Origin of the sequence: Rothia sp. HSID18067, assembly GCF_003989445.1 — a bacterium.
In the GTDB taxonomy this organism is placed as follows: domain Bacteria; phylum Actinomycetota; class Actinomycetes; order Actinomycetales; family Micrococcaceae; genus Rothia; species Rothia aeria.
This window is the reverse complement of the sequence record NZ_RBMF01000004.1, coordinates 112774-170444: the sequence shown is the minus strand read 5'-3', so window position 1 is coordinate 170444 and position 57671 is coordinate 112774. Positions and strand designations below refer to the sequence as shown.

General features: G+C 59.2%; 51 protein-coding genes, 5 tRNA genes and 1 pseudogene (2 of these 57 only partly in view). 28 read left to right on the top strand and 29 right to left on the bottom strand.

All coding sequences use genetic code 11. From position 1 onward, the window contains the following. Positions 1 to 77: the 5' portion of a molybdate ABC transporter permease subunit gene (locus tag D8M23_RS11045; RefSeq protein WP_094757541.1), read on the bottom strand. It extends 760 nt beyond the left edge of the window; 77 of the gene's 837 nt are visible here — the first part of the coding sequence; it begins with the start codon at positions 75 to 77; its stop codon lies beyond the left edge, outside the window. A 103-nt stretch (positions 78 to 180) separates the two neighbouring features. Continuing rightward, positions 181 to 993: a molybdate ABC transporter substrate-binding protein gene (modA, locus tag D8M23_RS11040; RefSeq protein ID WP_037234129.1), complete on the bottom strand. Its 813-nt coding sequence runs from the start codon at positions 991 to 993 to the stop codon at positions 181 to 183. A 194-nt stretch (positions 994 to 1187) separates the two neighbouring features. On the opposite strand from modA, the gene moaA reads away from it, so the two are divergent. From moaA to D8M23_RS11015, 5 genes are all read left to right on the top strand, one after another. Continuing rightward, positions 1188 to 2396 (top strand): GTP 3',8-cyclase MoaA, encoded by a 1209-nt coding sequence (gene moaA / locus D8M23_RS11035; RefSeq protein ID WP_126854797.1) that lies wholly within the window; start codon positions 1188 to 1190, stop codon positions 2394 to 2396. Positions 2397 to 2399: 3 nt separating this feature from the next. Continuing rightward, on the top strand, positions 2400 to 2666 hold the full coding sequence (locus tag D8M23_RS11030; RefSeq protein WP_006887797.1) for a MoaD/ThiS family protein: 267 nt from the start codon (positions 2400 to 2402) through the stop codon (positions 2664 to 2666). A 181-nt stretch (positions 2667 to 2847) separates the two neighbouring features. Next, positions 2848 to 3465 (top strand): molybdenum cofactor guanylyltransferase, encoded by a 618-nt coding sequence (mobA, locus tag D8M23_RS11025; protein ID WP_126854796.1) that lies wholly within the window; start codon positions 2848 to 2850, stop codon positions 3463 to 3465. 59 nt (positions 3466 to 3524) lie between these two features. Then, positions 3525 to 4751, top strand: a complete 1227-nt coding sequence (locus tag D8M23_RS11020) for a molybdopterin molybdotransferase MoeA (RefSeq protein ID WP_126854795.1) — start codon at positions 3525 to 3527, stop codon at positions 4749 to 4751. 154 nt (positions 4752 to 4905) lie between these two features. After that, positions 4906 to 5961, top strand: a complete 1056-nt coding sequence (locus D8M23_RS11015) for a LacI family DNA-binding transcriptional regulator (protein WP_126854794.1) — start codon at positions 4906 to 4908, stop codon at positions 5959 to 5961. 28 nt (positions 5962 to 5989) lie between these two features. Here the strand turns inward: D8M23_RS11015 and D8M23_RS11010 are convergent, their stop codons facing one another. From D8M23_RS11010 to D8M23_RS10955, 12 genes are all read right to left on the bottom strand, one after another. After that, on the bottom strand, positions 5990 to 6652 hold the full coding sequence (locus tag D8M23_RS11010; protein ID WP_126854793.1) for a GNAT family N-acetyltransferase: 663 nt from the start codon (positions 6650 to 6652) through the stop codon (positions 5990 to 5992). A 384-nt stretch (positions 6653 to 7036) separates the two neighbouring features. Further along, on the bottom strand, positions 7037 to 8728 hold the full coding sequence (locus D8M23_RS11005) for a glycoside hydrolase family 32 protein (protein ID WP_238693858.1): 1692 nt from the start codon (positions 8726 to 8728) through the stop codon (positions 7037 to 7039). A 305-nt stretch (positions 8729 to 9033) separates the two neighbouring features. After that, complete coding sequence (rplL, locus tag D8M23_RS11000; protein WP_004005325.1) at positions 9034 to 9411, bottom strand: 50S ribosomal protein L7/L12; 378 nt, start codon at positions 9409 to 9411, stop codon at positions 9034 to 9036. A 115-nt stretch (positions 9412 to 9526) separates the two neighbouring features. Beyond that, positions 9527 to 10054, bottom strand: coding sequence for a 50S ribosomal protein L10 (gene rplJ / locus D8M23_RS10995; protein WP_006887692.1), 528 nt, complete (start codon positions 10052 to 10054; stop codon positions 9527 to 9529). Positions 10055 to 10398: 344 nt separating this feature from the next. Next, positions 10399 to 11526 carry an ABC transporter ATP-binding protein gene (locus tag D8M23_RS10990; RefSeq protein ID WP_126854792.1) on the bottom strand — a complete coding sequence of 376 codons (1128 nt, stop codon included), beginning with the start codon at positions 11524 to 11526 and terminating at the stop codon, positions 10399 to 10401. An 81-nt stretch (positions 11527 to 11607) separates the two neighbouring features. Next, positions 11608 to 12591: a dicarboxylate transporter/tellurite-resistance protein TehA gene (gene tehA, locus D8M23_RS10985; RefSeq protein WP_126854791.1), complete on the bottom strand. Its 984-nt coding sequence runs from the start codon at positions 12589 to 12591 to the stop codon at positions 11608 to 11610. A 252-nt stretch (positions 12592 to 12843) separates the two neighbouring features. Continuing rightward, a complete protein-coding gene (gene rplA, locus D8M23_RS10980) occupies positions 12844 to 13539 on the bottom strand; it encodes a 50S ribosomal protein L1 (RefSeq protein WP_126500425.1) in 696 nt (231 codons plus the stop codon). 124 nt (positions 13540 to 13663) lie between these two features. Then, positions 13664 to 14092 (bottom strand): 50S ribosomal protein L11, encoded by a 429-nt coding sequence (gene rplK / locus D8M23_RS10975; RefSeq protein ID WP_006887755.1) that lies wholly within the window; start codon positions 14090 to 14092, stop codon positions 13664 to 13666. Positions 14093 to 14359: 267 nt separating this feature from the next. Next, positions 14360 to 14914: a peptidoglycan recognition protein family protein gene (locus D8M23_RS10970; protein WP_126854790.1), complete on the bottom strand. Its 555-nt coding sequence runs from the start codon at positions 14912 to 14914 to the stop codon at positions 14360 to 14362. Between the two features lie 227 nt (positions 14915 to 15141). After that, positions 15142 to 15924 carry a transcription termination/antitermination protein NusG gene (gene nusG / locus D8M23_RS10965; protein WP_126854789.1) on the bottom strand — a complete coding sequence of 261 codons (783 nt, stop codon included), beginning with the start codon at positions 15922 to 15924 and terminating at the stop codon, positions 15142 to 15144. 73 nt (positions 15925 to 15997) lie between these two features. Then, positions 15998 to 16261 (bottom strand): preprotein translocase subunit SecE, encoded by a 264-nt coding sequence (gene secE / locus D8M23_RS10960; RefSeq protein ID WP_006887732.1) that lies wholly within the window; start codon positions 16259 to 16261, stop codon positions 15998 to 16000. A gap of 74 nt (positions 16262 to 16335) precedes the next feature. After that, a tRNA-Trp gene (locus D8M23_RS10955) sits at positions 16336 to 16408 on the bottom strand. Between the two features lie 435 nt (positions 16409 to 16843). Here D8M23_RS10955 and D8M23_RS10950 point away from each other — a divergent pair. The 3 genes and pseudogenes from D8M23_RS10950 to D8M23_RS12225 form a co-directional block, all read left to right on the top strand. After that, complete coding sequence (locus tag D8M23_RS10950) at positions 16844 to 18043, top strand: pyridoxal phosphate-dependent aminotransferase (protein ID WP_037234155.1); 1200 nt, start codon at positions 16844 to 16846, stop codon at positions 18041 to 18043. A 266-nt stretch (positions 18044 to 18309) separates the two neighbouring features. Then, on the top strand, positions 18310 to 19341 hold the full coding sequence (locus tag D8M23_RS10945; RefSeq protein WP_037234158.1) for a 6-phosphofructokinase: 1032 nt from the start codon (positions 18310 to 18312) through the stop codon (positions 19339 to 19341). A 1042-nt stretch (positions 19342 to 20383) separates the two neighbouring features. After that, positions 20384 to 20893: pseudogene (locus D8M23_RS12225) on the top strand (S-layer homology domain-containing protein); the annotation flags it as partial. Between the two features lie 308 nt (positions 20894 to 21201). On the opposite strand, the gene ygfZ reads toward D8M23_RS12225, so the two are convergent. Next, entirely contained in the window at positions 21202 to 22410 is a 1209-nt protein-coding gene (gene ygfZ, locus D8M23_RS10935) for a CAF17-like 4Fe-4S cluster assembly/insertion protein YgfZ (RefSeq protein ID WP_126854787.1), read from the bottom strand. A 108-nt stretch (positions 22411 to 22518) separates the two neighbouring features. Then, positions 22519 to 23196, bottom strand: a complete 678-nt coding sequence (locus D8M23_RS10930) for an FABP family protein (protein WP_126854786.1) — start codon at positions 23194 to 23196, stop codon at positions 22519 to 22521. A gap of 605 nt (positions 23197 to 23801) precedes the next feature. On the opposite strand from D8M23_RS10930, the gene D8M23_RS10925 reads away from it, so the two are divergent. The 7 genes from D8M23_RS10925 to asd all read left to right on the top strand — a co-directional run bounded on the left by D8M23_RS10925 (position 23802) and on the right by asd (position 32769). Continuing rightward, a complete protein-coding gene (locus D8M23_RS10925) occupies positions 23802 to 24482 on the top strand; it encodes a winged helix-turn-helix transcriptional regulator (protein ID WP_126854785.1) in 681 nt (226 codons plus the stop codon). Between the two features lie 123 nt (positions 24483 to 24605). Next, positions 24606 to 25652, top strand: a complete 1047-nt coding sequence (gene mshD, locus D8M23_RS10920; protein WP_126854784.1) for a mycothiol synthase — start codon at positions 24606 to 24608, stop codon at positions 25650 to 25652. Between the two features lie 173 nt (positions 25653 to 25825). Next, positions 25826 to 28024 (top strand): RNA degradosome polyphosphate kinase, encoded by a 2199-nt coding sequence (locus D8M23_RS10915; RefSeq protein ID WP_397545711.1) that lies wholly within the window; start codon positions 25826 to 25828, stop codon positions 28022 to 28024. A 260-nt stretch (positions 28025 to 28284) separates the two neighbouring features. Continuing rightward, the gene (locus tag D8M23_RS10910) at positions 28285 to 29283 is read left to right on the top strand and encodes an NUDIX hydrolase (protein WP_126854782.1); all 999 of its coding nucleotides are present in this window, start codon (positions 28285 to 28287) and stop codon (positions 29281 to 29283) included. A gap of 524 nt (positions 29284 to 29807) precedes the next feature. Beyond that, a complete protein-coding gene (locus D8M23_RS10905) occupies positions 29808 to 30716 on the top strand; it encodes a thymidylate synthase (protein ID WP_126854781.1) in 909 nt (302 codons plus the stop codon). Between the two features lie 8 nt (positions 30717 to 30724). After that, positions 30725 to 31411 carry a dihydrofolate reductase gene (locus D8M23_RS10900; RefSeq protein ID WP_126854780.1) on the top strand — a complete coding sequence of 229 codons (687 nt, stop codon included), beginning with the start codon at positions 30725 to 30727 and terminating at the stop codon, positions 31409 to 31411. 218 nt (positions 31412 to 31629) lie between these two features. After that, a complete protein-coding gene (asd, locus tag D8M23_RS10895) occupies positions 31630 to 32769 on the top strand; it encodes an aspartate-semialdehyde dehydrogenase (RefSeq protein ID WP_070522334.1) in 1140 nt (379 codons plus the stop codon). Between the two features lie 226 nt (positions 32770 to 32995). Here asd and D8M23_RS10890 read toward each other — a convergent pair whose 3' ends face one another. After that, complete coding sequence (locus D8M23_RS10890) at positions 32996 to 33346, bottom strand: TIGR02611 family protein (RefSeq protein ID WP_006887688.1); 351 nt, start codon at positions 33344 to 33346, stop codon at positions 32996 to 32998. Between the two features lie 571 nt (positions 33347 to 33917). On the opposite strand from D8M23_RS10890, the gene D8M23_RS10885 reads away from it, so the two are divergent. The 9 genes from D8M23_RS10885 to D8M23_RS10845 all read left to right on the top strand — a co-directional run bounded on the left by D8M23_RS10885 (position 33918) and on the right by D8M23_RS10845 (position 44474). After that, on the top strand, positions 33918 to 34436 hold the full coding sequence (locus D8M23_RS10885; RefSeq protein ID WP_126854779.1) for a hypothetical protein: 519 nt from the start codon (positions 33918 to 33920) through the stop codon (positions 34434 to 34436). 273 nt (positions 34437 to 34709) lie between these two features. Continuing rightward, on the top strand, positions 34710 to 35555 hold the full coding sequence (locus D8M23_RS10880; protein WP_126854778.1) for a hypothetical protein: 846 nt from the start codon (positions 34710 to 34712) through the stop codon (positions 35553 to 35555). A 2-nt stretch (positions 35556 to 35557) separates the two neighbouring features. Then, a complete protein-coding gene (locus D8M23_RS10875) occupies positions 35558 to 37153 on the top strand; it encodes a hypothetical protein (protein ID WP_126854777.1) in 1596 nt (531 codons plus the stop codon). Positions 37154 to 37259: 106 nt separating this feature from the next. After that, positions 37260 to 38177: a hypothetical protein gene (locus D8M23_RS10870; RefSeq protein ID WP_126854776.1), complete on the top strand. Its 918-nt coding sequence runs from the start codon at positions 37260 to 37262 to the stop codon at positions 38175 to 38177. A gap of 286 nt (positions 38178 to 38463) precedes the next feature. After that, the gene (locus D8M23_RS10865; protein ID WP_094757522.1) at positions 38464 to 39282 is read left to right on the top strand and encodes a hypothetical protein; all 819 of its coding nucleotides are present in this window, start codon (positions 38464 to 38466) and stop codon (positions 39280 to 39282) included. 203 nt (positions 39283 to 39485) lie between these two features. Next, positions 39486 to 40304, top strand: a complete 819-nt coding sequence (locus D8M23_RS10860) for a hypothetical protein (RefSeq protein ID WP_126854775.1) — start codon at positions 39486 to 39488, stop codon at positions 40302 to 40304. A 168-nt stretch (positions 40305 to 40472) separates the two neighbouring features. Further along, positions 40473 to 41828, top strand: a complete 1356-nt coding sequence (locus tag D8M23_RS10855) for an MFS transporter (RefSeq protein WP_126854774.1) — start codon at positions 40473 to 40475, stop codon at positions 41826 to 41828. Positions 41829 to 42135: 307 nt separating this feature from the next. Further along, a complete protein-coding gene (locus D8M23_RS10850; protein ID WP_126854773.1) occupies positions 42136 to 43863 on the top strand; it encodes a hypothetical protein in 1728 nt (575 codons plus the stop codon). A gap of 74 nt (positions 43864 to 43937) precedes the next feature. After that, complete coding sequence (locus D8M23_RS10845; protein ID WP_126854772.1) at positions 43938 to 44474, top strand: DUF1697 domain-containing protein; 537 nt, start codon at positions 43938 to 43940, stop codon at positions 44472 to 44474. Positions 44475 to 44594: 120 nt separating this feature from the next. Here the strand turns inward: D8M23_RS10845 and D8M23_RS10840 are convergent, their stop codons facing one another. The 3 genes from D8M23_RS10840 to D8M23_RS10830 all read right to left on the bottom strand — a co-directional run bounded on the left by D8M23_RS10840 (position 44595) and on the right by D8M23_RS10830 (position 46760). Further along, positions 44595 to 45704, bottom strand: a complete 1110-nt coding sequence (locus D8M23_RS10840; protein ID WP_126854771.1) for a UDP-N-acetylmuramate dehydrogenase — start codon at positions 45702 to 45704, stop codon at positions 44595 to 44597. Positions 45705 to 45843: 139 nt separating this feature from the next. Further along, on the bottom strand, positions 45844 to 46305 hold the full coding sequence (locus D8M23_RS10835) for a MaoC family dehydratase (protein ID WP_126854770.1): 462 nt from the start codon (positions 46303 to 46305) through the stop codon (positions 45844 to 45846). After that, positions 46305 to 46760 carry a MaoC family dehydratase N-terminal domain-containing protein gene (locus D8M23_RS10830; protein ID WP_037231169.1) on the bottom strand — a complete coding sequence of 152 codons (456 nt, stop codon included), beginning with the start codon at positions 46758 to 46760 and terminating at the stop codon, positions 46305 to 46307. Before D8M23_RS10830 ends, D8M23_RS10835 begins: the two co-directional genes overlap by 1 nt. A 167-nt stretch (positions 46761 to 46927) precedes the next feature. Here D8M23_RS10830 and D8M23_RS10825 point away from each other — a divergent pair, with 167 nt between their 5' ends. Next, the gene (locus D8M23_RS10825; RefSeq protein WP_126854769.1) at positions 46928 to 47932 is read left to right on the top strand and encodes an LLM class flavin-dependent oxidoreductase; all 1005 of its coding nucleotides are present in this window, start codon (positions 46928 to 46930) and stop codon (positions 47930 to 47932) included. Positions 47933 to 48172: 240 nt separating this feature from the next. Here D8M23_RS10825 and D8M23_RS10820 read toward each other — a convergent pair. The 5 genes from D8M23_RS10820 to D8M23_RS10800 all read right to left on the bottom strand — a co-directional run bounded on the left by D8M23_RS10820 (position 48173) and on the right by D8M23_RS10800 (position 52991). Then, positions 48173 to 48244: transfer RNA gene (locus tag D8M23_RS10820), tRNA-Thr, on the bottom strand. 1 nt (position 48245) lies between these two features. Next, positions 48246 to 48319, bottom strand: a tRNA-Met gene (locus D8M23_RS10815). A 29-nt stretch (positions 48320 to 48348) separates the two neighbouring features. Further along, positions 48349 to 48420: transfer RNA gene (locus D8M23_RS10810), tRNA-Thr, on the bottom strand. Between the two features lie 183 nt (positions 48421 to 48603). Further along, positions 48604 to 50730: a DEAD/DEAH box helicase gene (locus D8M23_RS10805; RefSeq protein WP_238693857.1), complete on the bottom strand. Its 2127-nt coding sequence runs from the start codon at positions 50728 to 50730 to the stop codon at positions 48604 to 48606. 437 nt (positions 50731 to 51167) lie between these two features. After that, positions 51168 to 52991: a DUF2079 domain-containing protein gene (locus D8M23_RS10800; protein WP_126854768.1), complete on the bottom strand. Its 1824-nt coding sequence runs from the start codon at positions 52989 to 52991 to the stop codon at positions 51168 to 51170. A gap of 228 nt (positions 52992 to 53219) precedes the next feature. Between D8M23_RS10800 and D8M23_RS10795 the strand changes: the two genes are divergently transcribed. After that, positions 53220 to 54362: a DNA-3-methyladenine glycosylase family protein gene (locus tag D8M23_RS10795; RefSeq protein ID WP_238693856.1), complete on the top strand. Its 1143-nt coding sequence runs from the start codon at positions 53220 to 53222 to the stop codon at positions 54360 to 54362. A 109-nt stretch (positions 54363 to 54471) separates the two neighbouring features. On the opposite strand, the gene D8M23_RS10790 is transcribed toward D8M23_RS10795, so the two are convergent. The 3 genes from D8M23_RS10790 to D8M23_RS10780 form a co-directional block, all read right to left on the bottom strand. Continuing rightward, positions 54472 to 54843, bottom strand: a complete 372-nt coding sequence (locus tag D8M23_RS10790) for a thioredoxin family protein (RefSeq protein WP_126854767.1) — start codon at positions 54841 to 54843, stop codon at positions 54472 to 54474. 234 nt (positions 54844 to 55077) lie between these two features. Continuing rightward, positions 55078 to 55159: transfer RNA gene (locus D8M23_RS10785), tRNA-Tyr, on the bottom strand. Between the two features lie 118 nt (positions 55160 to 55277). Continuing rightward, positions 55278 to 55637 (bottom strand): hypothetical protein, encoded by a 360-nt coding sequence (locus D8M23_RS10780; protein ID WP_094757514.1) that lies wholly within the window; start codon positions 55635 to 55637, stop codon positions 55278 to 55280. Between the two features lie 160 nt (positions 55638 to 55797). On the opposite strand from D8M23_RS10780, the gene D8M23_RS10775 reads away from it, so the two are divergent. After that, entirely contained in the window at positions 55798 to 56289 is a 492-nt protein-coding gene (locus tag D8M23_RS10775) for a YajQ family cyclic di-GMP-binding protein (protein WP_023133155.1), read from the top strand. Positions 56290 to 56414: 125 nt separating this feature from the next. Here the strand turns inward: D8M23_RS10775 and htpX are convergent, their stop codons facing one another. Then, complete coding sequence (gene htpX / locus D8M23_RS10770; protein WP_023133154.1) at positions 56415 to 57305, bottom strand: zinc metalloprotease HtpX; 891 nt, start codon at positions 57303 to 57305, stop codon at positions 56415 to 56417. A 305-nt stretch (positions 57306 to 57610) separates the two neighbouring features. Between htpX and D8M23_RS10765 the strand changes: the two genes are divergently transcribed. After that, a protein-coding gene (locus D8M23_RS10765; RefSeq protein ID WP_126854766.1) for a Fur family transcriptional regulator crosses the window boundary here: on the top strand, positions 57611 to 57671 show its beginning. It continues 518 nt past the right edge of the window; 61 of the gene's 579 nt are visible here — the first part of the coding sequence; the start codon lies at positions 57611 to 57613; its stop codon lies beyond the right edge, outside the window.

Genomic DNA, 57671 nt, shown 5'->3' with positions numbered 1-57671 from the left:
AGAATAAGAGCTAACCCGATGAGGGAGGGGATGGTGAAATACCACGGTACGACGCTGAAGGTGGTGCGTTTTTTCACGTGGTCACTCCTGTGTGGGTGTTACTTACTGGGGTTCTACGATACAGCTGTTGCGGGCGCCTACTGTGGGTTAGCGCCCGCAACGGGTGCGGCTGCAGGTTAATTATCGAGCGGATTCGAAGCCGTGTTCCTTAAGGATTTTCTGGGCCTCGTCGGTGGTGAGCCACTCGTTGAACTTCTTGGCGGCTTCGGAGGAGTTACCCTTTGAGGTCAGCGCCGAGGGGTACTCGTTCTTCTCCACATCGGGCAGGTCTACTGAGCCGAGGTTCTTGCCGTCTTTCTTAGCGGCGGCAAGGTCGGTGGTGTAGATGAAGCCCGCATCGGCACTACCGGAGGTGACCTTGGTGGTCACTGCGGCCACATTCGACTCGTTGGTGGCGTTCTTCAGCTCAATATTGTGGTCCTTGAGTTCTTTATGGGCCAGGGTGCCGCAGGGTACATCTTCCTTGCAGATGGCCACGGTGCCGTCGGTGTTCTTCAGATCGTCGATGGAGTTGATCTTACCGGGGTTGCCGTCGGCGGTGACCAGTACCAGCTTATTGGTTGCAATAACCTCGCTCTTGGAGCCTTTGAACTCGTCGAGCTTGGCGGCCTTGTCCATGTTCTTCTTATCGGCGGTGATGAGGAGATCGGCATCCTCACCCTGCTCAATCTTCTGCACCAGCTTGGAAGAGCCCTCATAAGTGAAGCTGAAGTTCACGTTCGGGTGCGCCTTCTTGAAAGCAGCTTCCAGGTCTTTCCCGGCGTTGCGCAAAGATGCTGCGGCGAACACCTTCACCTCGCCCGAAACGGAGCCAGCGGCTGAAGAGTCGGCTGAGGCGCTTGATGAGGAGCTCGCGCTAGAGCCGCATCCGGCCAGTGTTAGGGAAGCAGCCAGTGCTGCGCCGACGCCTACGGCTTTGAGGGAGTTCTTCATACGTGTTCTTCCTTCGCGGTTGGATGAATTGAAGTGAGTGGATACAATGCGAGGTGTCTCCATGTTCTTAGGGTGTGTGCGTGTGCGCTGCTTTGGGGATGTAACTTACCCTTGGCGCACTATCGGTGATTACCCAAAACATGGAATAATTTATATTGTCGCTTTTAGTATGCATATTTTCTATGAAGGTTCCAATGGCTTACACACCCGGTTCGGGCCGGTCTCAGCTAATCGCTGGCCCCGTGTTACACACCTTAGCTTCTGCTGAGGGTGAGACAGCCGGTTTTGTGACGCCTCAAAAAATCCAGGCCCCGGATATTAAGCGGCGTAAACCGGCGAATATTAAGAACAGCGGTCCGCTCTTAGACCGCTGGGGTCGTATCGCCACCGACCTGCGTATTTCTTTGACAGATAAATGTAATCTTCGTTGCATTTATTGCATGCCAGCCGAGGGGCTGCAGTGGCTCCCTAAGAACGATCTGCTCACCGCCGACGAGATTGCGCGGTTAGCCGATATAGCGATCCGTGAGCTCGGTGTTGAGGAGATCCGGTTCACCGGCGGTGAGCCGCTGGTTCGCGCCGACCTGGTGGATATTATTGGGCTGATTCACGCCATGCACCCGCAGGTGCCCCTAGCGATCACGACGAACGGCATCGGGCTGGAAAAACGCGCCGAGGCGCTGGCAAAAGCCGGGCTGGCCCGCATCAATGTCTCCCTTGACACGATCTGCCCCGAAACGTTCGCTGAGCTGACCCGCCGTGATAAGCTCGACGCCGTACTGCGCGGCATTGATGGTGCAGCGGCGGCCGGGCTGCACCCGATTAAGATTAACGCGGTGCTCATGCCCGGGCTGAACGATACGCAGGCCCCGCAGCTGCTGAAGTGGGCCCTAGCGGGCGGCTACCAGCTGCGGTTTATTGAGCAGATGCCCCTGGACGCCGATAACCGGTGGACGCGTGAAGGCACTATTACCGCCGCACAGATACGCACCATGCTCGCCGAAGAGTTCACGCTCGGGCCGGTGTCTGAAGAACGCGGCGACTCCCCCGCCGCCCTGTGGGAGGTGTACCCGCACGGCACCGCCCTCACCGACGGGGTACCCGCCGACGGCACAGCATCCCTGGGGCGGGTAGGTATTATCGCCTCGGTCACCGAATCATTCTGCGGGGCGTGCACCCGCACCAGGCTCACCGCCGACGGTAAAATCCGTTCCTGCCTGTTTTCGGATTCCGAGACCGATCTGCTGCAGCTGCTGCGTTCGGGGGCATCCGATAAAGAGCTGGCGCTGCGCTGGCGTGAGGGTATGTGGTTCAAGCCTCGCGCCCACGGCAAGGAAGACGCCGATTTCGATATTGAAGAGTTCGCTCAGGCAAGCCGCTCCATGAGCGCGATCGGGGGGTAAGCAGTGATTGTCAGGTTTTATGCGGCCGCATGCGCGGCAGCTGGCGTGGATCAGGTGAACATTACGCTCAGCGACCTCGCCTCCCCCACCCTTGGGGCGCTCGTTCAGGAGCTGGGAGACCGCTACACGGGCACTACCGCCTCCGGGCTGACGCTGGCGCAGGTGATGCAGCAGTGCTCTTTCCTGCTCGACGGGGTGCGTTCAGAGCACGAGGCGCCTCTTACCGAAGAAACCCGCGTGGATGTGCTTCCCCCCTTCGCGGGCGGCTAAACCAGCTCCTCCACCCCGCCTCAGGCGCCACCCGCAGGTTCCTCTTAAGGGCACTCAACTATTAACTAAAGCGTTCTGTACGGCAACAGCAGGGATGCCACAATATTCACAAGCGCACACCGCGCCGGTACACTTACTGTAGCCATTGCGGCTTACCGAACCACACAATGAGGGGTTACGTATGCACACACCGGGTTTCTGCGCCATTATTGTTGCCGGAGGAAAATCTTCCCGCCTGGGAAACACCCCTAAGGCTGGCCTCTCAAACGGCACGCACACCCTCCTCGACCGGGCCCTCCTGGCGGTTTCTCAAGCCGATGCCTGCGTGGTTGTAGGCCCCGAAACCCTGCCGGTGCCCAACGATGTGCTCCTCACCCGTGAAGACCCGCCGTATTCCGGGCCAGCTGCCGCTATCCACGCCGGAGCCGAAAAGCTAGCCCAGCACTATTCAGGGATCGGCCGCCCGGCCCCCACCTGGTGCATCATCCTGGGGGTAGACACCCCCAATATCGCCCCGGCGGTAAGTTTGCTTGCCGAGCATGCGGGGGCCGCCGCCGGGCACGAAACCGGTTTCTGGGGCATCTGTGACGGCGTCTACCAGCCTCTGGTTGGGATATACCGCTATGCGCCGCTACGGCAGGTGTTTTCGGCGGGGAGCACTAATGCCTCCGTGCGCTCGTTCCTCAAACAGCTGCACCCCCAAGAGGTAGAGCTCAGCCCCGCCCACACCGCCGACGTGGACACCTGGGAGCAGGCGCGGGCGTTAGGCTTCGACTCCCCGCAGTGGAGCAGCTACTAGAACTTCCATAACCGCGCACCGCATCCGAACAACCCCGCAAGAAACTGAGGTACCCGCCCATGCCGCACCACCATCCTCCCGCCGTTGCCTGGGAGCAGGCACGTAAGAACCTGCACGCCGCCGGGCTCACGTGCACGGCGGGTACCGATGTTGAGACCCTGCCTCCCAAAGCCGCCATCGGGCGTTACACAGCCGATGATGTGTACTCACTTATGGACGTACCCCACTATGATTCCTCAGCAATGGACGGGTACGCCGTATCCGGCACCCCGCCCTGGCTGCTTGTCACCCCCGAATATCCCGACGACGAGCGCGTTAATATTCACCGCCTGACAGTGGCGATTGAGCCGGGGCAGGCCACCCCCATCCTCACCGGCGGGCTGCTGCCCCGCGGGGCGCAGGCCATTGTACGGGAAGAACACACCACACTGAACACGGTAGGAGGTATCACCACCGTGACAATGGCTTCCGGGCATATCCCCCCGGCCAATGGCGCCGATATCCGCCGCACCGGGTCCGAGCTGCCCGCAGGCAGGCTGCTGGTTGAGCGCGGCACGCTCATTACCGCCCGCCTTGCCGCATTTTTGGGGATGAACGGCTTCGACGAAATCCCCGTCTTAGCGCCCGTTACCACCCGCTGCGCGTTTACCGGGAACGAGGTTATTACTATCGGTGTGCCAGAGGCCGGGCAGGTGCGGGATGCTTTCGGCGGCTTCCTAGAGGCAACTCTCGCAACTCAGGGGTGCGCCGCGCTGCCTTCGGCCCGTCTGGCCGATACGGGGCATGATTTCACCACTTTTTTGAACACATCCCACGCGCAGGTGCTGATTTTTACGGGCGGTTCCAGCACCTCCGGGGTGGATATGGTGCGTAAAACCCTCGCCGAGGCTCAGGCAACTTACCTGTTCGAGTCAGTGCAGGTGCGCCCCGGGCACCCGGCGCTCGCCGCCCGCTTAGCTGACGGGCGTATTGTGCTGGGGTTGCCGGGTAACCCGCTGGCAGCGTACACGGCCTTGTACTCGTACCTGCCGCCACTGCTGGCGGGTATGCGGGGGCTGCCGCTGCCGCCTCTTGATACCGCTGAAATTGCCCAGGACATTCCCGCGCTCACCGCCAGCTCCCAGCAGCGGCTCATTCCGGCCCTAGTGCGTGAATGCCGGGCGCATCCGCTTCCCAGGCGTGCATCCTATATGCTTTCTGGGCTGTCGAAGGCCACCCACCTGCTGGTAGCGGATGCCAGCGGGCATACGGCGGGTGATCGTGTGCCGCTGCTGCCGGTGTTTTAGGGAGGGCCGCTACATCCCCTTCTTTTCCGCCGCAGCACACTGTGCTTTTATGGGCGCAGAATAAGCCGAACACCCGGTGTTCTCTCGGAGGATCAAGTGTACAATAACCTTTACGGTTAAGATTGCATACGTATACTGCAAAGGAGACTTACCCGTGTCAAAGCCTAAACTCGGCGATGTGGCCGCACGCGCAGGGGTTTCTCCCACCACAGTGTCGCGAGTCCTGAACAATAGAGGCTACCTGAGCCAGAGAACTCGTGAAAAAGTATACGATGCAATGCGGGAGCTGGGGTACCGCCCTAACGCTATTGCCCGCAGCCTTAAAGGTCAGCGTTCCCGTATAGTCGGGCTGGTTTTCCCAACTGTTGCTAATCCGTTTTATGCGGAGATGGTGTACCGGATTGAGTCATTTTTAGCGGACGCCGGGTACCGGGTGATTCTATGTAATAGTAACGACCACCCAGACCTGGAGGAACAGTATTTTGAGATGCTGCTATCGAACCAGGTGGATGGAATTATTACCGGTGCGCATTCGCAGGTGGTGGCGAACCTGCCGCATGTGCAGGCGCCGCTGGTGACAGTAGACCGCCCAGGTACGCAGAAGTACCCCAATATTCGTGCGGATAACTATGCGGGTGCACGCATGGCGGTTGAGTATCTGGTCGCCACCGGGGCAAGAAACATTCTGCATATCACCTCAACCGTGAGCGAGCAGAACCTTCGCCTGGCGGGCTACCGGGACGCGGTAACTGCCGAAGGAATGACCCCTCAGGTGCTTGAATTGGGATTCCGCACTCCCCTGCCCCGCAAACGTGAACTTATCGAACGTTATCTTAAGGAGAGCACCGCAGGCGAGCGTGTTGACGCTGTCTTCGCCTCAAACGATACGTATGCGGCGATGACGCTGAACTGGGCGCGAACCCGTAACCTGTGTGTCCCCCAGGATTTTCAGGTGGTGGGGTTTGACGGCACCGAGACGGTACGCGCACTTATCCCGGAGCTTGCAACTGTGGTGCAGCCGATTGAGCAGATCGCCGCGCGTGCAGTGCAGCGGCTGCTTCAGACGATCGAATCGGGCAGACAGGGCCGCCCCGACGATACACCATCGCCTCATAAAAGCGATAAGAAGCAACAGGGTTCCACGGCTGATGTTTTCCCGGTGCACCTGCACGAAGGCGGTACCCTCAGGGCCATTACCGCCTCCTCTTAGCGGAACACCAGACCTCGCTACTTCCTCGCTATGCCGCCGATAAGAGGCCGTTTGCGGCGGCTAAATGCGGGTCGTACTGCACCCCGTCAATGGTGGCGGGGTAGAGCATCCCAGCTGCCGGGCTGGTTCCCTTATAGGTGCCGATGGGCACGAAACCGTGGCGGGTGTAGAGTGTGGCGCTGCGCGGGGTGGATGCCTCAAGATATGCGGCGGTTCCATTAAACCGGGTGATGCCGTGTTCTAGCAGTGCCGAGCCAACCCCACGCCCTTGGGCGGTGGCGCGCACACCGATAGTGTGCAGGTACCAGTGGTCGAAGGCAGGACGGTGTTTGCGAATGTAGATGTCGGTGGCGATCACGTGCCGCAGGGCACGGGCCCCGAGTATTTTGAGGTACTTCGGCCCGTCACGCAGCTCCAGTTTCAGGGTTCCTTGCTGGCCTTCGGGAGGCATCCACTGGGCGGTTCCGAGGATTGCGCCGTCGCTATCGACCGCAACATCAATGAATCCGCGTGGGATGTAGAGGCTTTTGAGCTGAAGCTCGAAGAGCCCGCGGATCTTCTCGGGCTGGGGTTCCTCTCCTAAAAGTACGCGCATAAACGGGTCTGGGATGAACGCTTCAACGAGCACATCGAGGAGTTCCGGGAGTTCTTCGGGGCGGGCTTCACGAATCGTGTACGGTTCGGGTGGCATGGTATATCCCCCTGTGTGTTGGTGATTACATCTCTTTTCGATGCTAACGAAGCCCTTCACACGGTCAAAGTGCAAATATGATATACGCCACTTATCCTTGACTTTACGGTTTGCAGCAAAGCGGCGGCCTATCCCGTGTTATACGGGGCAGGCCGCCGTTTCATCCGCCTCGTACAGGCAGGATATTCCGGAAAATATTAAGCCTGGGTGGTCGTCGCCTTCGTTTTGAGAGTGACATCCGCGAGGGTGTCTTTCCCGGCGGTCACGGTTGTACCAGCACCGGCAGCATCCGCCATGAGAGCCACAGTTTTTTGGCATTGGTAGCTCTTGCCTTACCGCCACACCTGGCAGGAGCGCTGGTAAGGGAGCGGGCCGCAAGTGAAACTACAGCACTGCGTAGCTCAGTTTCAGCACCTCGCCGTTACCGCCCATACGCACACGACGTTTGCTGCCCGAGAAGTAGGTGCGGGCCGAGAATACCTGCTCGTATGAGCCAGCCCCGTCCTGCCCGTTCACAGCACCGCCCACGAACAGTTCGGTGGATGATGCATCCACCAGCAGCTCAAACTCGCGCTCAGTGTTCGGGGTAAGGGCACGGCGGCGTAAAGTGCCGCCCTCAGTGTATCGGGTGCCTGAACGGTCCAGCTGCGCAAAATCCTCCGCGATCGTGATGCGCAACGCCGTACCGTGGGCATCTTTCACCCGGATTTTTACCGGACCATCCGAAACATCAACGGTGCCGTGAAGCCGCCAGGTACCCGCGTCTTTGAGCACCGGAACTTTACCTTTCACCACGTCAACAACCGTCGGCTCAAGCGGCAGCACCCGGTCAAGATGCGGCACTGGGGTTTGGTAGATTTTTCCTTCCCGCAGGTGCAGCTCACGCGGGTAGGTGAACATGTGCACCCAACGGTGCGCCCACGAAGGGTGGTCGTCCTGCTCGGCGTTACCCAACCAGCCGATCATCACAGTCTGCGGGTGCGGGGCATCATCATGTGCACTGGTGCCGGTACCGTGCACGGTCTGCGGGGCGTAGAACTCGAACCCGGCATCCAGCTCCGTGAACGGGGTGTGCACCTCAAACCGCAGGGTCTGCGGGTCAAGCTCGCCCACAATGTACCCTGACTGGTAGATATTCTGGTACTTCTCCCCCTCGGGGCTCAGCCCCTGGGGGCTGAAAATCAGCACGTCCCGCAGGGCGCCCGTCGCCTCATCCCGCAGCTGCAGCAGAGACGGGCATTCGTACATGTAGCACCCCTCAACGGTGGGGTCGGTGAAGTCAAGTTCGCCTTTAAAATCCCAGCTGCGGCGGTCTGCCGAAGTGTACACGACTACGGCACCGGTGCGGTGCTTCTTCTTTTTGCCGTCTTTCTGGGCACCAATGACCATCCACCATTGGCCGTCCCGCTCAAATACGTGCGGGTCGCGGTAGTGCGCCGTATAGCCCTCATGCGGGCCCTCAAGCAGCGGAGGCAGCTGCCGGGTGGGGTGTGCGTCTTCCCCCGCGGTGGCCAGTATCTGGTAGGTTTCGCGGTTATTGCGGGAGTCTTTCACGTTGCCGGTGTAAAAGAACTCAAAACCGCCGGGCACTCGGATGCCGGAGCCCGAGTAGCAGCCGTGCGAATCGTAGCGCGTGTTTGGTACTAGGGCGGTGCCTGCGTCCTCCCAGTGAGTAAGGTTGTCGCTTATGGCGTGCCGCCAGTAGACAATGCGCTCTGGGTGCAGCGGCGAGTACTGGTAGAAAGCGTGGTAGTGCCGCCCGTCGTATACCAGCCCGTTCGGGTCGTTCAGGCGCCCTACTGGAGGGGCAAGATGCAGTTTCGGGTAGTCCCGGTCGCTGCGCACGGATTCCCCGAAGGCGGCCACGGTCTGATGGTCTTCGGCCGCTAAATCCCGCTGCAGGTACGGGGCGAGGGGTGCCAGCGTAACCGGCTTGGCGGCGGTTTGAGAGGGTGCGGTGTTCTCCGGCAGAGGTTCGAGCGTGATCTTCCCGAAAGAGGACCACGGGGTGGTGGGGCTCTCATCGACCGGCTGCACGTCGTCTGTGTCTAGTATGGGTCTATTCTGTTTAGTCATGCTCATTCTGTGGGTTCATGCTTACAGTGGCGTGAGATATTCATGCGCCCTCGCGGGGGCTTTCTCGGGTGCCTGGCGGCTGCTTTGGATACTGCTGCCGGGTTTTACCGGGCGTTTCTCATCATACAGGATGCACCTTCTTCGTATCTTCGGATCTTAACACCAGCCCCTGCTGTTGAGGTGCCAAAAAGCTGGTTCCCCGCGGGGTGCCTTCCAGCAGGGGTTAGAGACGAAAAACCACCCGCCGGGCGGGCTCCGTCAGGGAGCTCATCCGGCGGGTGGGGTAAGAATCGAGAAGAAGTCGATTACTTGAGGGTAACGGTTGCGCCTGCGCCCTCAAGCTGCTCCTTAGCCTTCTCAGCGTCTTCCTTGGAAGCGCCTTCGAGGATCGGCTTGGGTGCGCCGTCAACGAGGTCCTTTGCTTCCTTCAGGCCGAGGGAGGTCAGGGCACGAACTTCCTTAATCACGGCGATCTTCTTGTCGCCAGCGGATTCGAGGATCACGTCGAATTCGGACTTCTCTTCAGCAGCGTCGCCGCCGCCAGCGCCGCCTGCTACAACTGCAACGGGAGCTGCAGCGGTAACGTCGAACTCTTCCTCGAATGCCTTAACGAACTCGGAAACCTCTACGAGGGAGAGCTCTTTGAAAGCTGCAATGAGTTCTTCGATGGACAGCTTAGCCATGTGTGGCTCCTTCACTATCAGGTGCGGGATGTACCCGCGTTTTAGATTTGAGTGCCGCACCCGGCGGGTGGGCTAAAGTTTTGGGTGCGTTTTCACGCGGTGGGTGCGGTGCGGCTTATGCCTCGTCCGCTGCCTCCTCGGCGGCGGGTGCGCCGCCTTCCTGCTCTTCCAGCTTCACGCGCAGGGCGTCCACAGCCTGAGCAACGCGGGCAATAGCTGCCTTCGCGCCACCAGCAACCTTGGACAGCAGAACCTCGCGGGATTCGAGGTCAGCGTAGCGCTTCACATCAGCTTCGGTCAGTGCGGCACCTTCGTAGAAGCCGCTCTTGACGATGAGCTGGGGGTTTGCCTTGGCAAAGTCACGCAGGCCCTTGGCAGCATCGATCAGGTCGCCCTTGATGAATGCCAGCGCGCTGGGGCCGTGAAGCTGGCCGTCGAACGCGTCGATGCCAACTTCTTTCGCCGCAATAGCAGCGAGCGTGTTCTTCACCACGGCGTATTCGGTCTCTGCACCGAGTGCACGACGCAGCTCCTTGAGCTGAGTCACAGTAAGACCGCGGTATTCGGTCAGGATCACTGCGTTCGAAGCTTCGAAGAGTTCTTTCAGCTCGGATACTGCAGCGATCTTTTCCTGAGTCGCCATGGTAGTTCCTTCTTCCGATTCTTGTAAGGTCGCCGGTAGAGCACAATCGTGAGCACTAAAAAATGCCCCGATGCGCAGGGGCTTCGAGGCATATAGAAAAGTCCCTTTTAGAGTTGAGGGAGGTTTTCTATTCACTTCTTCATCACCTGCGCGGGCGGCGAATCCCTAGAGTGGGAATCTGCTCTTATCAGTGCTGATAACACTGGCAGCTTACGGCTATTCACCGAAAAATGCACAGCAAAACACTAGACCGGCGGTCTTTGGTCTAATCATCATGACAGGTTAAACCGGCAAAAGCAAGTTTCCCCTCGCCGGACACCAACTCTGCGGTGTAGAACCTCATCTTACAGATAGTGCCGCGTGCCGTCGGCAAAGATAAAACAGTGGTGTGGGGGAACCTGCACCTGTGCCCGTTCCCCCGATGTCAGGACGGGTAGGGCAAGCGCATCCGGCTCAAAAAATTCGAGGGGCTGCCCACCGGGAACCTGCAGAGGAACTCGCGCCGAACCGTCATGCGACGCGGCATATACAGTCACCTCTGCCTGTGTTACAGCACGGTAGAGTGTGCCACCCACCTGCGGGAGTACACTCCGAACCTGCACCGGTATCGTATTCTCCGAGGGGGTCTCAGCAATGTTCTCTATGCGCCGCAGCGAGGTTGCACGCACATAGAGCGAAGCCCCAGCAGGAAGATGCTGCCCCTCCGTGAGAGTCAGTTCGTTCAGGGCTGGCGATGCTGTCAGCCGCGCCGCCTGCAGCGTATGCGGATTTGCCAGCAGATGCTCGGGGGTATCGACCTGCACCAGGTACCCGGCGTCCATGACCGCCACGCGCTGCCCAAGCTGCAGTGCCTCATTCTGATCATGTGTCACGTACAGCCCCGTGAACTTGTATTCGGCGTGCAGACGCGCAATATCCGCCCGAATACTTGCGCTCAGTTCCTCATCAACACTCGCCAGCGGCTCATCGAAAAGAACCACAGGTGCTTTGCGGATGAGGGCGCGCGCAATACCCACACGCTGCGCCTGCCCGCCTGAGAGTTCCTGGGGTTTGCGGTGCTGAAGCTCGCCAATCTGGAGCGCATCCATAAGATCCGTATAGTAATTTTTATCGACCTTTTGGCGGTAGCCGCGCAGCGTAGTTGGAAAAAGAATATTCTTGCGAACCGACAGGTGCGGGTACAGAATCGGGTGCTGAAAAACGAACCCTACCTGCCCGGCGCTCAGCGGCTGACCCGCATAGGTAATGCGTCCGGCATTGGCTTCCTCAAGCCCGGCAATAATGCGCAAAAGCGTAGATTTACCGGTTCCGGATGCGCCCACCAGTGACACCATTTCGCCCGGTTCCACCTCAAGGTCGATCTCACGCAGAACGTGAGTATCCGTCCCAAAACTCTTCGCGACACCACGAATCTGAAGCCCGCCGTGAGTCGTCGTTGAGGAAGGCTGAGGTGTTGAACCTTGAGTTGTCATGTTTCTATTATGACCTCCGGCGTTCTACCCGAAAAGCAGCGCCACAGCCCGCACGTTCCTGAGGCTCTGTGTTCGATGAAGCTACCGTACTAAAAGCTTGCCGCGTATCGCCAGCACCAGCATCCCGAGCCAAAGCACCGCGATCAGTGCGGTGCCAAGAATCCACAGCGCCCAGCCAAGCTGCACGAGCTGAGAAACCGCGACCAGGTGCATTCCGGTGCCCGCCATAGCGCCCAGCCCGAAGGAGAATCCCCACAGGCTCATAGTGTACCCCGCTTTGAGAATCCACGGCACTAAGCGAAGCAGGAACAGCAGCTGAAGCACCCCGTAACCCGTGAGCGCCAGGAAAACCCAGTCCACGTGCCCGCCATTAGCTGCCAGATAGGCATTACCGCCCACAAACGGAGGGGCAAGCTGAACCCCTATAATGCCGCGTACCGCAGGATCCAATGCAGGTTCGGTGCGCAGGCGGCCCAGGATTGCAGCCTCCACGCTAAACCACGAGAGAAGACCCATGCCGAAGAACAGCATCGCCCAGTCGCGGTGCCCCAGCGCCCCTAACCCGGATGCGGAGGCAAAGTTCGCGGCCACCGTGGGCAGGTAGATGACCGGAGTTGTCGCCGCCACCGTATGCGTTCCACGCCAGAGTCCGGCGGTGCGGTACATCGAAAATGCCAGCTGTCCCAGCACACCGATAAGAATCAATGCATACCCGAGCGGTGCCGCATAGGGGTGTGCGGATATCCCGATTTCGATGGTGGTGACCGGAACCAGCGCCAGAAAGCAGCACATCACGAGGTCGCGAAGTTCGCTCTGGAGCGCATCGCGACGGGTTATGAGTTTGACGGCAAATGCCGTGATCAGCGCCAGCCAGGTTGCTGAGGCGAGCGCCAGTATACTCTCCCCCACCCAGGACGGTACCAGGTGTGCGGTGGCACCGTACCGCCACGACAGCCCCAGCGCGCTCGTTCCCAGCGCCACCGAAAAGTAGCTCGTTGGAATAGGGAACGGTTTTGTGGTGGTGGGCGTGCCCAAAGGTACGGGTTGTGCGGCGGCGGTACTCATGTAATCCTCCCGAAGTATATGCACAGTATACGGCGGCGCTCTCACCTGAGGTATCGCCTCGTATGGGTCTGGCTTGTGTAGCTGCCGGGGTATATAAGCAGAAGTTTTCCCGCTTTATTCCCGCGCAGGTGCTCAGGCGGCTCTGGGGTGCGGCTTTGCGACGCATCATAACCCCACCACAAGCAGCAAAGAGCCCGCCACCCCACCGGGATAACGGACTCTTTGTATGAAAGCTGGTAACGCTACAGCGTCTTATGCAGCGACCTCTGCCGGATCCACCGGAATGCCGGGGCCGAAGGTGGTCGCAATGGTAGCCTTCGAAATGTAGCGGCCCTTAGCCGAAGAGGGCTTCAAACGGTTAACCTCTTCCAGGGCTGCCGCGAAGTTCTCCGCCAGCTGCTCAGCAGAGAAGGATGCCTTGCCGATAATGAAGTGCAGGTTCGAGTTGCGGTCAACACGGAAGTCGATCTTGCCGCCCTTAATGTCGGCAACAGCCTTTGCAACGTCCATGGTCACGGTGCCAGTCTTGGGGTTCGGCATGAGGTTACGGGGACCCAGAACCTTACCCAGGCGACCAACTTTACCCATCATATCGGGGGTTGCAACTGCTGCGTCGAAGTCGGTCCAGCCGCCCGCGATCTTAGCGATCAGCTCGTCCGAACCGACATAGTCGGCGCCCGCTGCCTCAGCTGCGGCAGCCTTATCGCCTGCGGCGATAACAACCACGCGGGCGGTCTTACCGGTGCCGTGCGGCAGGTTCACGGTGCCGCGAACCATCTGGTCGGCCTTACGGGGGTCAACCGAGAGGCGCAGAGCCACCTCAACGGTTGCATCAGTTTTAGCGGAGGAAGTCTCCTTCGCCAGGGCTACTGCCTCGGCGGGGGTGTAGAGTTTACCCTCTTCAATCTTGGCTACAGCCGCCTTGTACGCCTTGCTGCGCTTTGCCATCTGCTTATCTCCTTATGCAGTTGTGGTCTCGTGAGCCGCGCTCGACTCTGCCACATCCCACGCTCAAACGTGGGCATTTACAAGTTAAAACGCGAAAACCGCGGTTGCCGAAAAACGGCTTAGACTACTCGACGGTGATACCCATGGAGCGAGCGGTGCCGGCAACGATCTTGGTTGCGGCATCCAGGTCGTTCGCGTTCAGGTCGGGCATCTTGGTCTCAGCGATCTCACGTGCCTGAGCCTCGGTGATCGAACCAACCTTCACGGTGTGCGGGGTTGCTGAGCCCTTCGCAACACCGGCGGCTTTCTTGATCATTTCAGCGGCCGGAGGGGTCTTCGTGATGAAGGTGAAGGAACGGTCCTCGTATACGGTAATTTCAACGGGGATCACGTTACCGCGCTGCGATTCGGTAGCAGCGTTGTATGCCTTGCAGAACTCCATGATGTTCACGCCGTGCGAGCCCAGTGCCGGGCCGACGGGCGGAGCCGGGTTAGCGGCGCCTGCCTGGATCTGCAGCTTAATAAGGCCGGTGACCTTCTTCTTGGGAGCCAATGTTAGGTCCTTTTCTTAGCTGGGAAACTGACGCACAGGAGCGTACGCCAGCAGACGGTGACCGTGGCGCGGCCACCTGTGCGGGCGCATGAAAGCGTGAACATGCGCATACACAAGCGAACATTCTACCGTTAATCGCATTTTTAATCCACTGGATTCCTGCGTGAACACGGCTGACAAAACGGGGAGGGATGGGTAGTGAGTTATCTCCCCATCACACTGTGCGGCCCCCGCACCACGGTTACCGCCTGGCGGGTGTTGGTAGTTCTAGACAGCCTGCTTTTTCTTTTGCTTCAGCTCTTGCAGTTTAGCCAGGCGGTCTGCCCGCTCCTGTGCGGTGAGAGCAGCCGGGGCGTTATTCATCCCGGCCTTGATGGTGTTCACCCGATGAATCAGTTCGGGAAGGTGAGGATAATACTCACCGGGGCATGAGGTGCTAATAATATCCCGGTGCCCAATCAGGTACAGCGAATGCCCCAGCCGCACCTCAATATCTGCAATGAGCTGCGCCAGCGTGTCCAGATCCTCGGAGCGGCAATCGGGTCGGTTCTCCAGCCCGATTGACACCTCATTCACCTCCCACTGTCCCGCGTGAAGAGCTACATCCTGATCATCGGCGATCTGAGCGACACGACCGGCTTCTACCACATAGTTCGCGGATACCTTACGGTCGTTATTGCACAGGAAGTTAACGGTTTCATCAAAAGACTTTCCCTTATCGTCACCCCACCAGTGAACGACGCCATACAGAACATCGCTCAGCTTACGGTAGTTGATGTGACGGTTTTTAGTCTTAGATGTCGTGATCAGCTCGTAGCTCATGAGGTGCCTTCTCTCTCGTGCATCGGTGAAGCGGCAGGTTCCCGCTGGTACAGTATCTACCCTGCCATCCTAATTCTGCGGGCGCAAGAGGTTAAGCACCCTCAGCATAAGCACCGCCGTCTCAGATCCAACCGTACCGCCCGCATAAAAAACCTCTTGGGGCGGTGCAAGAAAACGGGTTCTTGCACCGCCCCAAGAGGCTGATACGTTCAGAATCAGAAAAGAGTTTACATCTTCTCGATCTGGCTGAATTTCAAGGTCACCGGGGTGTCACGTTCGAACACCGAGATGAGGGTGACGACTTCCTGCGCCTCGGGCTTAATCTCGGAGATCGTGGCGTCCATACCCTCAAACGGGCCGGACTTCACGCGAACATTATCGCCCACCGAGTAGTCGGATTCGACCACAGGCTGAGGAGTGGGCAGGCCCTTGCTCTGCTGCTCTTCTTCAAAGACCGGCAGGAGCATATCGAACACCTCATCCATACGCAGTGGCATGGGGTTGTATGCGTCCTGACCAACGAACCCGGTCACACCGGGGGTGTGGCGTACTACGCCCCACGAGTGGTCGGTCAAATCCATGCGCACCAGCACATAACCGGGCACACGTACGCGGCGGATGGTCTTTTTCACCGTGTTCTTGTACTCAACAACGGTCTCCATGGGAACCTGAACCTCGAACACCTCATCCTCGGCCTCCAGGTTCTGGATGCGGGTCTCAATCCCGGCCTTCACCTTATTCTCGTACCCCGAGTAGGTGTGCACCACGTACCAGTCACCGATCTGGCGGCGCAGCTTCGCTTTGAACTCCTCCAGCGGGTCGGTAGCGGCAGCAGCCTCTGCGGAGCCCTGAGACTCCTCCGTTTCAGGCTCCTGCTCAGCGGTGTCCGCAGCGGGCTGCTCATCAGCTGCGATGCTGCCGGTTTCCTCTACTTCGTCTTCAAAAGTTTCGGTCTCAGCGGGTTCCACCTCGACCTCTTCAATCTCGGATACCATATCCTTCTCGGGCACGTCGCTCCTACTTTCTCAGTTCGTTACCTGTGCCCGGCGCCAGGTGGCGGGGCGAATTGATGCGGGTGCGGGCTTAGCTTCCGCCCGTCTGAATGGTTCCGTTACCGAAGACCCAGAAGGCGCCCTGACCGAACACCCAATCCAGACCCGAAATTAACAGAAGCATAAAAACAACAAAGAAAAGCACGCCGAAGAAGTAGCCAATCAGCTCTTTACGGGTGGGGGTGGTGACCTTCTTAAGCTCCGTAATCACCTCACGGATGTACTGGAATAGGCTTCGCCGTGTCTTATCCTCAGCGGACTCAGAAACCGTCTCGGCGGTAGCAGATTTAGCCATCTCCTCGCCCCTTTCTACTGTCTAACATGGCGCCCTATAACCGGTACGCACAGAACATTTCATTGAGGCACTAGCAGGGCGGACAGGACTCGAACCTGCAACCTGCGGTTTTGGAGACCGCTGCTCTACCAATTGAGCCACCGCCCTTCGAAGCTTCCACTCCGTCGGTGTGGGGTGTTGCTCCCCACGTGTTTACACCCTCGAATGCCTCACAGCCGGCGGCTATACAAGGGAACAAACTAATGCACCCTAGTATCGGGTGCAGAAACAACTCTAGACCATACAAAGCCCGCTTGGCAACTTGAACCGCAAATATTTTCCGCGAATCCGCCGCCTCCGCACTGAAGCGTTTCTCCGCCCAACATGCAGCACAGTTAGCTCACGCACACTCTGAGCACACCCAAGACGCAGGCTAAGATGCACTTCCACCGACCGGCGGTAAACCCCTATCATAGTAGGAAGGTGCCCAGCACGCAGCCCCACGCACGCGCACCTTCGGGCCGCTAAGGGTGGACTACACCGGGCTTATCACCGAATTTTGCACCGGAGTATTGGTGCAGAACACTATGAAAGCGAGAGAGAATGCCGCGTATTGCCAGCCGTATTGCCGCCATCACCCCTTCAGCAACCCTCGTCGTCGATTCCAAGGCCAAGGCACTCAAAGCCGACGGTCAGCCGGTAATCGGTTTCGGTGCGGGAGAACCTGATTTCCCCACTCCCGCGCACATTGTAGAGGCCGCCCGTCAGGCACTTAACGACCCGAAGAACTTCCGCTACTCCCCCTCCGCCGGATTGCCTGAGCTGAAACAGGCTATTGCTGAGAAGACCCTCCGTGACTCCGGTGTGCAGGTTGAGCCCTCACAGGTGCTCGTCACCAACGGGGGTAAGCAGGCGGTCTACGAGGCGTTTGCGGCTGTTATTGATACGGGCGACGACGTTCTTTTACCCGCCCCCTACTGGACCACCTACCCTGAGTGCATCCGCTTAGCGGGCGGAAACCCCATTGAGGTTTTTGCTGGAAGCGAGCAAGACTATAAGGTCACCGTTGAGCAGCTGGAGGCCGCCTACACCCCCGCCACAAAAGCCCTGCTGTTCGTCTCCCCCTCAAACCCAACCGGTTCGGTCTACACCGAGGAAGAGACGCGCGCTATCGGGCAGTGGGCGCTCGCGAAGGGGATTTTTGTGTTCACCGACGAAATCTATGAGCACCTCACCTACGACGGTGTTAATTCGGTCTCTATTCTCAAGGTAGTTCCGGAGCTCACCCCGAACTGCATCATCCTCAATGGTGTGGCAAAAACGTACGCCATGACGGGGTGGCGTGTGGGCTGGATGGTTGGCCCGCAGGATGTTATCGCGGCCGCCTCAAACCTGCAATCGCATTTGAGCTCAAACGTGAACAATATCGCCCAGCGTGCGGCGCTGGCGGCACTGACCGGCCCGCAGGATGAGGTTGCGGTCATGCATGCCGCGTTCGACCGGCGGCGTAAGGCTATTGTTGCCGGGCTCAACGCCATTGAGGGTGTGCACTGCCCCACCCCGCAGGGGGCGTTCTACGCCTACCCGGATGTGCGCGGGCTACTCGGTAAGGAATTTGACGGGGTGCGTCCGCAGACTTCCGCCGAGCTGGCCGACCTCATCTTAGAGAAGGCGCTTGTGGCGGTGGTGCCGGGTGAGGCGTTCGGCCCCAGCGGGTACCTGCGGCTCTCCTATGCGCTCAGCGACGAAGACCTCGCCGAGGGCGTGGAGCGCCTGCAGAAGTTTTTGGGAAGCGCGCGGTAGGAACCGCCTCAATCACACCCAGTACGTTGATTTAGGTGCCTATTACCTGAACTTTCCTGCCGGACTTCGGCATCATTTCGGTAAAAACACACCCAACCCAACACTTACCCACACAACCCAAACGCGCTAGAATAGATAGCAAGAGAACGGCCTCCCGGGCTCGTGCCACGCGTTGCTTAACGCGTCGCACAAGCTTTGCGGAGGCCATCATTATATGACCGCGCGCCTAAACCCAACACCTGCGGGCGCCAACCCAAGGAGCCATCATGAAAATCGGTCTGCTCACCTCCGGCGGCGACTGCCCCGGCCTTAACGCTGTTATCCGCGGCGCCGTGCTCAAAGGCGTTAAGCACTACGGTTACGAGTTCGTGGGGTTCCGCGACGGCTGGCGTGGCGTCGTCGATGGGGATTTCATGGACCTGCCCCGCACTAAGGTGCGCGGCCTGGCCAGCCAGGGCGGCACCATTATTGGAACCTCCCGCACCAACCCCTTCGACGGCCCCAATGGCGGCCCCGAGAAGATCGAGATCATGCTCGAACGCCACCACATTGATGCGATCGTCGCCATTGGCGGCGAAGGCACCCTGGCCGGGGCCAAGCGCCTGGCTGATGCGGGTCTGCCTGTTATCGGTGTGCCGAAAACTATTGATAATGACCTGCGCGCCACCGATTACACGTTCGGGTTCGACACGGCTGTTTCCATTGCAACTGAGGCAATGGACCGTATTCGCACCACCGGCGAGTCACACCATCGGTGCATGGTGGCCGAGGTGATGGGCCGTCACGTGGGGTGGATCGCATTGAACTCCGGCATGGCCTCCGGTGCACACGCGATTCTCATTCCCGAGGTGAAGGTCTCAATGGACGAGGTCTGCCAATGGGTAAAAGAGGTGCATGACCGTGGCCGCTCCCCCCTGGTGGTGGTTGCGGAAGGGTTCATCCCCGAAGGCTCTGACGAGGTCATGGCGAATAAGGGCACCGAAAAAGACGGGCGGCCCCGCCTGGGTGGTATCGGTGAATACATTACCCACGAGATTGAAACCCGCACCGGTATTGAAACCCGCAACACCATCCTGGGGCATATTCAGCGCGGTGGCGCACCAACCGGTTTTGACCGGGTGCTGGCAACCCGCCTGGGTATGGGTGCGGTGGATATGGTGAGCCAGAAGCTCTGGGGCAAGATGGTGTCGCTGCAGGCCACCAATATTGTGTACGTTCCGCTTGAAGAGGCACTTGACGGGCTGAAAACGGTACCGCAGGAGCGCTGGGACGAGGCGGCCGTACTGTTCGGCCGCTAGCCGGCCGCTAGACGCTGGCCCCTAACGAGTGGGTTAGGGCCATCGAACACACAGATATATTGAACGCAGAGGGGGCGCCCGGTGATTTTTTGCCGGGCGCCCCTGCTGCGCTAGTGAGCTGGTAGACACGGTACCTGAGTTTTTGCTGTGAGTTGTGTTTGCGCCGCCCAAACCGGTACCTGCCGGGGCTTTCGGGAGTATCCTGAAGCTGTGGCAGTTGCGCCACAGTTGAGCATTGGAGTTCATCATGTTTGTATCTTCTAGCAATGGCGTTCAGAAGAACCTATATCAAGGGGCTTGTGCCCTCACCATGGCGGGGCTGCTTGCCTTTTCTGCCGGGGCCGCACCAGCCTATTCAGCTGATGTTGCGTCCGGGGCGTCCCAAACGAACCTAACGCGTGTAGGTGGCCAACCTACTAGCTCTGCAGAGAATTTTGTGTGGGGGTTCTCCTCGCAGTTCCACCAGCTGGTGACTAAGGCGGGGGACGGCTCGGTTCATATTAACCGTGGCGATCAGGTGTCCCGCAATGAATTTTATTTTGTCTCGTCCTCAGTCACGGTAACCAATGGGCGCAGGGTAGACATGAAAACCTCGGGGGATATTGTTTACGCCAAGGACTGCGCCGGGGCCCAACAGTGCGGCACCTACCTGCGGATCGTGAACCCGCGTGTGGTGGTTGAACCCGGCGGCGACTCGTATATAAGCGCCACCCTCACCTACCGTAATACGCTCACGAACGGGCAGACAGTTACCGAGCAGGATGTGCGCATCGCCGACCTGCACTTTAACGGCGCCCGCCAGTTAGTGCAAACCTACCAGGGAAACCCCAGCACGCAGGTGTATGCGGGAAATATTACCCCGGTCTTCACCCCGGAGGGTTCACGGGCGTTCGCCGGGGTTATCCCTGCGGGGTACACCGGGACACCGCTGTCTTTGACGTTTAACGGCAGCCCGCTCCCTGGTATCGCAACCACCAGCAACTCCCGCGATGCCGCCTTCAGGAAAACACCCATTGGCCCGCAGCCTTACCGGGATACCGAAGACTCCCCATTCCGTCACGAGATTCTCTGGTTGGGAGATGAAGGCATTACCTTCGGGTATGGGGACGGCACCTACCGCCCGCAGGAGAATGTGGAACGCGCAGCCATGGCGGCCTACTTCTACCGGATGGCAGGATCACCCGCCGTGCGGTGGACCGATACATCCCCCTTTAAGGATGTCTCCCCCGACTTCCCCTTCTACCGGGAGATTCTGTGGATGCACCAGCAGGGCATCACCACCGGGTATGAGGACGGTACGTTCCGGCCCCACGACCCCGTAAACCGTGACGCGATGGCCGCTTTCTTCTACCGGCACGCGGGTTCACCCGAGTATCAGGCACCGCGGCAGTCACCGTTTAAGGATGTGCCCGTTCACTCCCAGTTCTACCGCGAGATTTCGTGGCTGGCATCCCGGAAGGTCACAAGGGGCTGGGCTGATGGCACGTACCGCCCGCTCACCCCGATCCACCGTGATGCGATGGCCGCGTTTATCTACCGGTACAAGCACTAGTCAATACGTACTAGCACGCGGACGTCTTTACGACGGGTACGGGGCCGCTAACCCCGCCAGTGGGCGAAAATACTGTAGCGTCACAGAAGGTTTATGAGCCGCCTGTGACGCTACAGTGACGTCGGGGTGTTTTCCGTGTAGCTTTCTGGCCGGTGTGGCTGGTAAGAATCGTCGTGATGCCCGGAAGTCTGTTCACTCATGTACCTGAATGTACCACGACCATCTGACAGCCACCGTTATACAGTGAAATTTCAGAAGTAGCAACCCTGTCCGCAGGTGCATAGCCTGCCCAGCAAGCCTGAAAGCTCCTAACGTTTGAGGAAGTCTTGCCCCGCAACGGATTTGCGGGCGATTTCGCCAGCCTCGGGAGAGACGATGAGGGTCTGTGCCGCGGCATATTCGGTCGCGGGAGCTGAGGATTCAGCGGTTGCGGCCTCGCCGGTATCTACCACACGCAGAGGAGCCGCAGGGTCCACGGCCCGCTTAATGACGGCGAGCGCTATGGGGCCCGCCTCATGGTGCAGCGCCACCGAGGTGATGCGCCCCACCGCCCGGGGTTTGCCCTCTACGAAGAGTTCGCTGCCCGCTGCGGGCAGGGTGTGCTCAGAACCGTCAAGGTCGAGAAAGACCAGGCGGCGCGGTGGATGCCCCAGGTTGTGCACACGCGCGACGGTTTCTTGTCCCTTGTAGCATCCTTTCTCGAAGTGCACGGCGGTGCGGGTGTAATCCAGCTCTTGCGGAATGGTTTTATTGTCGATTTCGGTACCTGCGCGCGGGCGCCAGGCTTCGATGCGCAGCGCCTCAGCCGCCCAGACGCCCGCCAGCTGAGCGCCTTCCGTGAGGGTGGTGAGCTTATCATGGGGAATAATGCTCAGGTACCGTTCGTAGTCGGTGCCGGGATGCGCATCAGGCGTTGCGCTGTAATGGTAGCCGCCTTCGACGAGTGCCGTCCACGGGTCGCGCCAGATCAGGGCATCCGCAAAGGCAGGATGGGCCGCACCCTGTTTTCCGCGCGGGTTTCGGGCGGTCTCAACGACGGCATAGTCGCCGCTCATGTTTTCAATATCGACGCGGAGCATGAATTTCATGCGGTTCAGGTAGCCGGTGAGAGGTTCCGCCTGTGCACCTTCGACGATGAGCCAGAGCGCCTGCCCGTCCTCGACAGCGGCGGGCGCATATTCGATACGTCCCTGCGGGGAAAGCAGCAAAAATTCGCGGCTGTCCCCCGGGTTCATGTCGGTCAAGACTTGGGATGCGAGGGAAGTGAGCCAGCTGGCACGGTCGGGGCCGGAGACCCTCACGATACCGAGGGAGGAACGGTCCACGACTACGGGGTCCCCCGTGGTGGCCCCGCGGTCACGGGCTAGGGCGCGCTGTTCTGCGAGGGGGTCGCCGTAGTGCGCCGCTACGCCCGCATCCGGCCCGTCTGCGGCGAAGGCACCGTGCACCTGCATGAGGGGGCTGAGTATGGGGGCGTATTCGGGCGCATCAGCGACGGTATTCTCGGCGGTGCTCATGGTGTTCCTCTCATGCTTTCTGATCTGAGTGACGGCCAGGCGGTCTGCAAAACCCGCACACCGCAGCGGGACGGCGGGTGTGCGGGTTCTATGCTGTGTGGCGTAGTCCTAGTTTTCGGCGGAGCCTTCTTCTGCGCCGTCGCCGAGGGAACCGAACATGCCTGTGCCCAGCGAATCTCCGGACATGGATGAGGTTTTCCGCAGTTCTGCGGAGGCGTGCTTGTGCAGGTTCCCTTCGTCGTCCGCGATCTCCCAGTCCCACATGAGGTTGCCGTTCACCAGCCCCCACAGGCGCACCGAACCGGCATACTGGTGGGAAATGTCATCACGGATCAGGTTTGCAGTCTGCATACGCACCACCGGGCCTTTGACCATGCCCACGTAGTTTTCGCTAATACCGCCGGGGTGGGCGATGGTGGCGATCAGGTTGAATCCGTCATCTTCGTTGCGTAGGGTTTCGACCGATTCCGCGTCGGCGAAAGCGGGAACAATGTCTTTAGGTACCAGCCCGAACCCGCCATCCGCGTCGGTGAGGGGGCGGTCAATCTGCCAGAACCCTGTTTCTATGGTGATGGGGCGTAGTTTCTGCCCGTCATCGTCAAGCAGGAACGACTCGGCACGGTATTCCAGGTACGGCAGGCCGTCCTGGGTGAAGGTAATAACCTGGCCGAAAGGGGTTTTCTCCTGCTCTTTGTACCACATGGTACCGGTGCCTTCCCAGGTTCCAAGGAGCCATGAGAAAGGCACAAGTTCGGGGGTCAAGTTGCTTGGAATTTCAATTGCCATACACACCAGTCTAACGGTGTGCGGGCTCACTCCACCACATGAGGCAGCTAATTTCCCTACTGGAATAACCGCCCCAGACGCCTACGTCTCACGCTCTAAAACTCACCAGCGTAAGGGCCGGCAAGCGCATCATCACGGTGTCAAACAGCCTTGAGAAGGTTGCGATAAGGTGCTGTACCCGCCAGCTGGAGCCGCACCTTTACAGCCCTTAGCGCCGCACAAACCCACATAAACCAGCAGGGCACGAACGGTGTGCCCCGTGTTCGCGGTGTACAAGCTTATTTCTGGCCGCGGTACAGGCCCAGAAGCACCTTCAGCGCACCAATTGCGATGCAGATAGATGCCAGGCCCAGCAGGCAGATAAAGAAGATTTCAAGAGCAAAAATGTTATCCATGCTTAAAAAATATCACAGCGGATGCGTGCCCGGCCCTAATGTTAACCTCAGGTTATTTCAGGTGACTCGACCAGCTCCTCGGCCCGCACCGCTGCCGAGCAGGCCCGCCTCGTAACCGGTCGCACCGAGTAACGTGCACAGCTCTCATACAGGGTGTTCACACCCCGCCGGGTAAAATGGTGTTCTACCAGGTAAAACCCAGGAGGGCCCATGTACCGCATTACGCTACTGAGCGATGCTTCCGGCGAGCAGTCCGACATCGCCGCCCTGAGCGTGCTCAGCCACCGCGTGGATTTGTACCCCCTGGCTACCTCCGCGAAACGTTTTGAGACGGCACACCACGACGTTGTGATGATCGATGCCCGCCGTAAACTCATTGAAGCACGCAACACGGCGCAGGCCCTCAAAACGGCGGGATTGGACGTCCCCCTCATGATGGTACTTACCGAAGGCGGGATGGCGGCTGTCTCTTCAGCATGGATGGTGGACGATATTGTGCTCGACCAGGTGTCTCCATCCGAGCTGGATGCGCGCCTGCGCCTGGTCGTCACTTCCCCAGAATCTTCCGCAGACGCCGAAAGCTCCGCCCAAATCATCCGGGTAGGGGCCTTGTATATTGATGCCCCAGCGTACTCGGCGTACCTCAACGGCGTCGCGCTGAACCTCACGTTCAAAGAGTTTGAGCTGCTGAAGTTTATGGCGCAATACCCCGGCCGGGTGTTCACCCGCGCCCAGCTGCTCTCGGAGGTGTGGGGGTACGACGCCTACTATGGCGGCACCCGCACCGTGGATGTGCACGTGCGGCGGCTGCGTTCTAAACTCGGCACCGAATATGAGCAGATGATCTCAACCGTACGCAACGTGGGGTACAGCTTTAACGCCCAGCGCTAACCTGCCGCAGCACACCGCATACACCGGGGTTCAGCGTAGGGTAATACACCCCTCAACCGTCACCAAACCGCCCAGAAAACCGATAGAGTTAAACACAGAAGGCACAGCGGAAAGAAGGCGTACATGGCACCAGAGCAGTTCACCCCCGAAGCGGTCTCTTTCACCCAGCCCGTGCTCAGTGACGAGTTCTTGGCGCAGTTCGATGACTTTGCCGCCACAGTGCAGGCGCACGACGGCGCCCCTGCCTTCTCCGAACAGACCCGCATTGAGATGAGTAAGGCGCTCGCCACGCACGATGCGGTGCCTCCGCGCGTATTTGTGCTGGAGCGAGCCGGGTATCTTGCGGCGGTGCTGGTGGCGGTACCCGCATCCGGCGGGCAAGAGGACACGGTTCCGGGGGTCATTGAGGCGGCTGTTCACCCGGATGCGCGAGGCGTGCACCTGGGCCAGGAATTCTTCGAACTGGCGATCGCCGAGCTCGGGGCCGAAGCTTCCCTGTACAACCTGTGGGTGCACGGCAGTGCGCAGGACACCGGTATTGAGTCACCTGCGAATGCGCTGGCGAAAGCTGAAGGGTTCAAACCGGTGCGGGTGCTGTACAAGATGGTGCTGCCGCTGGATCCGCAGACTCGGGAGAACCTGGTGGAGGCCTCCGACGCCCGCCAGCTGCCTGATAATCTGCTGCTGCGCACCTACACCCGTGACGACGAGCAGCCCTGGCTGCGGGTCAACGCCCAGGCATTCGCCCACCACCCCGAGCAGGGGCGGCTGACCCTCGCAGACCTGCGTGAACGCACCGGCGCCGACTGGTTCCGCCCCGAAGGGTTCTTCATTGCCAGCGACCGTGAAAACCCCAGCAGCATCGCCGCATTCACGTGGACGAAAATACCGCGCTCTCAGCCCGCCACGGCACTGTCACCGGCCGGTGAAATCTACGTGGTAGGTGTTAGCCCAAGCGCTCAAGGCGGCGGCTTGGGCCGCACCCTGGTGCTGCGCGGGCTGGCGTACCTGGCGCTGGCGCATGATGAACACAACGTGCCGCTGCGGTCCATCGAACTGTACGTGGATGCAGACAACACCCCGGCGGTGGCACTGTACGAGTCGCTGGGCTTTGCGGTGGCAACTATTGACCGCATGTACGCCCCAGCCCGCCCGGCATCAGGCGAATAAGCGGCACTACACAGGTAAACCCACCCGCACCTGTAAAGAACGTTCGTTCCTTTACCGGAGGGCGATGAGGCCCCCGGTTAGAGGAACACCGAAAAATATGATCGACCGAAAGGAACACTGTGGCACCTAAAACCCCGCAAAAGAAAACCAAAGAGCCCGCACCCGTCACCGGGGTGATTCACATCGGGAACGACGTCTCAAAGATTGAGCGCGCCGAAACACGCAGCGACCGCATCGAAGCAGGCGAAAAAATCACCCTGCCCAGCCTTGAAGGCGATTTCGGCACCGAACGGTTCCTCGACCGCGAAAGCAGCTGGCTCGACTTTAATACGCGCGTACTCGAACTCGCCGAAGACCCCGACCTGTACCTGCTGGAGCGCCTGAATTTTCTTTCTATCGTGGCCTCGAACCTTGACGAATTCTTCATGGTGCGAGTGGCCGGGCTCAAACGCCGTATCGCCACCGGGCTCGCCGTACCATCCGCCGCCGGGCTCACCCCAGACGAGCAGATGGAGGCAATAGCCACCGCCGCACACCAGCTGCAGGAGCGACACGCGCAGGTCTTCCACCAGCAGGTACTTCCCGAGCTGGAAGAACAGAACATTCATATTGTGGGCTGGGATGACTTAGACGCAGACGCCAAAACCCGCCTGCGCCAAGAGTTCCTGCGCGATATTTTCCCGGTACTCACCCCACTGGCGGTAGACCCGGCACACCCGTTCCCCTACATCTCGGGGCTTTCGCTGAACCTGGCGGTGCTGGTGCGCAACCCGCAAACCGGCAAAGAACTGTTCGCACGCGTGAAAGTACCCGACCAGCTTGACCGCATGATCTCAGTTGATGGCGCACGCGCCGCCAACACCGCCGGGAAAGAGTCACGGTACATCCCGCTGGAAACGATTATCGCCGAGCACCTAGACACGCTCTTCCCCGGCATGGAAGTGGTGGAACACCACGTCTTCCGGGTGACCCGCAACGAAGACCTTGAAGTTGAAGAGGACGACGCCGAGAACCTGCTGCAGGCGCTCGAAAAGGAGCTGCTGCGCCGCCGATTCGGCCCGCCCGTGCGCCTTGAGGTTGAAGATACGATCAACCCCACAATCCTTGACCTGCTCATCTCCGAGCTGAACATTGACGAATCCGAGGTGTACAAGCTGCCCGCGCCCCTAGACCTGCGCGGTGTGGGTGCAATCGTGCGCGCCAACCGGCCCGCCCTGCACTACCCCAAACACATTGCCCACACCTCCCGCTGGCTCAACGCCGCCGAAACCGCTAAAGAAGCGAACGTATTCGCCGCAACACGTGACCACGATGTGCTGCTGCACCACCCCTACGACTCGTTCGCCACCAGTGTGCAGGCGTTCCTCGCCCAGGCCGCAGCCGACCCGCGTGTGCAGGCAATCAAGCAGACCCTGTACCGCACCAGCGGCGACTCCCCCATCGTAGACGCCCTCATCGAGGCGGCAGAAGCAGGTAAGCAGGTTGTTGCCCTCGTCGAAATCAAAGCCCGTTTCGATGAGGAAGCAAACATCTCGTGGGCCCGCAAACTCGAACGCGCAGGCGTGCACGTAGTGTACGGCATTGTGGGCCTCAAAACCCACTGCAAGCTCTCCCTGGTGGTGCGCCGCGAAGGCAACCAGCTGCGCCGCTACGCGCACATCGGCACCGGCAACTACCACCCCTCCACCGCACGGTTCTACGAAGACCTGGGGATTATCACGTGCGACGAGCAAATCTGCGAAGACGTCTCACGCCTGTTCAACCAGCTCTCCGGGTACGCCCCCAAAACCAGCTACAAATCCCTGCTGGTGGCACCGCGCTCGCTACGCAGCGGGCTGATCGAGTGCATCGAAAAGGAGATTGAGAACCACAAGGCGGGCAAAGAGGCACGCATCCAGATCAAGTGCAACTCCATAGTGGATGAGGCGATTATCGACTCGCTCTACCGTGCTTCACAGGCTGGGGTTCCCGTGGATGTGGTGGTACGCGGAATCTGTGCCCTACGGCCCGGCGTTCCCGGGCTCAGCGAGAACATCCGGGTGCGTTCGGTGCTCGGGCGGTTCCTGGAACACTCCCGCGTGTTTGCTTTCGCCAATAACGGTGAGCCTATCGTCTACATCGGGTCAGCCGATATGATGCACCGCAACCTCGACCGCCGTATTGAGGCGCTGGTGCGGATCAAAGATCCCCGCCATATTAAGTATCTGCTCGACATGTTCACGGTGTACATGAGCGACGAATCCCGCACCTGGCATCTAGACGCCAACGGCACCTGGACACGTTTTAACCAGGACGCTGAGGGTAACCCGCTCAGGGATGTGCAGTCGCATTACCTGCGTTCACGCTCCCGGAAGAACGTGGACAAGGTGTAACCGCATTGAGGCGCTGAGGCTCACCCCTGCGAAAAGTGGCTTCTGGCTGCGAAACGCCCCTGCACACATACCGGGCTGCCAGAAAGCCGCTTTTCGCAGGCCACCGAGCAACAGACCCCACCACCAAAGTAAACGGAAGGTAACGCACAGGTGACGGAACGGGGCGTTTAATCCCCTAGAATAGTTATGGGAGGAACGGACGCCTAACAGCTCCACCCCGACCACACCTCGCCCGCCCGTTACGCACCGAGAAGGAACACGTGCCTAAAACAACGTACTACTCCGCGCATACCCAACCCAACGGCTTAGCCCTCACCTACACCCCCAAAAACGCCGCTGAAATTATTGCCGCAGGCGCACTCATCTGGCGCGTACGCAACAGCAAAATCGAGCTGCTCATCATTCACCGCCCCCGCTACGACGACTGGTCATGGCCCAAAGGCAAACAGGACGCGGGCGAAACCATCCCCGAAACAGCAATCCGTGAAATCTCCGAAGAAGTGCAGCTGCGGGTACACCTAGGGGTGCCCCTGGGCACCACCCGGTACAAGGTCAACGGCAAAACCAAAGATGTCTTCTACTGGGCCGCACAGCTGCCGGCGGGGCAGAAACCGCGCGCCGACAAGGACGAAGTGGACGATATCCAGTGGGTGAGCATTAAGAAGGCACGCACCATGCTCACCAACCCCTCAGACCTGCAGCCGCTAGAGGCGTTCGAGAACCTGTGGGCTACCAGCGGGCTAGACACGCACCCCATCATTATTGCCCGCCATACGAAAGCCAAACCACGCGCCAACTGGTCAGCAGCCGAAGACGAGCGGCCCCTCGCTGGTACGGGTAAAAGGCAGGCGCTTGCGCTGGCCCGGCTGCTGACGGCGTGGGAGCCTTCCCAGGTATTGTCCTCGCCTTGGCTTCGGTGTGTGCAGACCGTCGCCCCCTACGTGAACGAGTACTCCCTGACGGTGAAAGAGAAAAAGTCACTCTCAGAGGCAGGCGCGGAACGCCACCCCAAACGCACCGCAAAAACCATCGCGTCCCTCTTCGAAAAGGGCACCCCTGCCCTAGTGTGCACGCACCGTCCGGTACTGCCGGTGGTGCTGGATGCGGTAGCCGAACACCTGCTCACCAAAAAGCAGAAAGAACACCTGCCCGCCAAAGACCCGTACCTCGAACCGGGGGACATACTGGTGCTTCAGGTCTCCGCGTACGAACGCGGCGGCATCGTATCGGCTGAAGTGGTGCGCCCGTTCACGGACTAAGAACCCGCTATGCTCCAATAACTTCATCCCCTCGTTCCGCTTTCTCCACGTTTGGGGTGAGCGGAACGAGGGTATTCTGCTCTGTTGTATTAAGAGAGAAAATTCAGGAAGACAACGCCTATAAAGTTCTTAGTCTCCATCAAAATCCATCCGATCACTACCCTCCCCAGCCTGAACTGCACGTGGATAATGATGGTCCCACTTTCGAAGTCCGTTCGTCTATCATTGAGTCTCGTAACCCTGAAGAGACAAGGACAAAGGGGCGCAATCGTACGCACCGCTATCAGGCACAAGCCAAACAAAACGCAGAGGATGCAGCAGAGACGAATTATGAGCTACTACGACGACGGGTACGGCAACAGCTTCGGAAAATACAAAAGCCTCAGCAAAAACAGGTAGAGCTATATTTTCTGAACGTCAAGAATCGGTTTTACGTTTAGCGTGAGAAAGCTACTTGGCTCCACTCCCCCTGTACCCGTACAATAGAATTTGACTAAAAATCTACGCCCAGGAGTCAAGTCACCATGAGCACGCCCGCGCATCACGTCTCTGGTCAGCAGAGCATCCCAACGCCCTATGAGGATCTGCTGCGCGAAATTCTTGATGAGAACCGTGATGCTATTGCCGCTGATGCTCAGCGCACGGATCGCACGGGCACCGGCACGTTCGGCGTATTTGGGCGGCAGATGCGCTTCGATCTGCGTGATTCTTTCCCCCTGATTACTACCAAGCGTGTGCACTTCAAATCGGTGGCGGTCGAGCTTCTGTGGTTCCTGCGCGGTTCCTCAAACATACGTTGGCTGCAGGAACGCGGCGTGACTATATGGGATGAATGGGCTGACGAGAACGGTGACCTCGGCCCGGTCTACGGGGTGCAGTGGCGCTCCTGGCCCACCCCCGACGGCGGCACCATCGACCAAATCGCGAAAGTGATCGAATCTCTCAGAACGAACCCGTCGTCACGTCGCCACATTGTCTCGGCGTGGAACCCCGCCGAGGTTGATGAGATGGCACTGCCGCCCTGCCACGCCATGTTCCAGTTTTACGTGCACGAACGCCCTGACGGCGTGAAGGAACTGTCGTGCCAGCTGTACCAGCGCAGCGCCGACATGTTCTTGGGTGTACCCTTCAATATCGCCTCCTACGCCCTGCTGACCTACCTGATAGCCCACGAGGTCGGCATGGAACCCGGCGAGTTCATATGGACGGGCGGCGACTGCCATATCTACTCCAACCACCTAGAACAGGTGAAAAAGCAGCTCGGTTACGGCAACGACCCCGAAGGTAACCCATATCCCCCGCGTGAGCCCTACCCGTACCCCAAACTCGTTATCAAAACGAAGAAACCTTCTATTTTTGATTACGAGTATGAAGACTTTGAACTCGTCGATTATGAGCATCATCCGGGGATTTCTGCCCCCATCGCGGTTTAGGACAATCGATGCGTGAATATGAATCCCCCTCACCCGCACGACCGTGCCTCGGCGCTATTTGGGCGCAGACCGATGCGGGTATTATTGGGCGCGACGGCACCATGCCCTGGCGTGCCCCCGAAGACCTTGCGCATTTCAAAACCGTCACCATGGGTAAGCCCGTCATCATGGGACGGCGCACCTGGGAGTCTTTTCCACCGCGTTTTCGGCCGCTGCCCGAGCGCACCAATATAGTCATTAGCCGCAGTATTACGGGCGATTCAGCCACGCCTCTTGAACGCGATGGCGCGCTTTGGGTTCCGTCGCTGGATGCGGCTCTCACCCTTGCGAGCAACACGCCTTTAACACCCAACGCTACCCAGCACCCGGATTCACCACATCAGCGAGTTACTGCCTGGATCCTTGGCGGCGGTTCCGTCTATGCGGAGGCGCTTTCCCGCGAGGACTTACCTTCCTTTGGCCGCGTCGAAATTATCGAACGCACCCTCTTCTACTGCCAGGAAGGTAACGAGATTACGGGTGATACCTACGCCCCCGAACTTGCGGTAGAAGGATTCGTGACCGCGGGCGAACCGGCGCGATGGCGCACCCTGGGTGAAAGCGCCTGGGAGAAGAGCGAACGCGGCTACCTGTTGGATGCTTCGGGCGGGAAGAATCCCATGTACTATTCATTTCAGACCCTAGCCCGCCTCTGATGTACCTGGCGCGGAAATTCCATACAGTAACGTTCGCCTGTGCGAACGGCAAAGTGTAGTCCCGTTTGTCTGGGGTACATTCGTTCCCCTCACAACGTCTTACGCCACAGCTCATCACGCTTCTCGCACTTCACCTTTTCCAGGCATATTTACCATACTGACTAGGGGTTATGACGCTGTTCCACGCGATATGTGGTACACGGGGTAGACTAGAAATTATGAATTTTAATCCCGGTGACTCAGTAGGTTTTGTAGGTTGGCGCGGCATGGTTGGTTCCGTGCTGATGAAGCGCATGCTTGAAGAGAACGATTTCAACGATATTTCTCCCGTTTTCTTCACAACCTCCAATGTGGGCGGTGAAGCCCCCACCTTCGACGGCACGCTTGAACCTTCTACGCTGAAGGATGCGTACGATCTGAATGAGCTTCGCCAGCATAAGATTATTGTGACCGCACAGGGCGGTGACTACACGAAAGAGGTTCACCCGAAGCTGCGCGAGTCCGGCTGGGAGGGGCTGTGGATTGATGCCGCTTCTGCCCTGCGCATGAACGATGATGCCATTATCGTGCTCGACCCCATTAACCGTGATGTGATTGACCGCGGTCTCGAATCCGGTGTGAAAGATTTTATTGGCGGCAACTGCACTGTCTCATGCCTCCTCATGGGGCTGGGTGGTCTCTTCAAACAGGGTCTGGTGGAATGGACCACCTCGATGACCTATCAGGCGGCTTCGGGAGGCGGCGCCCGTCATATGCGCGAGGTTCTGGGGCAGTTCCGCGACCTCGGTAATGAGGTGTCTGCCGAGCTTAACGATCCGGCAGCGGCGATCCTGGAGATTGACCGTAAGGTGCTCGCTAAGCAGCGTTCGGGTGAGCTGGATACCGCGCAGTTCGGGGTTCCGCTTTCCGGTTCGCTGATCCCGTGGATTGACTCTGACTTGGGCAATGGGCAGTCCCGCGAGGAATGGAAGTCTGATGCCGAGACCAATAAAATTTTGGGTCTTGAGGGCGATAACCGTGTGATAATGGACGGCTTGTGTGTGCGTATCGCGGCCATGCGTTCGCATTCTCAGGCGCTTACGATGAAGCTGACCGAAGACCTGCCGGTTGCCGAGATTGAGCGCATTATCGCTGAAGATAACCAGTGGGCCCAGGTGGTGCCGAATACTAAGGACGCCACGATGGAGGGGCTGACTCCGGTCGCCGCTTCCGGGTCGCTGAATATTCCGGTGGGGCGTATCCGCAAGTTGGCGATGGGTCCGCAGTACATTAGTGCTTTCACGGTGGGCGACCAGCTGCTGTGGGGTGCCGCCGAGCCGGTGCGCCGCATGCTCAAGATCGCGGTCGGAAAGCTCTAAAGTAGCCTTCTCAAAGTATTCGTGGGCGCGGTGCCGTGTAAACGGTACCGCGCCCACTCATATTGAGTTTGCCCCCCAGATCGCAGGCAATGAAACGTTATGTACTGTGCCGCGCACACACCAGCTGCGCTCTTCCTTACCGGGCACAAGAGCATGCTCAACTAGTTTTCCCGCCACACAGCAAAGGCACGTTATGTTAGGTAACGTGCCTTCGGGTTGGTTGGGGTTATGCTTGCCTGCGGGCCTCTGTTTTGCGGGCTTTACGTTCGGCGTGCCGTTCTTTGAACCAGTGCCAGATACGCAGCACCAGCCGTTTGAGCCGCTGGTTCAGGTGATGCGCCCACGCGAACTCGGTTCCCCAGATTCCCAGGCCAATAAAGATAAACAGCCAGCCGGGGCCGGGGGTCACCAGCATGATCAGCCCCGCGATGAGGCAGAAGCCGCCCACGCCGATCACGAGCGGCTTGTACAGGTGGCGCATCACCGGGTGGGCGTGCATGCGGGCTTTTTTCTTCTCTAACCAGCGGTGGAACCGGCTGGTTTCGCTTTCTTTGACTTCGTCCTCGATGGTTTTCACGGTGCGTCACCTTCTTTCCAGCAGTGAGGGAGTATGCCGGGCGGCGCACACGGCATTGAAGTAAGACTATCACCGGCGCCTGTGAGTACGCTAGGAAAGGGGCGTAGCAGCCGTGCTCCAGGATAGACGAGCGGCACCCGGAATAGGGGTGTTGTTTCTTCACTCGCTTTTCCGCGGCATGGTTTCCTTTTTCGCTGTCTGAGAGCGTGCGGGCTGCTAAACCTATGAACAAATGGTGATGTGCAATACAAGTTACCCTTTCTGGGCGCGCCAACACCCGCAAGGTAGTAGTATACAAACCATCTAAAATAAGGCGCATCCGCTGGTTTTACCGCTTCCGGGGGTAAAAACTGCCCCGTTACGCGCCGCGCATCTTCCGGGAAGGAACCACGCAATGAGCGTCTACAGATCCGTGAGTATCACCCTCGCTGATGATATAAACCGCACGGGCGTGTTCCGCCCACATCCTGCCGTGTTCAGCACCCGGTAAAACCCGACCCCGTTATCAGCATGTTCAGCGCAGAAAACCAAAACTCACGCAGCGCACAGGCACGCAGCTAGAAGGAAAACTATGGACACAGCCGATTACGACACCGGTTTCACCACAGAATTCACCGCGTGGACGGTACCCCCTGAACTGGCCGTATACCCGTGGGATGATGCGCACCCGGCAGACCGGCTTAAGCCCGGGGTGATCAGTGTTCATACGCCCGGGCGGGGCTGTTATGAGCTGTACCTTGACCCTATGCCCCGCCCCGACAGACCGGGAGTGTGCCGTACCCATGCCAGAAGCGGGAAGCTGTACTCACTGGGCGAAGGCGAACGGTGGGCGCATGATGTGAGTATCGAATGGCACAGCCCCACCGACGACGATATGGCCATCATAGCGTTAGGTGACACCGTTTTCTGGGAGGAGCACCGCAACGGGGTGTACGCCATCGCCTATATTGGGCGGGATATGACCCTGTGGTGGGATGTGCGCGACGACAACCCGCGCAGGATGGCGTTTATCCAAGCCATAGCGGAGGCGCTACACCGCAGTATGCAAGCCAGCCCCACACTGAGTGTCCCACCCAAGAGCAAGAGCTAGCTGCCAGCTGTGCCGAAGGTGCCCCGTCAGGGGTAAGCTGCCGTTCCTATCTTTACTGAGCACGCCTTACTGCTGATTGCGTTGCGTGCGGAGCACCAAGGGTTTTCCCAGTCGCAAAGGGTATCCTAAGAGGCGTGGGACGCCGGGGTGGCATGCCCCGCAATGATGCGTTTCTCTCTCTGCCGGGCGAGCGCACAATCCTCTATACCGCACTCTTAACCAACCGCACAGCCCCACGAGTCTTTCGCGGGCACAGCACGACCCGAGGGAACTATGACCGACCGCACCTATACTGTGACTTTTACGCCTTGGCCTATCACGGTGTATCACGCCGAACGTATCCGCGCCTCTCAGAAGCCGTGGGAACGCATCATACCGGGCGAATTCCACATTAGCTGTTCCAATGGTGAACAGTCATGGCTTTTTCTGAACTGGGATAACCAAGTTGAGCCGACCCAATACAGCGACTATCGAGTGGATTTCACCACCGATCCCACCACGGCCCGTATCACCAGCAGCTTCACTATCATGTTCGATATGCGCCGTGAGGGGATGCGCCTTCAGGCGGTGAGTAACCTCATGTGGGAGCCATATGCTTACGATGAGGAGGGCGTGATCGCTGAGGCCGCTATCGGCCCCGACCTTGAGTTCACCTGGACGGTACGTGATAGGCTGCCCGAGCGTGCCCGACTGATTGAGGCAATTTTCGAGAGCGTGTATTCCAGCTTCCATGTGACCCCGGTGGTGCTTGCCGAAGGTCACCATTTCCATAGGGAGCGGACCCTCAGCACAGGTGAGCAGGAGCTGGTGGAGATCCATCTGTGTGTGAACAGCAGCATTACGCGCCTGTTCATTACCGACAGCTGGGATGTTGAAGAGCCCGAGGGCAGATGGATCACCGGCGGGTATGCGGCCACCATTATGGACCACAGCGGGCATGTTGGTGTGCTCACCTGGAGCACCCCCGAGGATGCGCGCTACACGTTCGTGCCTGATCTTATACTTTATGAGGCCCCGCTCAGCGGCGATGCGCTGCCCCAGAAGGTGCAGGCGATTCTGCCGTACCTGCCAGCCGCCCCGGGTGCGTCCCTCACCGAGCATGGAACGGGTGAACAGTAACCGTGGCCTCTTCTCCTTCCGTATATTTCACCTCTTGGCCTGTGGCTGGCCCGCAAAGAAACAGTGAGGGCACACCGTCGCTGGGTGCGCATCCGGTTCAACATTTGAAGCCCGGGCTGCTCACCCTCACAGCAGGCGGCAGCGCGCACAGTTTATTCCTGGTGCCGCCCGCGTTCACCCCGGAACACCCGCATAGTTTCAGCGCTGAGGCCACACCAATCATCCTGCCGGATGAACCCGAACCGCAGGGCATGTGCTTCCATTTCACGGCCGATGAGAACCAGCTGCTGGTTCGCGTGTGTGGTTCCTCCCTGTGGGAGCAAGAAACGCATTATGCAACCGCCGCCATAGACCACGCCCTGAAGCTCACATGGACTAAACGCGACACGAATACAGAGCGCATGGCCTGCATTGAGGCAGCCGTGACAGCCATACATCAGGGGATGCTCACCGCCCCGCACCTCCTTGGCCCCGGTGAATACGCTAGGGTGAGCTCCCCCGACGGGTTCACTTCATACCATCTGCATTCGGCTGCTGCGCCCGGGCAGATTACCCGTGTTCTTGAGGTGGACCAGCGCTACGGCAACCCCGAGCGTCGCACGGTGACGGAGTACTGCGCGCAAGTACTGCCCGATCATGGGGGCCTGGTGTGGCAGGTGGCGGCTGAGGACGCCCGCTACTGGTCAGATACCATGAACCCTCTCTTTGATGCTCCGCTGACTGGGGAGCAGATTCCCGAGTTTGTGCGGGAAATCCTGCCGTACCTGCCGCCTGCACCGATCGCTTGCGCGTCTCCGCAGCCGCCGCAGGTCACAGACTACAGGGTGACGTTCACGCCGTGGCCGGTGGCTGCTGCGCAGGCAGAGCGCATGAGCGCGGCACCGGATCTGTGGGGACACCTGGTGCCCGGCGAGCTGAGCGTGGAACGTGCAGACGGTAAACCTGAAAACCTGAGCCTGTATATGGCCGTCGATGATGCCCACACCCCGGTGCCTGGCTGTTTCTTCCAGCTCCCGCCCGAGCTTCCTGAGGACCCCGCAGGAGGTCTCGCTTTCTATTTTCGGCAGGCTGCGCTGTGTGGGGACCTACTACTGGTGGCAAGTGCCGCTGATACCGTATGGTCTCCGCGCGGAGTGGAAGAGATAGCGGTGGCACGCCTTGATTCGTCACTGAACCTCACCTGGGAGGTGCGGGACACGGTTCCGGGCCGAGCCGAACTGGTTGAGGCCGTGTTCGAGGTGATGCGCACCATCCCCGGCACGGTGCCGCCAATAGTCCCTGAGGGAGAGTGCCTGCACCTGCCGCATAGGTTCGATGTGGCTGAGGAGTTCGGCACCTACCATTATTGCCATGACGGGGTGATGGTGCGCGCATTTATGGTGGGGGCTGGCTGGGTGGACGGTGATGTGCAGCTATACCAGGCGCAGGTACAAACCGCCGACGGGACGGGTGTGCTCGTGTGGGGTACCGGTTCCTATGGTGTCCGGTACTGGAAGGCACCGGGGCATCAGGCGTATTTCCCGCCGCTGACCGGCGATGAGATTCCCGCCCCCGTGCGGGCACTGAGTGCGCACCTGCCGCCAGCGGGCAGCGAGTAGCCGCCTAAGGATTCTGCGCATTAGCGGAATTCTGCACCCTGAGAACATATACAATACAGCCAGCTAATCATGCGTTATAACGCTATATGAAAGGAATAAACAGAGCATGACCGACGACCTTTTTCTGACCGAGTTCATCCCCTGGCCCGTGCCCGCCGGGTGGATTCAGCGGCAGCAGCAGTTTAAGCATCCGGCGGCGCGCCTTATCCCCGGGGAGCTACACATTCCCTACGCCTGGGAGGAAGGGGTGGAAAACGGCGAGAAGGGTTGCATCTTGCGTTACCAGGTGGTTTGGGAAGGGCTCACCCCGGAAATGTTTGAGAATGGCAACCGGTGGGGCTTCCCGTACCGTGCGGGGTACCTGTCGGTATTTCCGTTCTCGCAGGCCGCCGACGATGGGCTCATTTTTGGGATGGATATTACCGAAACTGAGCTGCTTCTGACCGTTGAACAGGATAATTATTTCTGGTCCCCGCAAGAGGGCCCCGACTATGAAGAATGGGCTAAAGCCAACCTTCTTGCCCAGGTGCGTATCGGTGAGGATATGACCCCGGTGTGGGAGGTACATGATACGAACCCGTATCGCCGCCGCTACCTTGAGAACGTGCTGGGTGCACTGGTGGAGAGCCTGTCACTGACCCCGGTTGAGCTTGCTGAGGGTGAGGCACACCTGGTGGAGGATTCTGAGTACGACTGGGGTGGCCCCGTAGGCTCGCTGCACTACGCCACTACCCTGGTGGCCGATAGGTTCAGCGAAGGCGGCTGCACGCGTGTTGAGAAGCCGCAGATGCTTCGGCTTGTGGCCTGTGAGCACCCGATTGGTATTGGTGCGCCGGACCCAGTGTATGTGGCACAGTTTTTTAACACCGCGGAACCGGAATATCTGGCGTGGAGCACCGGCGAGGATGCCCGCTACTGGCCGGAGAAATTGAGCCCGGCGGCTTTTCCTCCGCTGACGGGTGAGGACCTTCCGGAGCATATTCGGCAGCTCATTGCGCACCTGCCGCTGGTACAAGACGCATAAACCACTGCGTTGAGCCGTGTGCTGCGGGCCGTAATGCACGGCCAGCAACACACGTTCCTATACACAATTTGTATTTTTATACTTTAAGGGAGCGATATATACCGTAGAGGATTAATGATTACTCTCAAATAATTCGACAGGTTTAAAGATATATACGTAAAAATACTCTAAAATTATTCAGGAATATGGCAGAAAAACGGGCCGCTCTAAGCTATCATATATGCATAACTATTTAGGGCATGACACCAATCACCACACCGATAAATAACCCGTTATAGGAACACATGTGAATAGCTTCCCGTACACCATACAATTCACACCTTGGCCAGTCACCGACGAATATAAAGTCTTCTACACCGCCCCCGAACCCGGGGCGCATCCGGCGGAGTACCTGCAGCCTGGCGTGCTGCGCATCGCACACACAAGAATCAGCGACCCCACCCACGAACTGTACCTGGTGCCGCCCATATTCACACCCAATCACGATGCTGACTTCGTGGGGTACCTGCACAGCCCCGACGCTGACCAGTGGGCACCCGACATTGAGTTCAAATACTTTGCAAGAGGCGGCGAACTCATGATCCGTGCCCGAAGCCGCCTGCACTGGGACGACCCGGCCGTGAGCCGCTTCGCCCTAGCCAGTATTGATGCGCAGCTTAACCTGCACTGGGAGCAGCGGGATGAGAACCCGCGCCGCCGGGACTACACCGAGGCCGTCATCGGCGCCCTGCATAAAAGTATGCGCCACCCCGCCCGCACCATAGCCGACGGACAGTGTGTGGCTGTGCGCTCCCCCGACGGTGAGGCGTCCTCGTATCACCTGCGGGAAGGTAACGATATTATTCGAGTCATTAACATTACCGAATACTCCAACAGCCAGACCCGCAACGCAAAAGCCGGGTACTATGGGCGGGTGCTGAGCTACTTTGAGGAGGATACGGCCCTGGCGTGGCACGCCGCCGAGCAGGACGCCCGGTGCTGGCCGTACGGCATGAACCCCCTGTTTGATACTCCGCTCACCGGCAGCGATATTCCGGAGTGGCATGTGCAGCCCATTCTGCGGCATCTGCCTGATTCATCGATCCGCAGGCAGCGTGTGGGGTAGCTGCGCCTATAGCGCCAGCAGAGGGTATCGGTTCGGGCAGAGGATATTTTCTCCCCGTTGGGACAAATATCCTCTGCCCGCGCATATAGTATAGGGTTACTATAGATGCTAAAGTCAGCGGCACAGGGTGCCGCGGCACACCAACCACCTGCCCAAGACGCCAGTTACAAACACAGTGTCTGTCACCTCGTAAAGGATCACCCGTGAGCGAGTATTCCTACACCATAATGTACGTTCCGTGGCCCCTAGCCGCTTCCTCAAACGCCGGTGTACACCCGGCCTCACGGCTGTTCCCCGGGATTTTCACGATTGACCGGGCGCTAACCGATGAAGACCCCATTAAGGGCGGCGGCACCGTCGAGGTGGATTATGAATTCGTAGACTATTTCTTCTTTAACCCTCCCGCGTATAACCCGCTGAACCCTAAGAATTTTCGGGGGTTCTCAAATGAGGGCGCCTACGATTTTGAGGACCAGGAACTATTCTTTGAGTACTCCGCCGACTCCGAGAACCTGTATATTGCGGCTGTCAGCGACACCGGCGACGACCGGGTATGCTACGTGCGGGGCCGAATCGAGCCCACCCTCAAAGTGGTGTGGGAAATCCGCAGCGACGACCCGGAGTTTATGGAATTCATGGCCGCCATACTGGATGCGGTGCGCACCAGCCTGGGGGTGACCCCGCCGCATCTGAGTGAGGGCGAAATGATGGAGGTGACGGGCACCATTGAGCGCGTTGAGCCTATTGTTGGGGCCTCGTACCATACGGTAGCCGGTGGTGTGGTGGTGCGTTTTGTGAATGTGGAATTCGTGCCGCACCATCCCCTCACGCAGGCCGCATCGTATTTTGCCAAGGTGGTGGGGCGCGGGGTGCCCAGTGGGAGCGTAGTGTGGAGCGGCCCGCGTCGTGTAGTGTTCTGGGAGGGTGCCGACGATGACGGCGATAACCCTCTGCGCGGCAAGAGTATTCCTGCCCCGGTGAATTATGCGGTAAAGCGCCTGCCCGTTGTGGAGGGTGCTTAGACGCGCAGTTTTCTAGTCTGGGCTGGGCGTAATATTTCTTCACTATTGACGGTTTTTACCCCGTAAATTGGGAGGGTGCTTACCTTCACACACTATGTTTGAGTCATAAACACCCTAACCTGGTGTATGCTGAGATACGAAGAAAATATCGCACCAAAGGTATCCACCATGAAAACCGCTGCAACAGCAGAATCCCCCGCCACACGTAACCTCTCACAACGTCTCGAATCCCTGCCCTTCACCCGCAAACATACCAAGCTCTTGGGCGTCACCGGTATCGGCTGGGCGCTCGACGCCATGGATGTTGGGCTGATCTCCTTCATCATGGCGGCACTGACCAAACAGTGGTCGCTCTCCCCCACCGAAACAAGCTGGTTAGGCTCCATCGGCTTTTTGGGTATGGCTCTGGGCGCCACCGTCGGCGGGCTTCTCGCCGACCGTTTTGGACGACGCTACATTTTCGCCGCAACGCTGCTCATCTACGGTTTGGCGACGGGTGCATCCGCACTCGCCGGTTCACTGGCCGTTTTGATGGTTTTCCGGTTTATTGTGGGGCTGGGGCTCGGGGCTGAGCTGCCGGTCGCATCCACGCTGATGTCGGAATTTTCGCCGCGCGCTATTCGCGGGCGCGTGGTCGTTATTTTAGAGGCGTTTTGGGCGCTCGGATGGATTCTTGCGGCGCTTATCGGCACCTTTGTTGTGCCGAACCCAAACGGCTGGCGGTGGGCGCTTGCTATCGGCGTGATTCCAGCACTGTATTCGCTGATTATTCGCTGGGGAACACCCGAATCCGTGCGGTTCTTAGAGTCGAAAGGGCGCACTGACGAGGCAGAACGCGTAGTTGCCGAATTTGAGAGCTCCGCAGCCCTCAGCACACAAACTCACGCGAATGAAACCGCCAGCGACAATGCACCTGAGGCTCCTGCCTACGGCACCCAGGAGGCAACCTCCATCTGGTCCGCTCCGCTGCGTAAACGCACGCTGGCGCTGTGTACCGTATGGTTCTGCATCAACCTCTCGTACTACGGGGCGTTTATCTGGATACCCTCACTGCTGAGCGCGCAAGGGTTCAGCCTGGTAAAGTCCTTCGCGTTCACCCTGATCATGACCCTGGCGCAGCTGCCCGGCTATGCGGTGGCCGCCTACCTGATTGAGAAGTGGGGGCGCCGCGCCACCCTCGCCGTATTTTTGGCTGGTTCAGCAGGCGCGGCAGTATGCTACGGCCTCTCACATTCGGATTTCTACATTATCCTCAGCGGGTGCTTCCTCTCGTTCTTCAACCTGGGCGCATGGGGCGCGCTCTACGCCATCAGCCCGGAAGTATTCCCCACCCGACTGCGCGGAACCGGCACCGGCACGGCGGCCGGTCTGGGGCGCATCGCATCAATTCTGGCGCCGCTTATCGTTCCGCCGCTCATCTCTTTCGGCGGCACCGGAGTACTGTTCGCTGTTTTCGCGGCGGCGTTCCTTCTGGCGGCGGTTACTACCTTCGCGCTGCCCGAAAAGCGCGGGAAATCGCTCTAGCTGCTAAAACCTTCAACACAGGAATGATGTGAAACATAGTGTGCCGAGAAGGTGGGAATCTCTCACCTTCTCGGCTTTCTCATTTGTTTATCAGGTGCTCGTGGAGTTACAGAAGACAAGGGGAGGGTGCATAAGCCGCGGGGCACGCCGCAGGCACACACTATGAGGCGTTGACGTATTTCCAGGTGCCGATACGTTATGATGGCTAAACATCGCGTGTTGCCGCCTCATTAATGTGTACAGGGTGGGGCTCAGTGCGTATCTCAAATGAGATAAAACGGTCTAGACATCAACCTCAAGGAGCGGCATGGCAGAAACCCCCGCAGTCACATATATTCCCTGGCCAATTGCCCACACGCCCGCACCGCTTGAGAACGGTGAACCGGTCGCAGGCAGGCATCCTGCTGAGTATCTGGGACCCGGGGTGCTGCACTATATTGGTTCGGAATTTCACCTGATGGCGGAGCTGAACCCTTACCCTTTCGATCCCGAAAACCCGCATCGGTTTAGGGGCGATCTGGTGCATCGGTACACGTATTTCTCAGGCAATATCACGTTTAGTTTCAAAGCTGATGAGGATTATCTTTACTTCACGGCGCACGTTTTTCTGGCCTGGCAAGAGCCCTCTGACCGCACGTACGCGCGCGCCCGGGTGGATCGTAATTTCGCTTTTCACTGGGAGCAGCACGATGATGACCCGCAGCGTTCGGTCTATATTGAGGCGGTCTTCATGGCACTGTACCGCAGCCTCAGCGTTGAGCATACGGCGCTTGAGGACGGTGAGTTCCTAGACCTGAACGAAGACAAGTGTTATTCATACCATATGCGCCAGGGTGACAATATTACTCGGCTGGCGTACGTTACCGACTACAGTTCTCGAACATACCTTGACGTGACGACCGACTACCGGGCAACGGTTTTGAGCTACTGCCACCCTCCGGCGCAGCTGGCGTGGAGCGTTCCGACCGAGGATGCGCGCTACACATTCGAACATACCGATCCCCTCATCTATCCCCCGGACACGGGCGAGGATATTCCCGAGTATGTGCGCCGCATACTCCCCCATCTGCCGACAGCGCCCTACCGGCAAGCCACCCGTTCCTACCCGCCCGCCTCAGAGTATGGTGCGGTCTTTACGCACTGGCCTATGACGGTTCAGCAGGGTGAGGATATTCGTGACACCCAGTATCCGTGGCAGAGGCTCGTTTCCGGGGAGTTTTTAATTCAAAGCCCGCAAAGCGCCCCCTTCAGAATGTATCTGGACGCCTGCGAACCCGATTGGGATTCTATGAAGGGCGACCACGATACCTACGCCGAGCTAATGCCTATCTCGGGGATTATGCCTAACTTGAATCATGCGCGGCCCTGGTTTGGCGTAGATTTTACGCTCGTCATGCGCCGTTGGAATAACCGTTTGGTGTTTGTGGCGGAGCATCTGACCCCGTGGCGTGCCACCGACTGGGAGGTGTGCGCCGTCGCGACCCTAGAGGCGGAAGGAAACCTGGTCTGGGAGCTTCGCGATGAGGTCCCCGGGCGCGGCTCCTATATTGAGGCGCTGGTGGGGCATATTGTGGATTCTCTGGGAACCGAGCCGCCCGTACTTGCCCCGGGCGAAGGCAAGGTTCTCTACGATGATTACGGCCAGGTCTCGTCGGTGCACGTCAATACGGGTGAAGCCATGCTGCGGGCGCTCATCACACGTATCTGGTACGGGGTGGACCCGACAACCGGTCAGCGGGCACCGTACCTGTATGAGGCGCGGGTCAAAGATCAGTTTGATGAGGATTCCAGGGGCGGGTTCAGCACGATCGCGTGGAGCTCACCCGAGAAATTCTACTACTGGAGCTGGGATCGGGTGCCCGGGTTCGTGCCTGCGGTAACCGACCCCGAGATTCTGCGCCGCGACGAGGTGGATCTGCTGATTCCGCATCTTCCGGTTGCCTCCGGCGTACCCCCACAGGAGAATGAAGACGATGCAGCGGTGCCGTGGTTTTACAGGGCTTCAGGTGCTGTTTCTGACAATCCTGAGCCGTAAATGCGGGCAGCAAAGTCTGCGCCGAGAACTTGACCCAGATTTTTACCATTCATCGTTAGAAAGGGTTTAAGCCCATGCAGTACATTCTTTTGCTCAGGAGCGTGAACCTGGGGAAGCTGCGCAAGGTGTCGATGCCCGAGCTGAAAAAGCGGCTGGCTGCGCTGGGGTACGAGAACGTCACAAGCTATATCAACTCAGGAAACCTGCTGTTTGTGAGTTCGCGGGATAAAACCACCGTGGCACAGGAGATTACCGAGCTGCTGGCGGAGCATTACGATTTTGAGATTCCTTTCTCGCTTCTCACCGCTGACGAATACCGCAAGGATGCGCACAACCTGCCCGAGTGGTGGAACGAGGACATGCCGCGCCTGGACGCCATGTTTTTCACCACTGATGCTGATCGCGATGCGCTCGCCGCCGAGCTCGAAACACTGGATGTTCCCGACGAAGTGCTTCACATAGGAACCTGCGCCGTCTACTTCGGCAACTACAGCACACCCGATTATAAGAAGGCTCAGTACGGAAAGTTCATGTCGAAGAAAGCCTTCGCGAACCAGCTGACTCTGCGCAACGCCAAAACCTGCAACAAGATTCTAGACCTGCTGGATTAACGCCGCCCCCGCTAAACCACGAGCAGATAGTATTTTGACGAGCAGATAACAATCCGCTATCTTTTCGTCAAAATCCTTATCTGTCCGCGGGAATCGCAGGGAATAAGAAGCTGAAGAGTCCTAAATCTTCCCGTTCACCACGACCGGTTCGGGTACCAGCTCAACCCCGAATTTCTCGGCAACACCGGCACGCACGGCACGGGCGATCGCGAAAATATCCTCAGCGGTGGCATCCCCACGGTTCGTAATCGCCAGCGTATGCTTGGTCGAGAGCGAGGCGCGGCCGCCCGCAATCTCGCGCGCATCGCCTTCGAGCCCGAAGCCTTTCTCGAACCCGGCGTGCTGAATCAGCCAGGCGGCGGAGAGCTTCACATACTCCTCGCTTTCCTGCTGCTCGGTTCCGAACACTCCGGTGCGCTTTACCACCGGGAAGCGCGGCGCATCCTCAGGCAAAGAGCCCAGTGCAGACACTGGCACAATCGGGTTCGTGAAGAACGAACCGGTCGAGAAGGTATCGCGGTCTAAGGCATCCAGCACCATCCCCTTGGAGGCACGCAGCGCCAGCACCTTATCCCGCACCAGTGCGGATTCGGCGCGCTCCCCCACCTGCACGCCCAGGCTCTTCGCCAGCTCGCCGTATTTAATGGGTGAAGACAGGCTGCCGAGCGTGAACTGGAAGTCCACGGTCAGCACCACATAGCGCGGCGAGCCGTTCACCATGTTTTGTTTCAGGATTGAATCGCGGTAGCCGAAACGCAGATCGGCGTTTGCGAAGGTCTTAAACTGGTTAATCTGGCGGTCCCAGGTGCGTACGGACGCGATGAACTCGCCGACCTCCACCCCGTAGGCGCCCACATTCTGCACGGGGGTTGCGCCCACGGTCCCGGGAATACCCGATAGCGCCGCCGGGCCGGACCATTCTTTTTCAATGCTCAGCTGCACGAAATCATCCCACACGGTACCCGCCTGCACGCGCACATTCGCGCCACCACATGCGGGAATGGGCAGCTCCTCAACCCCGGTGGATGCAATATGCACAACGGTACCGTCAAACCCGGCATCGGAAACCAGCAGGTTTGAGCCGCCGCCCACGATCAGCACGGGTTCGTTGGCGGCATCGGCGGAAGAAACGGCCTCGACAATCTCGGCTTCAGTCGTGGCGCGGATGTATGTGCGGGCAGGGCCGCCAACTTGGGCGGTGGTGATCTCACTCAGCAGCTTTTCAGTCATGTCTTTAAGAATACCGGTCTGTCACGTTTTATTCCGTTAGGGTCAGCTAAACCTTATGGCAGGCCCGCCCCGTAGTCGGAGCGGGCCTGCCATAACTCAACAACGCACAATCACACAGAGTATCGACTGCAAGCGCGGGCTAGGCAAATTTCACCACGGCCTGAGTCTTCATCAGAACCTTCTGCTGGGTGCCTTCACCGTCGTCAGCGGTAACGGTGAGGTCGATGCGAGCCGTGCGCGCATCCTCATCCACGGCGCCTACCTTGCCGGTGATAGTCAGCGCATTCGTGGGGGTGTCCGGGTTGTTGTCACCGGGCGCATCCGGCACCGGTACAGGTTTGGTGAAGCGGGTCTGGTAGTCCACGATTGCGCCCGGATCGCCCGCCCAGTCGCTCACCAGCTGCACGGCGGTGCCCATCGTGAGCATACCGTGCGCAATCACGCCGGAAAGCCCCACGGACTGGGCAAAACGCTCGTTCCAGTGAATCGGGTTGAAGTCGCCGGATGCGCCCGCATACCGCACCAGTGATGCACGCGAAATCTCGACGGTTCGGGAACCGATCTCCTGCCCCTTTTCGAGTTCTGCAAAGTTTACGGACATTATTCGCCCTCCTCATCGGCACGTACCAGCAGGGATGAGATACAGGTGGTGACGGGTTTACCGTCAGCATCGGTGATTTCTTCGCGGGTGGTGAGCATGGCGCCCGCACCCATCACACGCACGGAATCCACATGAACTTCGGTGCGCAGTTCGTCCCCCGCCACGATGGGACGGTGATGCGTAAAGCGCTGGTCGGCGTGCACTACGCGGGAGAAATCGATGCCCGCAGATTTATCACCAATCAGAGCGGCATCGGCTGCTTGGGACAGGATGATAGCGAAGGTGGGCGGGGCGATCAGGTCTGCGTATCCTGCGGCGCGTGCCGCCTCAACGTCATGATGCAGAGGGTTTTCGGCGTGTACGGCGCGGGCAAATTCGCGGATCTTCTCGCGGCCAACGGCGTAGGTGCCCTCGGCGGGGTACACGCGGCCCACAATGTCAGGGTTAATACTCATACCCACCAGTCTATCGGGTTGGCCGCAACGTGGGGGCGCAAGTGCGGCGGGGGCACCCGTCATTTTCACGGCTGTGGGAACCGCCCACGGCGAACCTCCTGTTGCCGCGCGCGAAGCGGGAGTAGCCTAAGAAGGTACATTAACCGTCACAGTGAAGGAGTGACACAATGACTAACCAGCAGATTCCGTTCTCGGTGCTGGATCTTATGCCCACCCGCAAAGACCGCTCGCACACCCAGACCATGCGCTACACCCTTGAGGCGGCGCAGGCTGTGGAACGGTTCGGGTTCAGCCGGTACTGGGTGGCCGAGCATCATAATGCTGGTTCGCTGCTTTCTTCGGCGACGGTCGTGGTGATGGCTGAAATCGCCGCCGCGACCGAGCGTATCCGGGTGGGGTCGGGCGGTATTATGCTCCCCAATCACGCCCCGTATGTGGTAGCAGAACAGTTTGGTACCCTTGAGGCGTTCCACCCTGGGCGTATTGATTTGGGGTTGGGCCGCGCACCCGGCACCGACCCGATGACCGCCCAGGCGCTGCGGCGGGATGATTCAGCGGCGGCTCATTTCCCGGCGGAGGTGCAGGAGATCATGGGGTATTTGGGCAGCCCCTCCCCCATGCGGCGGGTGCATGCGATCCCCGGGCAGGGCTCGAACGTGCCCCTGTACATTCTGGGCTCGTCTACGTTTGGGGCGTCGTTGGCGGCGCAGTTGGGGCTGCCGTTTGCGTTTGCCTCCCATTTTGCGCCCGCAGCGCTGGCTGAGGCTATTAACCTGTACCGCACTAATTTCACGCCGTCGCGTGTGCTGTCTGAACCGTATGTGATAGTGGGTGCGGCCGCGATGCTCGCCGATACCGATGAGCAGGCCCGGCGGCTTTTCACCACCATGCAGCAGCATTTTTTGGGTGTTATTCGCGGCCGCACGCTTTACGCCCCGCCGGTTGAGACTATGGATGAGCTGTGGAGCCCTATTGAGAAGCAGCGCGTCGATTCTATGCTCGCCGAGGCGATCGTTGGATCCGCTGATACTGCGCAGCGGCAGCTCACTAACTTGGTGGAGCGCACCGGCGCGAATGAGGTGATTGTGATGAGCGCACCGTGGGAGTTTGAGGACCGTATCCGAAGCTATGAGCTGCTTTCACAGCTACCAATTTTCCAGAAAGCTGAGTAACGGAAAACCCTAATATCTCGCCGGAACACGATGTTCCGGCGGGCTATCAGGGCTGTTGGAGGCGGTCTAGGCGCACCGCACGCACATTAAAATGACTGAGGCCGCCCCACGGCTGAAGGACGGGCATGCGCGGCGCTGTCTAGACCGCCTCCACCCCTGGCGCTTCGGCACACATGCACTTTGCAGTGAAGAGCCAGCAGACACAACAAAAGCCTGCCTCCGAAGAGACAGGCTTAGCTGAGCCCCGACCGGGAATCGATCCCGGGACCTCCATCTTACCAAGATGGCGCTCTACCACTGAGCTATCGGGGCGTAGCGGTGGACGGGCTCGATCCGTCGACCTCACGATTATGAGTCGTGCGCTCTAACCAGCTGAGCTACACCGCCAGAACATTAACCTTGCAGGTCAATGCGAGAGCCCCGACCGGGAATCGATCCCGGGACCTCCATCTTACCAAGATGGCGCTCTACCACTGAGCTATCGGGGCAACAGATAAAAGTTTACGGCACGGTTCATCTTTTTGACAAATGCAGGGTGAGTGTTCTGCGCCACGTGTGCGGGGGTCGGATACCCCACCCCGGCGCGTGCTCCCGCCTCCACGTTGAAGGAGGCGGGCCGCCGCCGAGCCGCTGCACTGAGCCGCTACGCCGGGTGGGGCATCAGCAGCAGGCTAGTAGCGTTTGCCGCCGTGCCCGCCGCCCTTGTACCCGCCGCAGCCGCCACGACGGTCATCCCGGCTGTTGCGGCCCTCACGGTAACCACCGCCGCGGCGCTCATACCCGCCACGGTCATTGCGGAAACCGCCGCGCCCGCCACGGGAGCCGCCTCCCCTGGGGCCGTTATCCTTGCGGATATTAATGAACTCACCGGCGATTTTGGTGTCGCGCAGACGCTCAAAGAAATCACGCGGCAGATCCTGCGGCAGCCCCACAATTGTGAAGTGCTGGCGAATATCGATCGAACCGATCTGTGAGCCCTTAATGCCGCCCTCGTTTGCGAGCGCACCCACAATCGCGGAGGCGCTCACCCGTGCGGAGCGGCCCACATTCAGCTTGTAGTCGACCATGCCCTCGTTATTGAACTGTTTCTTGCCCTTGTTCTTGCGGGGGCGGTCTCCGTCGTCGGCGAAGGGGCGGGAGGCGTGCGCAATATCCTCGTCTTCGTCGAGGAAGAAGGCCCGCCCCTGCTGTGCGATAACAGCCAGTGCCGCCGCAATGTCTTCGGCGGTAATGTCGTGCTCGTTCTCGTAGTCTTGAATGATCTGGCGGAAGAAGTCCAAATCTTCGGTTTCGATGGTGGTGGTGATCTGCTCGGCGAAGCGCTGTTTGCGGTTCGCGTTCACGTCTTGGGCGGTGGGCATGCGCATCGGCTCAACCTTTTGGCGGGTTGCTTTTTCAATCTGCCGCAGCATGTACCTCTCGCGCGGGGTGACGAAGAGGATCGCTTCGCCGTCACGCCCGGCACGGCCGGTACGCCCGATGCGGTGCACGTAGGATTCGGTGTCGTGCGGAATGTCGTAGTTCACCACGAGGGAGATACGTTCAACATCCAGCCCGCGGGCGGCAACGTCGGTCGCTACGAGAATGTCGATGCGCCCGTCGCGCAGCGCATCAACGGTGCGTTCACGCAGCTGCTGGGGGATGTCGCCGTTAATGGCTGCGGCTTGGAAGCCGCGTGCCTTGAGCTTGTCGGCGACTTCTTCGGTTTCTTTTTTGGTGCGTACGAAGACGATAATGCCGTCGTAGTTTTCGACTTCGAGCACGCGGGTCATGGCGTCAAGTTTGTGGGAGTGGGTGACCTGCATGTAGCGCTGGCGGATGTTCGCCCCGGTGGTGGTCTTGGTTTTGACGCGCACCTCGGTGGGGTCGTTGAGGTATTGCTGGGCGATTTTGCGGATCGAGGTGGGCATGGTGGCTGAGAAGAGCGCCACCTGTTTGGCGTCCGGGGTGCCTTCGAGAATGGTTTCTACGTCTTCGGCGAAGCCCATGCGCAGCATTTCGTCGGCCTCATCCAGTACCAGGTACTGCAGGTTTGAGAGGTCGAGCGAGCCTTTGTTGAGGTGGTCGATCACGCGCCCGGGGGTGCCGACGACTACCTGTGCGCCGCGGCGCAGCCCGGCAAGCTGGGGCCCGTAGGGTGAGCCGCCGTAGATGGGAAGCACGGTGAAGTCTTCCATGTGGGTTGCGTAGGAGGAGAAGGCCTCGGCAACCTGCAGGGCGAGCTCGCGGGTGGGGGCGAGTACGAGCACCTGGGTGTCTCGGGAGACGCCGTTAATGTCGGCGAGTTCTGCCATGCGGGAGAGTGCGGGCAGCGCAAAGGCTGCGGTTTTGCCGGTACCGGTTTGTGCCAGGCCCACCACATCGTTGCCGTCCAGCAGCAGCGGGATGGTCTGTTCCTGGATGGGGGAAGGTTTCTCGTAGCCGACTTCTTCGAGTGCGGAGAGCACTCGGGGGTCTAGCCCCAGGTCGGTGAATTTAATGCCGTTCTCCTCGCCTTTTTCTGCGGTGGTTTCGGGGGCTGTAGCTGCCGCGGCGGCGTGGGTTTCTTCACTGGTTCCCTGTTCGGGGTGCGCGGCGTCGTTCTGTTCCGTGGTGGCCTGCGTAGTCTCAGTATGCGCCGCAGTTTCCTGTTCAGCGGCGGAGGTATCGGCAGTATACGTTGCGTTGTCTGCCTGCTCGGCAGAGATATTCTCAGTCAATTTTTCCTCAATTGTTTTAGGGGTTCGTACGGTGCGCGCTTTTCGGCACCGGGCGGGGTTCCCCTGTTCCACGTGTCCCTGCGGAAAACGTACTCCCATCTTGCACCGCCCGACGGGGCCGTGGCGCGCAGAGCGGATTGCCTATGCGGTGGTGCGATGGGATGGTTGCTGCTGGGATTTTCAGGCCTTGAATTTCTCGTAAACACGCAACATCGCCACGCACGGTGAAAACGTGGCGTCCGCCGGTGGGCGGTGAAGAATTGATTCGGAGTGCGGCGCCCTCCCGTGCGAGCTGGCGAACCGGCTCTTTTTGGGCGCACAAGACCTCTTGGGGTACCCGTACGTCATCTAGTGTACCGCACCCGGGAACCGGTTGGGGTTAGCCTGCACATTACTTTCGCTTACTCCGCCTCACGCTGGCCCACACCGCAGCGACAGGTATGGGGGCAAGTGTTAGCTGATACAGGTGCACCCCACCGGCTGCCGAAGCAGGCGGTGGGGCGCATCAGAGGCAGGGCTCATGGATTTTACGGAGGCTATTTGTCGGTGCGGCGCACAATATCGATGGTGCCCACACGTTCAGCTACCTCATAGGGGTGCCCGTACCGGTCGGCGGCGTACTGCGCCGCATTGGTCGGGGGCTTACCGCCCCAGGCGGTACCGGCGCGGTCAATCACCACATAGTCGGGGGCCGGTTCACCGTGATGCCCAATCCAGTAGACAGTGCGCCCGGGAATCAGCTCGGTAATAATCGACAGGTCGGTGGCCACGCTCGCGCCGATGGGCACCGCATCAACGGCACGGCGCTTGTTCACCTCGGTACTGGTTTGATCGGTGGTGGTGAACACCGGGTCGGTCAGCTGCGCCAGCGGCTGGGTGGGCTGGGCGGTAAGAATCGGTGCGACAGTGAACACCAGAGCCAGAAGAGGCACCAGCCACAGCGGGGTTTTGAGGATAATTGCCTGCGTGGCGTTTCGGTATGGTTTCGCCCAGTCGCTCCCCGCCGTGTTCTGCTGCTCAGGCTTCTGGTAGGCGGTGTTCTGATCCGCAGCGGCTTTATCGTGTGCCGAGGCGGCAACCCGGCGACGGTGCTCGTGCACCCGCACCAGCACGTCCAGCAGCGCCATGAATACGATCGGCATAAGTACCAGCGAGTAGTGCCAGGTGCTCAGCCAGTACGACGAGTTACTTGAAAGCATCCGCCAGGCGATGGTGGGCAGCGCCACGGCCGCCAGGGGGCTGACCACCCACAGGAAGGCGCCCACCATGAGCAGAAGCCAGAGGCTTTGGGCTTTTTCATCGGGGGTGAACAGCAGTTGAAGCGCGTTCAGCGGGTTCTTGAGGGCCCCGAAAAGGTCCACTTTGTCGGCGTAGTCGAACTGGTGGTTGACGTTAAAAATCGGCAGTATCAGGTTCATTGAGGTGTACGACCAGAAAAGGCCCCACACCACCAGCAAGGTGGCTTCGGCTGCCCCACGCGATTTTGTCCACCCGGAAAAAACCTCACGCAGGCGCGGCCAGAATGCGGGTACGTCCTTGCTGGCGTGCGGGAACAGTGTGTTCGCCGCTTCACGCAGCCAGCCGGAGCGGATGAGCGCGATTGCACCGATCATGGCGGCGGTAACGCCCATGTCTTCTTTAACGAACGCCAACGGGGCCGCCCACCAGCAGGCGTGTGTAATATGTGATGCGCGCTGCGGGTTCTGCTGCGTGCCAGCAAGTACCAGGTGTCCCAGTGAGAGGCTTAGGAACGGCAAGGCAAACGCCACCTCGTGAAACTGGGCGGCGACCGCCTGCTGCACCCCATAGCTCAGCCCAAATGCTGCGGCTAGGAGCACCCCCACAACGTGCCCGTTGAGCCCGCCAAGCGCGCGCTGAGCAAACCGCACCGTCAGGTACACGCTAAGGGCCACCATACCGTTCTGCACCACCAGCAGGGTCATGGGTGAGGGGAAGAAAGCGTACACCGGCCCCAGGAGCATGAGGATGGGGTGAAAATGGTCACCCCACAGGTTAAAGTCGGGGCCTTTAATGGGCACGATCGGCATTTCAAACCGCGAGTACGCCTGGGCCATTTGGGTAAAAATCGCTAAATCCCAGGAGGGGGTGATCCAGTGCAGCAGCTGCTGTGAGGAGTAGTAGTTGTACAGCATGAAAATGCACACCGCAAGCAGCCCCGCCAGCAGGGAACCCTGTTTTTCACGCAGGCGCGTACCGATATTTTTTCTAGGTTCTGTCTCGGCGGAGTGTGCGGGCACGCCGGTTTCGGGCGCAGTATTTTCGGTGGTGGTGTCGGGTGCTTTACCAGTATTAGATTGAGTGTTCGGCGTATCCTCTGTACCGGATGCCCCTGCGGCCATGTTGTTCCCCTGTCAGCCTGTTTGTCTACGGTGCTCTGTAGTGGCGCATTGATAAGGATGCACCCGCACCGTGCACGGGGCATCCGCATCATGAATATCTACCTCATAAGGGTATCTTATCCCCCGGTGTAACAGCTGATACGGTGGTGCACATTTCCTATGGTCAGCACCACGGTGACAAGCTCAGGCGGCGGTATGTGGGGCACGAGGCTGCGGTAGCATGTGTGTATGCCCCCGAATCTTCCGACACCGCCCATGGCGCTACCAGAGGTTGAGCTGGCGCCGCTACCCACTCGCACCAGCGCAATCACACAGGAGGCGACGATCGGGGTGCAGGCGATGATCCGCCCGCAGGTTCCGGTGCATATGGGCCAGACACTGGGGGTATTGCAGCGGGGTGCCGCAGATGCCGCATATCGGATAACTGCCCGGGAGCCGGGGGCCGAGACGGTGTGGGTTACCGCCCGCACCCCGCAGCTGATGCTCCCGGTCACCCTACGTTTTTCTCGGGCGGCAGATAACACCCCCGAGCCCGCCCTGCCGGCCCTTCACCGCCTGCTGATGCGCCCCATCCTAGTGCGGGCGTGGGCGCGGCTATCACCCGAAATGCTTCTTGAAGAGCCGCAGGCGCGGGCCGATGTGGAGGCGCTGGTGCGAAGCTGCCCAGCGTGGCTGGGATTGGGTGATTCTTGGGAGTCGTTTACCGCTTCGGCGGGGTACGCGAGCCTGCCGCGCAGCTTACGCAGGGCGCATCAGGAACATCCGGGGCTGCGGCTTAGCGCCTCGGACCAGCTGGACCGTCACGTTTTTGCAGCCATTATTGAGCAGCGCGTCACCCTGAAGGAGGCGTTCCAGACGCAGCGTGACGTGCTCATACGCTACGGGGAACCCGCCGTGGAGTCGGGGTACCGTGATCAGCCTGCGGGGATGCGCGTGCACCCAACGGCCCGCACGCTTGGAGCGATCCCGGATTGGGGGTGGCACCGGGTGGGGGTTGATGCGGCGCGTTATAACGCGGTGCGCGCCTACGCCCGCGCCGCCGATTCTCTGCACCGTCTTGCCGCTGCGGGCCCGGTGACTCATTTTGCTTCCGCCTTGGGGTCGCTGCACGGGGTGGGTCCGTGGACCGTAACCCAGGTGCTTCAGATTCAGGTGGGCCACCCGGATGCGGTGAGTGTAGGCGACTACCATTTGGCGCACCATGTGGGGTATGCCCTGCGTGGGAAGCGGGGTGATGATGCCGATATGCTCAGGCTTTTAGCCCCGTACGCGGGGCACCGCCAGCGGGTGGTTCGGCTGATTCTGGCTGCGGGCGCTACCGAGCCGAGACACGGCCCGCGCACGCCGGTGCGGGATTACCGCGACCTATAAGACTGTATACGTACCGGGTTCGGCGGGGTTCCTCAGGGTGGGTACACGTGTAGGGCCGGCACCTGTACGGTACCGGCCCCTGCATCATATGCGCACGTTTGCGCTAAGCTTAGGATTCTGCCTTTTCTGCGGCGGCTACCTCTGCGTGAACCTTATCCATGTCGAGGTCTCGGATGGATGAGATCACCTGCTCAAACTGTGACTCGTTGAGCGCACCCGGCTGCGAGTATACGAGGATGCCCTCACGGAACCCCATAATGGTGGGAATGGAGGTAATACCAGCGTCCTGCGCGAGCTGACCCTGGTCTTCGGTGTCTACCTTACCGAAGGTGATGTCGCTGTATTTCTCGGAGGCAGCCTCATAGACAGGCGAGAACTGCTTGCAAGGACCGCACCAGTCAGCCCAGAAGTCGAGGAAGACGATGTCGTTCTCCTGGACGGTGGGCAGGAGGTTCTGCTGGGTAATTTCGATAGTTGCCATGCAGATAACGCTACACCTTACGGGCGCTTAGCGCGAATATTTCACTCACAGACTAAAGAATGTGTTGGTTTCGTGTCGTATTTTCGTCATATTTTATGCGGTTAACAACATGAAAACGGGTTTGGGGTGCTGAACGCAACCTGCACCATGCTTATTGGCGGTATCGCCCTGCTGTTTCGGGCAGGTAGTGGGCGGGTACAAAAAACCCGGCTACCGCAGTAACCGGGTTATTTGTGGCAGATGAGGGATTCGAACCCCCGTAGGCTGTGCCAGCTGATTTACAGTCAGCCCCCTTTGGCCGCTCGGGTAATCTGCCAAGCTAACCATCATATTTATGATTGTTAGACGTTCGTCAGGCGAACAGATAAAAGTCTACAGCATGTATAGCAACTGTGTGAAATCAGCACCCTTATTTGTGAGGAACGCTACTTTTTCTATTCGCCGTCTTGTTCGAGCAGCAGCGTGATTTCGAGGTGCTCCAGGTACCGCTGAGCCTGTTCGACGGTGCACATCCCGCCCCGAATCTCCCGCAGCAGATCGCGGCGGACGCCATTGAACCGAGCCACAATGTTCGGGTCAGTGAGCGTCACCCCAATGCCCTCAAATGGGGAGAACTCCTCATCAGTTTCCTGCTCGTCACCAACTTCAACAGCCGTTGTGGCCTCGACCTTCTCGGCATCGGGAATATCGGCCGGGTCAAGGTCGAGAGAACTATAAATATCCAAGAAAAGCAGGGTTTCCAGGTCATTTGGATTGTTATGAGTAATATCGTGTGTGTAGTAGTTAGTCGTCATATCTCCATTTTGAGCGGCCAATGTTGGAACAAGCTGAGAAATATTCGAGCGAACCTGATAGTTCGCTGTGAACGGCGCCTCAGAGCGGGTAGGCTAGATATGTACTAGGTGCGCGCTGGCGCGCCGCAACCCGTTACCAACCGAAAGGAACAGAAAACCAATGGCAAGCGAGTCTTCATTCGACATCGTCTCAAAGGTTGATAAGCAGGAGGTTGCTAACGCCCTGCACCAGGCGCAGAAAGAGGTCTCACAGCGCTACGATTTTCGCAATGTGGGCGCAGAGATCGACTTTTCGGGCGAGAAAATCCTGATTAAAGCCAATACCGAGGAGCGGGCACTGGCAGTTCTAGATGTCTTCCAGTCGAAGCTCGTCAAGCGCGGCATCTCGCTCAAGTCTTTGGACGATGGCAAGCCTTATGCTTCGGGTAAGGAGACCCGCATTGAGTGCGCCATTAAGGAAGGTATTGCCCAGGATCAGGCGAAGAAGATTTCCAAGCTCATCCGCGACGAAGGCCCCAAGGGTGTTAAAGCAACGATTCAGGGGGACGAACTGCGTGTTTCATCCAAATCACGTGATGATCTGCAGGATGTTATTGCGATGCTCAAGGCGGCAGACCTTGAGGTGGATCTGCAGTTCGTAAACTACCGCTAAGACACGCACACACAACATACGCACGGCGGGGTGGGTACCGGAACATTTCGGTACCCACCCCGCCGCGTATACTGCCCTAAGCCTTAACCAGTTGGTCGCTCCAACCGGGCACTGGGGCGGCAGGTCTAGTTGTACTGCCCGTTATCGCGCGCCATCTGCTGCAAACGAGCGATACGCTGATCCATCGGCGGGTGGGTTGAGAAGAACTTCCCAATATTTAGGTTGCCGAAGGGGTTGGCGATCATCATGGAGGAGGTGGTGGCGGTACGCGGGTTATCGGGATCCATAGGGTACAGCGACACCCCGGATTCAAGCTTATTGAGCGCCGAGGCAAGTGCCAGCGGGTCGTTGGTGAGCGCGGCACCGTCTTCATCGGCGTCATACTCGCGGGTGCGGCTAATAGCCATTTGAATAACGGCGGAGGCCAGCGGCGCGAGCACAGCGATCGCAAGAGCCCCGAGCGGGTTACCGCGTTCGTGACGGTTACCGCCGCCAAACATAGCCCCGAAACTTACCACGTTAGCGATGGTGCCGATAATAGTAGAAATACCCGCGGCGATAGAGCTGGTGAGGATGTCCCGGTTATACACGTGCATCAGCTCATGTCCTAAAACCCCGCGCATTTCTCGCTCATCAAGCAGCTGCAGGATACCTTCGGTGCAGCATACGGCGGCGTTTTGCGGGTTACGGCCGGTAGCAAACGCATTAGGGGTTTGGGTGGGTGCCACGTACAGGCGGGGCATGGGCTGGTTCGCGCGGGAGGAGAGCTCTTCCACAATGTCGTAGAGTACAGGCACTTCTTCGCGACTGACCGGGTAGGCGTTCATGGAACGCAGGGCAAGTTTATCTGAGTTCCAGTAGGTGTAGGCTACCGAGCCGAGCCCGATGAGCCCGAAAAGCCAGATGAAGAGCATGCTGCGGGTGTACGCCGAGATAACCGCGCCAATAAGCATAAGGAGCCCCACCATAGTCCCCATGAGCAGGGCGGTTTTGAGGCCGTTGTAGTGTTTGTGCATTTTTCCTTCCCCGTTTCAACTTCCCATGCTGGTGTGTGCAGCGGGGTGTTAGGGTGAACGTGTTTTTTCTTAGGATACGGGGTGCGCGGCTGGCGCGTGGGAGACTTCGCCCAGAGCGGGGTGTTTTGCATGCACACATCCACCGCTGCATGAGAGATAAATCACCGGTCATGGAACTACATACCCCTCTTAAGGCACCATGACACGGTTTTTAGCGACAGCGCATTACGCATTTTTATCAATTTATTATGAGAAATTCAGATTACCAATTGTGAAATACTCAGATTAAATGTAGAGTGGTGGTCATGACCGAAACCGTAGCCACGAACGCGGCCCCTAGAGCCGAGCGCGCACCCCGAGGATGCG

What these genes read in the sequence shown, in the direction of transcription:
- modA (WP_037234129.1), bottom strand. Translation starts at nt 993, where the DNA reads ATGAAGAACTCCCTCAAAGCCGTAGGCGTCGGCGCAGCACTGGCTGCT.
- moaA (WP_126854797.1), top strand. Translation starts at nt 1,188, where the DNA reads ATGGCTTACACACCCGGTTCGGGCCGGTCTCAGCTAATCGCTGGCCCC.
- mobA (WP_126854796.1), top strand. Translation starts at nt 2,848, where the DNA reads ATGCACACACCGGGTTTCTGCGCCATTATTGTTGCCGGAGGAAAATCT.
- D8M23_RS11020 (WP_126854795.1), top strand. Translation starts at nt 3,525, where the DNA reads ATGCCGCACCACCATCCTCCCGCCGTTGCCTGGGAGCAGGCACGTAAG.
- D8M23_RS11010 (WP_126854793.1), bottom strand. Translation starts at nt 6,652, where the DNA reads ATGCCACCCGAACCGTACACGATTCGTGAAGCCCGCCCCGAAGAACTC.
- D8M23_RS11005 (WP_238693858.1), bottom strand. Translation starts at nt 8,728, where the DNA reads ATGACTAAACAGAATAGACCCATACTAGACACAGACGACGTGCAGCCG.
- rplL (WP_004005325.1), bottom strand. Translation starts at nt 9,411, where the DNA reads ATGGCTAAGCTGTCCATCGAAGAACTCATTGCAGCTTTCAAAGAGCTC.
- rplJ (WP_006887692.1), bottom strand. Translation starts at nt 10,054, where the DNA reads ATGGCGACTCAGGAAAAGATCGCTGCAGTATCCGAGCTGAAAGAACTC.
- D8M23_RS10990 (WP_126854792.1), bottom strand. Translation starts at nt 11,526, where the DNA reads ATGACAACTCAAGGTTCAACACCTCAGCCTTCCTCAACGACGACTCAC.
- tehA (WP_126854791.1), bottom strand. Translation starts at nt 12,591, where the DNA reads ATGAGTACCGCCGCCGCACAACCCGTACCTTTGGGCACGCCCACCACC.
- rplA (WP_126500425.1), bottom strand. Translation starts at nt 13,539, where the DNA reads ATGGCAAAGCGCAGCAAGGCGTACAAGGCGGCTGTAGCCAAGATTGAA.
- D8M23_RS10970 (WP_126854790.1), bottom strand. Translation starts at nt 14,914, where the DNA reads ATGAGCTACGAGCTGATCACGACATCTAAGACTAAAAACCGTCACATC.
- secE (WP_006887732.1), bottom strand. Translation starts at nt 16,261, where the DNA reads ATGGCTAAATCTGCTACCGCCGAGACGGTTTCTGAGTCCGCTGAGGAT.
- D8M23_RS10950 (WP_037234155.1), top strand. Translation starts at nt 16,844, where the DNA reads ATGCCGCGTATTGCCAGCCGTATTGCCGCCATCACCCCTTCAGCAACC.
- D8M23_RS10945 (WP_037234158.1), top strand. Translation starts at nt 18,310, where the DNA reads ATGAAAATCGGTCTGCTCACCTCCGGCGGCGACTGCCCCGGCCTTAAC.
- ygfZ (WP_126854787.1), bottom strand. Translation starts at nt 22,410, where the DNA reads ATGAGCACCGCCGAGAATACCGTCGCTGATGCGCCCGAATACGCCCCC.
- D8M23_RS10930 (WP_126854786.1), bottom strand. Translation starts at nt 23,196, where the DNA reads ATGGCAATTGAAATTCCAAGCAACTTGACCCCCGAACTTGTGCCTTTC.
- D8M23_RS10925 (WP_126854785.1), top strand. Translation starts at nt 23,802, where the DNA reads ATGTACCGCATTACGCTACTGAGCGATGCTTCCGGCGAGCAGTCCGAC.
- mshD (WP_126854784.1), top strand. Translation starts at nt 24,606, where the DNA reads ATGGCACCAGAGCAGTTCACCCCCGAAGCGGTCTCTTTCACCCAGCCC.
- D8M23_RS10905 (WP_126854781.1), top strand. Translation starts at nt 29,808, where the DNA reads ATGAGCACGCCCGCGCATCACGTCTCTGGTCAGCAGAGCATCCCAACG.
- D8M23_RS10900 (WP_126854780.1), top strand. Translation starts at nt 30,725, where the DNA reads ATGCGTGAATATGAATCCCCCTCACCCGCACGACCGTGCCTCGGCGCT.
- asd (WP_070522334.1), top strand. Translation starts at nt 31,630, where the DNA reads ATGAATTTTAATCCCGGTGACTCAGTAGGTTTTGTAGGTTGGCGCGGC.
- D8M23_RS10885 (WP_126854779.1), top strand. Translation starts at nt 33,918, where the DNA reads ATGGACACAGCCGATTACGACACCGGTTTCACCACAGAATTCACCGCG.
- D8M23_RS10880 (WP_126854778.1), top strand. Translation starts at nt 34,710, where the DNA reads ATGACCGACCGCACCTATACTGTGACTTTTACGCCTTGGCCTATCACG.
- D8M23_RS10870 (WP_126854776.1), top strand. Translation starts at nt 37,260, where the DNA reads ATGACCGACGACCTTTTTCTGACCGAGTTCATCCCCTGGCCCGTGCCC.
- D8M23_RS10855 (WP_126854774.1), top strand. Translation starts at nt 40,473, where the DNA reads ATGAAAACCGCTGCAACAGCAGAATCCCCCGCCACACGTAACCTCTCA.
- D8M23_RS10850 (WP_126854773.1), top strand. Translation starts at nt 42,136, where the DNA reads ATGGCAGAAACCCCCGCAGTCACATATATTCCCTGGCCAATTGCCCAC.
- D8M23_RS10845 (WP_126854772.1), top strand. Translation starts at nt 43,938, where the DNA reads ATGCAGTACATTCTTTTGCTCAGGAGCGTGAACCTGGGGAAGCTGCGC.
- D8M23_RS10840 (WP_126854771.1), bottom strand. Translation starts at nt 45,704, where the DNA reads ATGACTGAAAAGCTGCTGAGTGAGATCACCACCGCCCAAGTTGGCGGC.
- D8M23_RS10835 (WP_126854770.1), bottom strand. Translation starts at nt 46,305, where the DNA reads ATGTCCGTAAACTTTGCAGAACTCGAAAAGGGGCAGGAGATCGGTTCC.
- D8M23_RS10830 (WP_037231169.1), bottom strand. Translation starts at nt 46,760, where the DNA reads ATGAGTATTAACCCTGACATTGTGGGCCGCGTGTACCCCGCCGAGGGC.
- D8M23_RS10825 (WP_126854769.1), top strand. Translation starts at nt 46,928, where the DNA reads ATGACTAACCAGCAGATTCCGTTCTCGGTGCTGGATCTTATGCCCACC.
- D8M23_RS10805 (WP_238693857.1), bottom strand. Translation starts at nt 50,730, where the DNA reads ATGGGAGTACGTTTTCCGCAGGGACACGTGGAACAGGGGAACCCCGCC.
- D8M23_RS10800 (WP_126854768.1), bottom strand. Translation starts at nt 52,991, where the DNA reads ATGGCCGCAGGGGCATCCGGTACAGAGGATACGCCGAACACTCAATCT.
- D8M23_RS10795 (WP_238693856.1), top strand. Translation starts at nt 53,220, where the DNA reads ATGCCCCCGAATCTTCCGACACCGCCCATGGCGCTACCAGAGGTTGAG.
- D8M23_RS10790 (WP_126854767.1), bottom strand. Translation starts at nt 54,843, where the DNA reads ATGGCAACTATCGAAATTACCCAGCAGAACCTCCTGCCCACCGTCCAG.
- D8M23_RS10780 (WP_094757514.1), bottom strand. Translation starts at nt 55,637, where the DNA reads ATGACGACTAACTACTACACACACGATATTACTCATAACAATCCAAAT.
- D8M23_RS10775 (WP_023133155.1), top strand. Translation starts at nt 55,798, where the DNA reads ATGGCAAGCGAGTCTTCATTCGACATCGTCTCAAAGGTTGATAAGCAG.
- htpX (WP_023133154.1), bottom strand. Translation starts at nt 57,305, where the DNA reads ATGCACAAACACTACAACGGCCTCAAAACCGCCCTGCTCATGGGGACT.